Below are 57,671 nucleotides of genomic sequence, written 5' to 3'. Positions count from 1 at the left end.
GCGGATATAGACGTCCACCACCTTCGAGCCGGGATCGAAGCCATAGCCCCAGTTGTTGTTGAGGATCTGGGTCCGGCTGAGAACCGCGCCGCTATGTTCCATCATGTAGCGCGGCAGCCCGAATTCCTTCGACGTCAGCTCGATGGGCCTGCCCGCCCGCGTCACCTGCCGCGTGCCGGGGTCAAGGACCAGGTCGGCGACCTGCAGGACAGGGTCATAGCGCAGGTCGGGCGAGCGTCGCAGCAGCGCCTCGACGCGGGCGACGAGGTGGTCGAAGGCGAAGGGCTTGGTCAGGTCGTCGTCGGCCCCGGCGTTCAGCCCCTCGATCTTGTCGCCCTAGGCATCCCGTGCCGTCAGCATCAGCACCCGTGCCGTGATGTTCTCGCTGCGCATCTGCCGGCAGACCGTCACGCCGTCGAAATCCGGCAGCATCCGGTCCAGGATGACCAGCGGATAATCCGCCTTGCGCATCATCGCCATCGCCGTCTGCCCGTTCCCGGCGATGTCGAGCATGTGGCCCTCGGCCTTCAGGCCGCGGGTGACGAAGCTGGCGATGCGGGGGTCGTCTTCGACAAGCAGGATCTTTGCCATCGTCGCCTCAGGACAGAAGAGGAAGGGAAACGCGCACCGCCGTCCGGTGATCCGCGCTGGAGATGCCGATATGGCCCCGATGCCCCTCGACGATCCATTTCGCGATGGACAGGCCAAGCCCGGTCCCGCTGTGCCGGAAATTCGCCGGCTGGCGGGCGCGATAGAAGCGGCTGAAGACGAAGGGCAGGTCGGCCGCCGGGATCTCGGGGCCCTCGTTCAGGATGGCCAGTTCGGCGCGGCCCTCGCCGCAGGACAGCCCGACCCGCACCACCGAGCCGGGATCGGCGTATTTGATCGCATTGTCCAGCACGATCCTCATCGTCTGCGCCAGCCTGCCCGCATCGCCTTCGGCGCGGCAGCCGCCGGGCGGCAGACATGTCGCGATCTGGATGTCGTTCGCCTCGCCCAGGATGCCGGCGTCAGCCAGGGCGATCTCGGCCTCGCCGCGCAGCACCGTCAGGGGCGTGCGCAGATCGTGTCCGATATCGGCCAGGAACAGCATCCGCATGTGGTCCAGCTTCTTCAGCCGCGCATTGGCCTCCTCAAACTCGCGGGTCCGCCGGGTCACCTTCTTCTCGAGGCCGGTCTGCACGTTCAGCAGCGCCGAGCGCTGCGCCTTCAGACACGATGCGGCATTGTCGATCTGGGTGACGAGGCTGGCGAATTCGTCGCGCCCGCGATAGTCCAGCCGATAGGCCAGGTTGCCCTCGGAGATCTTTCGGGTTGCGGAGTCCAGCGCCGCTATGGGCCGTGTCAGCGACCGGCTCAGCAGCAGCGCCGCGATGGCCGACACGACGAAGGCGGCGGCGGTCACGATGCTGATGATCCATTCCAGCTCGCGTTCCAGCCGGTTGGGCTGCGACTGATAGCGCCGCAATTCGGCCTCCTCGTCGGCGATCCCGGCACCGATATGGGCCTCCAGGGCGCTGTCCAGACGCTTCTCGATCTCTTCGCGGAAGATGCGGATCGCCTCTTCCCGCCGGCCCTGGTCGCGCAGCAGTAGCAGCCGCTGGGTCTGCTCGTCAATATTCTCGAAAAGCGAGCGCCTCTCGGCGACGCGGGCCAGTTCCTTCTCCTCGGCGGCGCGGTCCTTCGGGCTGGGCGGCGACGTCGATCTCGTCGCGGATCAGGCCTTCCAGCCGCGACAGGCTGCCTTCCAGGCTGTCGCGCGCCTCGTTGAAATCGGCAAGTTCGGTGCGCCCCAGCAGCAGCAGTTCGGCCACGTTCTCGGAATAGCGGTTCATCGCGGCGGACACCCATTCCCACAGCCGGCGGGTCTCGATCTGGACGTCGGATTGCAGGGTCATGCCCGGCCGCAGCGGTGCGGGCCGGCCATAGGCCCGGGCGCTCTGGGCCTCCAGATCGACGGTGATGCGATAGACCGGCTCTCCCGGCGCGCCGAGCGAGGCCAGCGGCCCCGCCGCCGCCTCGACCAGCTCGCCCTACCCCACGGTCGCGCGCGAGACGCTGCGCATGACGCCCTGATACTGCCCGAATTTCTGGTGGGGAAAGGCGTCATGGCGGACCAGCACGCGCCGACCGGGCGCCACGAAGCCGATGTCGCGGCTGGTCCCGTAGAGCCGGGCCTGAAGCACGGTCCCCGACCACCGCCCGCAAGGCGGTGACGGTGCCCGATTCCGGCGCGGTCACGACGGTTTCGCGCGCGGCCTCGCCCTCGGCCAGTTCCTGGCCGATCTGGGCGATGGCGCGATCGGTTTCGGCCAGCTGCTCGCGCAGCGGGCGCTCGGCGATCTCGGGGGCCAGTTCGACGCGGCTGAGGTTCACGGTGGCGCGGGTGCGTTCCAGCGCCTGAAGGACAAGGGCCAGGTCGAAGGTCGATTCCGCAGCGCGCTGCATGTCGTCCTCGGTCGCCAGGCCCCCGGACGCGCGGCCTTGATCGCGGCCCAGGCCAGCGCCACCCGTTCGCGTTGCAGGGCGAATTCGGTATCCAGGCTGCCGGCCTCTATCCCCGTCAGGCGCCTCTTGCGCTTCCGCCTGCCGGGCGAACGGCGCCCGGTAGCTGTCGCGTTCCGCCGCAAGGCTGTCGCGCCGGGCACGCAGCGCGCGAAGCACCTCTTGCTGGGTCTCGCCCACCGCCCCGCTGCGCCTTTCGCCGGACAGCACGGCCAGGACATCGCCCTGCCGGACCTGCTGGCCCTCCTGCGCGACCAGCCGCGTCAGCACCCCGATTGCGGCGCCACGACCTGAAGCAGGCCCTGCCGCGGCGCCAGCCAGCCTGGCAGCCGCACCTTACGCGTGTATTCGCCGAACGCGACCAGCACCACCAGCCCGCCCAGCAGCAGCACTGCACAGGCGGACAGCACCGTATGCGACAGCCGCGGCGCCAGCAGGACCCAGCCCAGCCAGCGGGGCTGCTGCTCGGCCAACGCCTCGGACCAGCACAGCGGGGGCGGGGGACGGGGGATGTGTCGTCGCGGGGCATCCTACAGGTCTTCCACATACAGCTCGGTGACGGTGAAGCTGACCTTGATCATCTTCCGCCTGCGCCTGGCCGGCAGCACGATGCTGGTGCGCGGATCGAAGAAATCCTTCAGCATCGGCGGCCGGTTGGCGCGGAAATAGAAGGCGGGATCGTCCACGACGGCGGCAGCGGCGACCACCTCCAGCTCGTCGCGCCGGCTGACGGTCTGGACGATGACCGGGGCATGGGTCACCCCCGCCATGCGCAGCGCGCAGGCCCGGTGATAGCCGTTGTGCAGGACGATCCGCTGGCCCATCGGATCCCGCTGAGAAAGTTCGAGCCCTGCCCGACGACGATCCCCACGATCCCGGCGGCCGGTCCGAAACGGCGAAGGCCACCGCCCGCATCGTGGCCGGCAGCTTGCGGCACCGGATGCGGTCGGCCAGGCCGGCTTCGCGTTCCTCCAGTTCGGCAAGATGGTCGTTCGCCCGCCGCCATTCGGCGATGACATCCTCGCGCCGGCGGGCCTCGCCGCCTTCGACATCGCGCGACCAGAGGTCCAGATAGTCGGTCAGGGGCGGCTGACCAAGCAGCCACAGCTCCTCGCGCACGGGCACGGCGCGAAGGGCGGCGGCCTCATCCGCCAAGGTGGCGGGATCTGCAAATTCGAATGGCATCGGCACCTCGCAGGACAGGCCCCGGAGCCCTGGCGGCTCCGGGAATATCGTGGATGAAGCGCGGTCGCGTCAGCTGCTGTTGCTTTTGCTACGGCTACGGCTACGGCTACGGCTACGGCTGCGCGACGCACTTGACCTTGCCGGGGTCGAATGTCTGACCGCCGCTGAGAAGGATACCTATGGCTACAGCCGGCGCGTCAACCGGGATCCAGCGGCACCGGATAATCGCCCGCGCCATGGAGCGCGGCGTTTCCTCGGCCGCGATCGCCGATGCGCTCAATCCTCAGGTCGAGGCAGTCTGCGGCGCTTCCGGCCCCCCGCCCGCAAAGGCAGATCGCGAGACCGCCGCCCTGAGGACCACTTCCCGATGGCGCCGCGAGGCCGCTGGATCGGCCCCATCCACGCCGCACCTTCAGTGAATGCTGCCCAGTCGCCATCATCGGCGGAGAGGCGCAAGCCTGGTCTCCTGGCTTGGCGAATGGCCGAACTGGCGCTTGTAGGCGGTCGAGAAGGCGGCAGGGCTGTCGAAACCCACGCGATAGCCGATGCGGGCCACGCTGTCGTCCTCGCGCCGCAGCAGTTCCCGCGCCGCCTCCAGCCGGCGGCGTCGCAGATAGCCGAAGATCGAGACGCCGAAACATTGCTTGAACTGCGCCGACATGGTCGTGGGATTGATGCCGATCTCGCGGCTGAGCTACGACAGCGTCAGCGGGCTGTGCAGATGCGCCTCCAGCAGGTCGCGGACCCTGTGCGTGCGCAGCAATTCGCAGCGCCGCAGCCCCTTGCTGCCGCAATGGCCGAACCTGTCCTCGTGCAGGCATCGGGCGATCTCGGCCACCAGGTTCAGCGTGCCGGCCTCCATCCGCAGGTCGGTGATGGCGCGGCCGAAGGGCGGAGAGGTCATTTCGCGCACGATCTCGTCGATGACGGGACAGCGCGGCAGGCGGCGGAACTGGATGCCATCGCGGCTTTTCTGGATCAGGTCGTGGAAGACATGCGTGTGATAGGTGTTCGACAATTCCTCGATGAAGGCGGTCTCGGTCGACAGGCCAAGGTTCAGATAGCGGACGCCATTGCGCGGCCGGCCGCTGAACTCGGCCGGCTCGCCCACCATCAGGATGATCGGCTCGTTCGGCAGGATCGATGTCGAGATGCTGCGATTGACCGACAGCCGCGAGGACGCGCCTTCCACGATCACCCCGTAATACAGCATCGGCTGCATCTCGAAGGACACCTCGTCATCAGTGTCGCAGACGGTATCACTGACCGTCAGCGTCAGGCCAGAACGGAATGTCCGGGACGCGGATCGTCTCCCGCACCTATGCGGCCTTCGGCGATGTGACCGTCCCGGTCGGTGAAAGGCTGCGCCTGTCGGCCGGCCTGCGCCTGGCGCGCGACGAACAGGACTTCACCGCGATCTATGAAGGCCAGCGCTTCCCCGGCTCGGTCCCGCGCCATCGCCAGGACAGCCGGATCGAGGACGACTATGTCACCGGACCCGAACCGGATCGCCCGGCCCGTCGCGATGCCAGTCGATGCTTGCCGCCGAAAATTCCCGGAACTGCCGAGTATGGGGGAAAAGCGCCTCGCAAAGCGCTTCCTTGGCCGAGAAGACGCGGGTGATCTCTTCCGCGAGGGGCAGGCCGGACCCTCCCGGCGATCGTTCCGGCATGACCCCCGAGGCGATCTGCCGGGCCGTTCCGGGCGGGACGATCCTTTCGAGATCCAGCCCCAGGACCGTCGAGGCGCGGCCAGCGACCGGCATGGCCACAGCCCCCGCAACCTCATCGCTATGGCTGATGCTGCCCGACCAGCCCGGAGGCCAGTCCGGCAGCTTGTCCTTCCCGATCGCCAACCCGGCAGGACCCGGATGGCCCGCCATTCGCAGGGCCGCCCGCGCAGCCCGTCGCCCCGCGGCAAAGGTGTTTCGCCGCCGCTCGGCTCAATGCCGGGCAGCTTCGGGCAATTCCACGGCCAGCGCGGGACCCACCGGCACGATCATCAACCTTGCTTCGGGCGGCAGGGTCAGAGCGCATACCGCACAAGACAGAGCGTCGGCCGCCGCCCCGAGCCGGATCATCGTTTCCCTGTCGGATGCGAACGCCGAAACATCCGCGGGCTTGTCGACCATCACCAAGAGCAGCCCCGGTTGTCATCGATCGGATTGACCAGTGCGACGATCATGGTCGGCAAGTCGTATCCGGGTCCAGTCGGGGACTTGCCCTGGAAAAGTGAAGAACACCACCCGAGGAACCGGGCGGTGTTCTATGGGACGAGCGAACAGCCCGACGCCAGAGTTTCGGCGTGAAGCTTTGCGGCTGGCGCCGACCACTGGCCGGACGCGGCGCGAGATTGCCGGGCCACGTTCTTTCTGGCGGTTTCGCCGCTCAGCGCCTCACCCCAGTGCGAACAGGAGAGGCAGGCACGCCACGGGCCTTCATCTTTGATATGTCGTCACGGCGGGTCGCAATGGCAGCTTCAGCGCCGCAGCACTGGAACTCAGCGTCAGGCAGCCGACCGTAAGCCGACGGATCCCCGAGTTCGAAGAAGACCTCGGCATCGCACGGTTCGACCGGTCTGCTGCCGGATTCGAACCGCTGCCCGGCGGTGAACCCCATGGCTATGTGATCCCGCCGATTTTGCGCTGCGGTTCGCTCGTGCTTGTTTCCGATATGGGTCCGGGGCGGTTGGAGCGCAGATGCCGAAATTCTCCCGATCAATGATTAATATACTGTCATATAATGATACTATTGGCTGCGGCGGCGGGCGTGGGCGCATTGGACACCGTTTCGCGATGTCGGGGGCATTCAATCTCGTCTGCGCTCCGCGAACGGCATGGCAGCCAGCATCTGACTCGGCTCACTTCACCCGATCCATCATCAATCGCCCGCCGGCCACAGGTTCCGGCTCAGTATTCCTAACATATCCGACAGGTAAGCTAACCTAGGCGATGCTGGACCTGAGCCCCACGGCTGGCATTATATCTAGTCATATTCGCCCCAGCCCAGCCACAAGAAAGCAAGGAACCCATGATCCTCAAGCTGGCCCTGCGCCGACTTGCCATCGGCGTGCTGACATTGCTTATCGTCTCGGCCCTGATCTTTTGGGCCGTGGAACTGCTTCCCGGTGACATCGCAAGCGAGGTGCTGGGACAATCGGCGACACCGGAAACCCTGGCCGCCTTTCGCGAGGCGCACAAACTGAACGATCCGGCCATGACGCGCTACCTGCGCTGGCTGGCTGGCGCGCTCTCCGGCGATCTGGGCCTGTCGCTGGCGAACCAGCGCCCCATCGCCGAGTTGATCGGACAGCGCGCGGCGAACACCTTCTTCCTTGCCGCCTATGCCGCGGCCATCGCGGTGCCTCTGGCGGTCGGGTTGGGGCTGCTGGCGGCACTTCATCGCGGATCATTCCTGGACCGCTTCATCTCGTCCTCGACGCTGGCGGTGATCTCGTTTCCCGAATTCTTCGTGGCCTATATCCTGATCCTGGTTTTCTCGACCTGGCTGGGGTGGTTCCCCAGCCTCGCCACGGTCTCGCCCGCCATGGGGCTGGGAACGCGGCTCTACATGACCTTCCTGCCGGCGCTGACCATGGTGCTGATCGTCATGGCGCATATGATGCGCATGACGCGGGCCGCCATCGTCAACCTGCTGGCACTGCCCTATATCGAGATGGCGCAGCTGAAGGGCCTGCGCCGCTGGCGGGTTATCGCGGTCCATGCATTGCCCAATGCGGTGGCCCCGATCGTCACCGTGATCGCGCTGAACCTGGCCTATCTGATCGTCGGGGTGGTCCTGGTCGAGGTGGTCTTCGTCTATCCCGGCCTCGGCCAGCTGCTGGTGGACAGCGTCGCCAAGCGCGACGTGACCGTGGTGCAGGCCGCCTGCCTGATCTTCGCCGGCACCTATATCCTGCTCAACCTGATCGCGGACGTGCTGGGCATCGTCTCGAATCCGCGCCTTCTGCATCCGAGGTGACCGGCGTGCTCAGGACCCTGAAAGCCGCGCCGCTGTCGGCGAAGATCGGAATGCTGCTCATCGCCCTTTACGCCTTCGTCGCGATCTTCGCGCCGCTGATCGCCCCCTATCCCGAAGCCGGGATCGCCGGCGCGAGATACCTGCCCTGGGCCGCGCCGCACTGGCTGGGGACCGATGCGCTGGGGCGGGACGTGCTGTCGCGACTGATCTACGGCGCGCGCAATACCGTCGGCATCGCGCTGCTGACCACGATCCTGGCCTTCGTGCTGGGCGCGACCCTGGGCCTGCTGGCGGCCACGCTGGGGGGATGGTTCGACACGTTCAGCGCGCGGCTGGTCGATGTGCTGATGGCGATCCCCTCGTTGATCTTCGCGCTGCTGATCCTCACCATTTCCGGCACCTCTGCCATGGCGCTGGTGCTGGTGATCGCCGTGCTGGACAGCACGCGGGTCTATCGACTGTCGCGGGCGGTGGCCCAGGACATCCTGACCATGGACTATATCGAGGTCGCGCGGATGCGCGGCGAGGGGCTGGGCTGGATCGTCCGCCGCGAGGTGCTGCCCAATGCCGGCGCGCCGCTGACCGCGGAATTCGGCCTGCGCTTCTGCTTTGTCTTCCTGTTCATCTCGGCACTGTCCTTTCTGGGCCTCGGCCTGCAGCCGCCGACCGCGGACTGGGGCTCGATGGTGCGGGAAAGCGCCAAGCTGATCGCCTTCGCGAACTTTGCCAGCTGGCAGGCGGCGACCTTCGGACTGGCGCCGCTGCTGCCTGCCGGCGCCATCGCATTGCTGACCGTGGCAGTGAACCTGGTGGTGGACTGGATCCTGCATCTTTCCAGCGGCCTGAAGGAGTGATCGGATGAATACCCTGCTGGAGATCCGCGAGTTGCGCATCGAGGCCCGCAATGCCCAGGGCTGGACCGAGATCGTCAGGGGCGTCGATCTGACACTGAACCGGGGCGAGATCCTCGGCCTGATCGGCGAATCCGGCGCCGGGAAATCGACGCTCGGCCTTGCCGCCATGGGCCATGTGAAGCCGGGTTGCCGGGTCTCGGGCGGCTCGATCCGCTTCGACGGGCATGAACTGGCCGGCGCGAAACCGGCGCTGCTGCGCCGATTGCACGGTCGCCGCATCGCCTATGTCGCGCAATCTTCGGCCGCCGCCTTCAACCCGGCCTGGCGGCTGATCGCGCAATATTGCGAGGGGCCGGTCCGGCACCGGCTGATGCCGCGCCGGCAGGCCGAGGCCGAAGCGGTGGAGCTGTATCGCGAGATGCGCCTGCCCGATCCCGACAGATTCGGCGCACGCTATCCGCACCAGGTCTCGGGCGGGCAGTTGCAGCGGGCGATGACGGCCATGGCGCTGTCCTGCCATCCCGACCTGATCGTTTTCGACGAGCCGACAACGGCGCTGGACGTCACCACGCAGATAGAGGTGCTGGCCGCCATCCGCGAGGTGGTGCGCCGGCACGATGCCGCCGCGATCTACATCACCCATGACCTGGCGGTGGTGGCGCAGATGGCCGACCGGGTGAAGGTGCTGCTGAAAGGCGAAGAGGTCGAAGAGGCCGCGACCCGCAGGATGCTGGCCCATCCGCGCGAGGATTACACCCGCTCGCTCTGGGCGGTGCGGAACTTCCAGCCCGCCCCGCGCGCGGAACAGGCCCGGCCCGAGCCGATCCTGAGGATCGAGAACGTGACCGCCAGCTATGGCACGCATCCGGTGCTGAAGCAGGTCTCGATCGACGTGCCGCGCGCCCGCACCGTGGCGGTGGTGGGCGAAAGCGGATCCGGGAAATCGACCACGGCGCGGGTGGTGATGGGGCTGCTGCCGCCGACCGGCGGTGGGGTGGTCTTCGACGGCCAGCCGCTGGATCCGGTCTGCCGCAACCGGCCGCGCGCCCTGCAGCGCCGCGTGCAGATGATCCATCAGATGGCCGACACCGCGCTGAACCCGCGCCACCGCATCCGCGAGATCCTGGGCCGGCCGCTGGAATTCTTTCTCGGCCTGCGCGGTCGCCGGAAAGAGGCGCGCATCCGCGATCTGCTGGCCGAGATCGAGCTGGAACCCGGCAGCTTCATCGACCGCCTGCCGGGCGAGCTTTCCGGCGGCCAGAAGCAGCGCCTGTGCATCGCGCGGGCATTGGCCGCCGAACCCGAGCTGATCATCTGCGACGAGGTGACCAGCGCGCTGGACCAGCTGGTGGCCGAGGGCATCCTGCGGCTGCTCGACCGGCTGCAACGCGATATGGGGCTGAGCTATCTGTTCATCACCCACGATCTCGCCACCGTGCGCTCGATCGCGGACGAGGTGGTGGTGATGCAGAACGGCGCGGTCGTCGAACAGGGGCCGAAGGAATCGATGTTCCGGCCGCCGCATCACCCCTATACGGAAAAGCTGCTCTCCTCGGTGCCCGAGATGGACCCCGACTGGCTGAGCCGCGTGCTGGCGCAGCGGGAAGCCGCGAAAGAGACGGCGTGATGCCTCGCGACATCGTCGGTTGCAGGCTCGGTCTCGCGGGGACGGGCAAGAGTCGGGCTGCACCGAACTCAGCGGTTCCGACATAGTTCAATCCGCTGCCCCTCGGGATCCGCTCGGCCGAGAGGCAGCCGATGGCCAAGGCTCCATGAGCTGTTCGACATCGCGCAGGTGCCGCCAGCACCGGTTGCGGGCCGGGTGCTGATCCGGCGCCGCAACGGGCAGCCTGGCCGTCATCGACCCCGAGATCGCGCCAGAGCCCCGCCGGCCGCATCGGCCCAAGGGGGGCTCCGGCCCCTTGTCAGAGGTCCAGCACCACCCGCCCCGCCGGGCGCGAGCAGCAGATCAGCGCCTGCCCTGGCCCCGGCGGGTGCAGCGGATCGGCGACATAGTCCACGGCGCCCTCGCGGATGGTGCAGCGGCAGGTGTTGCAGATCCCCTCGCGGCAGCTGAATTCCGGTTCCAGCCCCGCCGCTTCGGCCAGTTCCAGAATGGTGCGGCTGGCGCCGTTCCAGGGCAGGGTCAGGCCCGAGCGGGCGAAGACCACCTCGCCGCCGGCCCCGACGGGCGCGGCCTCGGCCACCGTACCGGGCAGCGCATCGGGCAGGCCAAGCGCATCGGGATCGGTCAGGAATTCCAGCTTGGTCAGGGATTTCGGCGCCTGGGCCGGGATGCGGTTGCCATGGACAGGCGGCACCGGCTCGGCCGCCAGCGCGGCCAGCGAGCCGCCTTTGCCGAAGAACTCGTATGCGATGCGGGTGGGGGCAACGCCCAGCCCGGTCAGCAGCCTCCACATCGCCACCATGAAGGGCGTCGGGCCGCAGAGATAGACCTCGTAATCGTCGAGCGGCAGCAGCGCCTGCAGGAAGGCGCGGTCCACCACGCCCTCGGCGTCGAAGCGGCGCGCGGCGCGGTCGGCCCCGGTGGGGGCGCGATAGACCGTGCGCGCCACGATCCGCCCGCCCGAACCCGCGGCCAGCGCCGCCACCTCGTCGCGTAGCGCATGGACATCACCGTTCTCGGCCGCCTGCACGAAGAACGCCCGCCGTTCGCCCGCCGCCAGCCGGTGCAGCATGGCCAGCAGCGGTGTCAGCCCGACGCCGCCCGCCAGCAGCAGCACCGGCCGGGCGCTGGCCTCGGCCAGGACGAAGCCGCCGCGCGGCGCGGCGATCTCGATCACCTCGCCCTCGGCCAGGTGGTCATGCAGCCAGCGCGAGCCCAGGCCCTGCGGCTCGCGCTTGACGCTGATGCGGTGATGGTCCCGCCCCTCGGGCAGCGCCGACAGCGAATAGGTCCGCAGCACCGGCCCCGAAGGCGCCGGAATCCGCAGCGTCAGGTATTGGCCCGGCCGCATGTCCCACAGCGGGCCGCCATCCTCGGGCACCAGGTGGAACGAGGTGATGCAGGCGCTTTCCGGCACCTTGCGGGCCAACCGGAACCGGCGGAACGGATCGGCCATGGATCAGGCCCTCATCTTCTCGTCGACCATGCGCTCCTCGGCGATCATCGCCTCGAGCTGGCGGCGAAAGCGCAACTGGCCGGCGTCGATCGACAGGTCGATATGCGGCGAGGCCTTGCCGGCCATGCCGATCTGCACCTCGTTCAGCACGGCGCGGTCCTCCTCGAAGGCGTGGCGCACGTCCTCGGACATCATCTTCGACAGGTCCTCGTCATGCGGGCGGATGTTGCGCAGCTGGAACCAGTAATAGCGCGTCTCGGTCTCGGTCGTGGGCGTCATGAAGTTGTAGCTGTCCATGACGAAGGTCTTTTCGTGCAGCGTGCCGTCCGGCCCGCCCGTTCCCGCCGGGGTGAACACCGCGCGGATCAGCGCATGGGCGGGATAGCGCACCTCGTAATGCTGAAGCCGGTCGCAGTTTCCGTCGAACTCGACGATCTTCTTGTAGAAGGGCGCCGGTTCCACATTCATCATCCAGCGGTGGACGATGACGCCGCTTTCGGTGCGCGTGACCTTCAGCGGCGTGTCGCGCGTCGCGTCCTGGGCGAAGCTGCCTTCATGGACCCAGGCGACATGGGTCGGGTCCAGCAGATTGTCGCACATCAGCAGGTAGTTGCAATGCAGCTCCATCGCGGCGCCGCGGTTGATGCCCCAATCCGGGCTGTCGAAATTCGGGATGTCGATGATCTCGTCAGGATCGGCGATGGCAGCGTTACCCATCCAGATCCACACCAGGCCATATTTCTCGTGCACCGGATAGGGGCGGACCTTGGCGGCCGAGGGGATGCGCCCGCCACCCGGCGCCCAGACGCATTGCCCGGCGCAGTCGAAGGTCAGGCCGTGATAGCCGCATTCGACATTGTCACCCTTGATGCGGCCCCTGGACAGCGGCAGCTTGCGATGCGGGCAGGCATCCTCGAGCGCGATCACCTCGCCCTGGCTGTTGCGGAAGATGCAGATCTTCTCGCCCAGGACGAGGATCTGCTGCAGGCTGTCGGTGATCTCATGGCTCCAGGCCCCGACATACCAGGCGTTGTTGAGGAACATGGCTGCACCTTCTGTGGCTGATTTTCGGCAAACATACAGGTGAATACCAAGGGGATCAGCGCAGAAGCACAGCCGGATCGTTTAGCTAGGCTGAACCGTCCGGCTGCGCAGCGGCCTGGTGACGCGCATCAGCCAGTTCAGGAAATCCCGCGCGACGGGGCGGTCCAGCGTCGTCGGCCCCCAGCAGATGAAATAGGGGTCGGGCATCTGCAGACTGGCTTCGGACAGTCGCAGCAGATGGCCGGCGCGGAGATCGTTCTCGACAAAGGAGCCCTGCGCCAACACCGCGCCCTGGCCGGCCACGGCCGCCTCCAGAGCCAGGCCCGACATCGAATGGACGACGACGGGACGGATGGCGGGGATGTCCTCGACCCCCTGCGCCTCGAACCAGTCGCGCCAATGCGGTTCGGTCGTGTAGCGCTCGCCCCAGTCGATGCCGATCAGCGGCAGATGCGCCAGTCTCGCCGGCTTGCACGCCTCGGGATGGCGGCGCAGGAAATCCGGCGAGCAGACCGGAAAGCAGCGATCGGTGAACAGCGCACGGCTGTGCAGATAGCGCCGCGCCGCCTCGCCATAGGTCAGGCGGAAGGTCTGCTCCAGCATGTGCGGATCGGGTTCCTGATGGGTGGCGATCACACGGATCGCCAGGTCCCTGGCAGAGGCCTGGAAATCGGGCAGCCGCAGGTTCAGCCATTTCTGCACCAGCGTCGGCAGGCCCGAGATGGTCAGCTCTTCGCTCTGCTTGTGCGCGAGAATGTAGTCCTGCGCCAGCATGAGCCGACCGAAGCCTTGCGAGATCAGTTCGTGATAGGCCCGCGCCGCCGAGGTCAGCGTCGCCCGCCGCCCGTCCTTGACCAGCAGCACCACGCCCACATGCTCTTCGAGCAGTCGCAATTGCTGGCTGACCGCCCCGGGGGTCACCCCCAGTGCCCGCGCGGCCGCGCTGACCGACCCCAGCCTGCCGAAACATTCGAAGGCTTGCAGGGCGCGCAGGGGAGGCAATGTTGGGTTCATGGCGAAGCGTCCCGGCTATGACCGATAGTTTAGCTGAACTGTCGCGCGCGCCATGCGAACTGATTTGTCCATCACGGGGCTCGGGTCTAGCGTTCAGGTCAGTCACAAAAACGCGCCCCCGTCAATGACGACGCCCGAGAAGCGGCCGGGGACTGCAACAGGGAGAAAGATCCATGACGACCTCGTGTACCCGACGTTCCTTGCTGCTTGCGGCGGGCGCTTTCTCGATGGGTGCCGCCATGGGGCTGCGGCCCCTGCCCTCTTCCGCGCAGCAAACCCCGCGAAGGGGCGGCACGTTTCGTCTGGCCATCCCGGATTTCGATTCGGCCGATACCCTCGACCCGCAGCTGAACGAGACGCGCTTCATGATGGCGCTGCAGTATCAGCTGCGGAACTGCCTGATCGAGGTCGGTCCGCGTGGCGAGCTGGTGCCCGAACTGGCCACCGAATGGGATACGAATGCGGACCTGACGGAATGGACCTTCAAGCTGCGTCAGGGCGTCGAGTTCCATAATGCCAAAACCATGACGGCCGAGGATGTCGTCTTCTCGCTGAACCTGCATCGCGGGCCGAATACCATTTCCGAGATCAAATCGCTGATGGCGATCGTCACCGACATCACGGCGACGACTGCGGATGAGGTCAGGGTGACGCTGGCGGCGCCGAATGCGGGTTTCGCCTCGCTGATGTCGCTGTCCAACCTGCTGATCGTGCCGGCGGACGACAGGGAGTTCGGCAAGGGCATCGGCACCGGCGGCTATACGCTGGAAAGCTATGAGCCCGGCATCGGCAGCCGGACGGTCCGCTTCCCGAACTACTGGAAGGAGGGCCGCGCCCATTTCGACGAGGCCGAGACCCGCTGCATCGCGGATGTGAACGCGCGGACGACCGCGCTTCAGACCGGGCAGATCGATGCGATGGGCGGCGTGGATACCGCCACGGCGATGCTGCTGAGTGCGATGCCCGGCATCAACCTGCTGCAGACCAAGGGCAAGCAGCACTATGCCTTCAGCGTGGACTGCAAGGATCCGCGCTTTGCCGATACGAATGTGCGCATGGCGCTGAAACTTGCCATCGACCGGCAGGAAATGCTGGACAAGATCCTGTCGGGCTATGGTTCGATCGCGAACGACCAGCCGCTTTCCGACGCCTATCCCTTCCACCATCCCGAATTGCCGCAACACGCCTATGACCCGGACCAGGCCCGCGCCTTGCTCAGGAAGGCCGGCGCCGAAGGGCTGGTCATCCCGCTGCATGTGGCCGAAACGCCGTTCTCCGGCGCGACGGACATGGCCCAGCTTTATGCCGAGCAGGCAAGCCAGGCCGGCATCACCGTCGAGATCAGGCGCGAACCCGACGACGGCTACTGGTCGAATGTCTGGGGCAAGCGGCCGATGTTCGCGACGAACTGGACCGGCCGGATCAGCGAGGACGTGATGCTGACGCTTGCCTATTCCCGTGAAAGCATCGGCAGCTGGAACGAAACCAACTGGGACAACGACGCCTTCAACACCGCGCTGACCGCCGCGCGCGGCGAGAAGGACGAGCAGAAGCGCAAGGAGCTTTACTGGGAATGCCAGTCGCTCATCGCCGAGGATGGCGGCATGATCGCACCCCTCTGGGCAGATTTCCTGGATGCCGTCTCTGACAAGATCGGGCATGGCGAACTGGCCCGCGATTGGGAACTGGACGGCGTGCGTGCCGCGGAACGGTGGTGGTTCACGGCCTGAGGCAGGCACCCCTTCCGCGCCATTCGTCCCCTGCGGAATTCGGCGGTGCCCGGACGCCACCGGGTGCCCGCTTCGATCCGGCCCCCCAGCGGGCGGAAACCCGCAGCCCCATGGAGCAAGACATGAAACATGCAATCATCATCGGCGCCGGCGTGATCGGCTGCGCAACCGCCTACGAGATGGCGAAGGCCGGCTGGGCGGTCACGGTCGTCGACAAGGCGCCGGAGGCCGGCTACGGCTCGACCTCGCATTCCTCGGCGGTGATCCGGCTCAACTATTCCGTCTATGAATCCTGTGCCCTCGCCTATGAGGGATGGACCTATTGGACGAACTGGAAGGATTACGTCAACCTGCCGGAATCCTGCCCCCTGGCGGTCTACAAGGAAACCGGATCGCTGGTCATCACCAACCGCGACAGTCCCGATCTGGCGAACATCACCACGATCATGGACCGGCTTGGCTGCCGCTATGACCGTCTTGCGGCGGATCAGATCGGACGCTACCTGCCCGGTGCCGACCTGCATGGCTATGCCCCGGCTCGGCGGCTGGAAGACGAGGATTTCGGCGAGCCGACCGGCGAACGGATCGCCGGTGCGGTCTTCTTTCACCAGGCAGGCTATGTCAACGATCCCAAGCTGGCCGCACAGAACCTGCAATGGGCGGCCGAGGCGCATGGCGCAAGCTTTCGTTTCCGCGCCTGCGTCGCCGGGATCGAGATCGCCGGCGGCCGGGCCTGCGGCGTGCGCCTGGCGGATGGCCAGGTGATCCGCGCCGATGTCGTGGTCAATGTCGGCGGGCCGTGGTCGTCGGGGCTGAACCGCATGGCCGGGGTGACCGGGGACATGACCATCCGCACCCGCGCCAACCGCCAGGAGGTCGCCTATATCCCCGGCCCGGTGAACATGGATTTCCGCAAGGAGGGGATCGTGGTCGCCGATCTGGATGCCGAGGTCTACATGCGCCCCGACCCGGTCGGGATCTGCATCGGCTCGACCGATCCGCAATGCGATCCGCATGAATGGGTGGACGACCCGGATGAGCTCGACACCCGTTTCACCGACCAGTGGACGACCATCGTCATGCGCGCGGCGCAGCGACTGCCCGAGCTGCGCATTCCCGGCCAGGCCAGCGGCGTGGTCGCCATGTATGACACCTCGGACGACTGGCTGCCGATCTATGACAAGACCGGCCTGCCCGGTTTCTACATGGCTTGCGGCACCTCGGGGAACCAGTTCAAGAATGCGCCGGTCGTGGGCAAGATCATGACCCATCTGATCGCCGCATGCGAAGCCGGCCACGATCACGACATGTCGCCCCTGCGCTTCCAGCTGGAGCATATCGGGCACGAGATCGATCTGTCGGCCTATGGCCGGCGCCGGGTCATCAACGACCGTTCGAGCTTTTCGGTCATGGGCTGAGCATCGCTTGCATCCCGGATCCGGGATGCGCGGCCTTGAATGCAGATGGCGCCCGCAGCCGTCCCGGACGACCCGGATGCCGTTCCGGCCCATCGTGCAGGCCGACGTGCCGAGGCGCTGCCCAGCCAAAGCGGGCTTGAGGCGCCGGCGGCATCACGGGCCGCTGCCTCGTCCAATGTTCGGATCTGGATCGTGATCGCGGCGCAGGATCCCGCGCGCATGGATGGGATGCGACCCGGCTGGACGGCAGTTTCGGGAAATGCCCCGGCGTGGCATGAGACGGGGCCCATGAAGGTCATGGGCCCACTTCGTCGTCCTGCGTAAGGCTGCAGCGCGGCAGCGTTGATATCAGTATCCGGACCCAGTCTCACCTTCGGAAGCCAAGCCCATCTCATCAGGCGAACTGCCTTTGGGATGAGCCTCGGAGAGACCGAGGATCACCCGACTGGACAGCTCCCCTTTCAAACCGACAGGCAGATGTATTTGATGTCGAGGTAATCCTCGATGCCGTAGCGGCTGCCCTCGCGGCCGAGACCGGATTGCTTGACGCCGCCGAAGGGCGCCACCTCGGTCGAGATCAGGCCGGTGTTCACGCCCACCATGCCGACCTCCAGCGCCTCGGCCACGCGCCAGACGCGCGACAGGTCGCGGGCGTAGAAATAGCCCGCCAGCCCGAATTCGCTGGCATTGGCCAGCGCCACCGCCTCGGCCTCGGTCTCGAAGCGCCAGACCGGGGCGACGGGGCCGAAGGTCTCCTCGCGCGCGATCTTCATCGAGGGCGTCATGCCCGACAGCACGGTCGGCTGGAAGAAGCTGCCGCCAAGCGCATGGCGCGCGCCGCCGGTGGCGACGGTCGCGCCCTGGGCGCGGGCATCGGCGATGTGATCCTCGACCTTGGCCAGGGCCGCGTCGTTGATGAGCGGGCCGATCGCGACACCGTCGACTTGCCCGTCGCCGACCGCCAGCGCCGCGACCCGCGCCGCAAGCCTTTCGACGAAGGCATCATGGACGCCGGCCTGCACGTAGATGCGGTTGGCGCAGACGCAGGTCTGGCCGGCATTGCGGAACTTGGCGGCCATGGCGCCCTCGACCGCGGCATCCAGATCGGCATCGTCGAAGACGATGAACGGCGCGTTGCCACCCAGCTCCAGCGACAGTTTCTTGATCGTCTCCGCCCCCTGCCGCATCAGGATCTTGCCCACCCGGGTCGAGCCGGTGAAGCTGATCTTCGCGACCCTGGGATTGGCGCAAAGCTCGGCCCCCATGCCGGCGGCATCCAGGCCGGGCACGATGTTCAGGACCCCCGCCGGGATGCCCGCGCGCTCGGCCAGCACCCCAAGCGCCAGCGCCGAGAGCGGCGTCAGTTCCGAGGGCCGGGCGACCATGGCGCAGCCCGCGGCCAGCGCCGGGGCGATCTTGCGCGCCAGCATGGCGTTGGGGAAGTTCCAGGGCGTGATCGCGCCGACGACGCCCACCGGCTGCTTCAGCACGATGATGCGCTTGTCGGGCATGTGGCCGGGAATGGTGTCGCCATAGACGCGCTTGGCCTCCTCGGCGAACCATTCGACATAGGACGCGCCATAGGCGATCTCGCCCCGCGCCTCGGCCAGCGGCTTGCCCATCTCGGCGGTCAGGATGCGGGCCAGATCCTCCTGGTTGGCCAGGATCAGGTCATGCCAGCGGCGCAGGATCGCGGCCCGGTCCTTGCCGGTGCGCGCGGCCCAGGGCTTCTGCGCGGCATGGGCGGCGTCGATGGCGGCGCGGATCTCGGCGGCGCCCATGTCGGCGACCTCGGCCAGCTGCGCCCCGGTGGCCGGGTTCGTCACGCCGAAAACCGTCTCGCCCTTGAAGCGCGAACCGTTGATGAAGGCGCTGCCGGTCAGCAAAGAGGGATCGGTCAGTTCGAGCATCTGCCTGTTCTCCAGCATCACGCAGCCCTCGCGGCAGCGATCGATGCCTCGATGATGTCCAGCGCCTCGGTGAAATGCGCCTCGTCGATGGTCAGCGGCGCCAGGAAGCGGATGACGTTGCCATAGGTGCCGCAGGTCAGCAGGATCAGCCTGCGCTCCAGCGCCTCGGTGCGGATGCGGTTCACCAGGTCGGGGTTCGGCACCCTGCCGTCGGCGGCGGTGAACTCGGCCGCGACCATGAAGCCCGGCCCGCGCACCTCGGCCAGTTCCGGGGTGGTGGCGCGGATCGCCTCGAGCCGCTGGCGCAGGCGCGAGCCGAGCCGGTTGGCGCGGGCGCAGAGGTCCTCCTCCTCGATCACGTCCAGCACCGCATGGGCGGCGGCGATGCCCAACGGGTTGCCGCCATAGGTGCCGCCCAGACCGCCGGGATTGGCCGCATCCATGATCTCGGCCCGGCCGGTGACGGCGGCCAGCGGCAGTCCGCCGGCCAGGCCCTTGGCCATGGTCGTGATATCCGCCGCAATACCGTGCTGTTCCATGGCGAACAGCGTGCCGGTGCGGGCAAAGCCGGTCTGCACCTCATCGGCGATCATGACGATGCCGTGCCGGTCGCAAAGCGTGCGGATGGCGCGAACGAAATCGGTCGGCGCGGGGTTGAAGCCGCCCTCGCCCTGCACCGGCTCGAAGATGATCGCGGCGACGCGGGCGGGGTCCAGATCGGCCTTGAACAGCTTCTCGATGCCGGCCATGGCGTCCTCGGTCGTGGCGCCGTGCAGGGCGACCGGGAAGGGCACATGGAAGACATCGGGCATCATGGCGCCGAACCCGGCCTTGTAGGGCTGGACCTTGCCGGTCAGCGACATGCCCATGAAGGTGCGGCCGTGAAAGCCGCCGCCGAAGGCGATGACCGCGTTCCGCCCGGTATGGGCGCGGGCGATCTTGACCGCGTTCTCCACGGCCTCGGCGCCGGTGGTGACGAAGACGGTGCGCTTGTCGAAATCGCCCGGAACCGCCGCGTTCAGCCGCTCGGCCAGGCGCAGGTAGTTCTCATAGGGCAGGACCTGGTGGCAGGTATGGGTAAAGGCCTCGGCCTGGGTCCTGACGGCCTCGATGACGCGGGGATGGCAATGGCCGGTATTGACCACCGCGATACCGGCGGCGAAATCGATGTAGCGGGTGCCCTCGACATCCCAGACCTCGGCATTGCGGGCACGGGCGGCATAGACCTGGGTCTGCATCCCCACGCCCCGGGCGATGGTCAACTGGCGCAGTTCGGCAAGTTCGGTGTTCAGCATGGGGAAATCTCCTGTGGTCCGGGATGGGTCCGGCTGTCCCCGCATCTGCACTGTTCAAGATCGCTTGGATAGTCTAATTCTTGCCATTTTTAACCCTTTGAAAATCATGATTGGCATGGAGAATCGTTTACGATCATGAACAAGGAAAACAGCGAGCCGGGCGATCTGAGGCTGGGCGCGCGGCTGCGAATCCTGCGCGAGCGCGCCGGCCTGTCGCAGCGCGCGCTGGCCAGGCGCGCCAATGTCACCAACGCCACGATCTCGCTGGTCGAGGCGGAGAAGATGAATCCCTCGGTCGGCGCGCTGCGGCGCATCCTCGACGGCATCCCGGTCAGCCTGTCCGAGTTCTTCGCCTTCGAGCCCGAGCCCGAGCAGGTCATCTTCTACCAGGCCGACGAGCTGCCCGAGCTGGGCAAGGGCAAGCTGTCGCTGCGCCGGGTCGGCCACAGCCAGTTCGGCCGCGCCATGACCATCCTGCACGAACGATACGAGCCCGGCGCCGATACCGGCCGGGTGATGTATCAGCACGAGGGCGAAGAGGGCGGCGTGGTGATCTCGGGCCGGATCGAGATCACCGTGGGCGAGGAACGCCGCATCCTCGGGCCGGGCGACGCCTATTACTTCGACAGCCGCAGGCGCCACCGCTTCCGGCAGGTCGGGACCGAGCCCTGCGTCATCGTCTCGGCCTGCACGCCGCCGACCTTCTAGCGCCGCATCAGATCGCGGCTGGTCTGCTGCAACGCCTCGATGAAGCAGCGGATGGCCGCGCGATCCTGCCAGTCCTGCCGCGCGGCGATCTGGAAATGCGCCGCATAGGACAGCAGGTCCGGGCGCAATGGCCGCAGGCGCCCGGCGAATTGCGCCGCGAAATGCGCCGGCAGGTGCCCCAGATAGGCGCCCGACAGGATCAGATGCGCCTCGGCCTCGATATTGGCGACGGTGGCATGGGGCGCGGCGATGGCAAAGATGCGGATGTCGCGCGCCGCCCAGTAGCTGCGGGCGATGATGCGGTGTTCGCGCACCGTGTCGATGCCTATATCGTGGTCCGGCACATTGAAAAGCGGATGGCCCTGCGCGCAATACAGGTGGTGGGGTTCGTCATGCAGGTCCAGGTAGTCCAGTCCCAGCACCGCGCGCGGGAAGCTGCCGACGGCCAGGTCGATCTTCTGACCGATGACCTCGCGCAGCAGTTCCCCCGGCGGCAGCGTGATCACCTCGAGATGGACCGAGGGCGCGCGCTCGGCAAACAGCGCCACGGCGCCAGCCACCGGGCAAAGCGGGTCGGTGATGATGGTGTCCACGATCCCCAGCGTCAGGTTGCGCGGCAGTTGCGAACTGAGCCCCGCGATGCGGGTGGAAAACTGTTCCATGGTCGCGACCAGCCGCTGAGCTTCCTTGTAGAAGTCCTCGCCCGCCGGCGTCAGGGAAAAGCCGCCGCGCCCGCGCTTGCACAGCTTGAGCCCGAAGCGCGCCTCCAGCGCGGCGATCTTTTCGGAGATGCTCGACAGCGCCAGGTTCAGGTCGGACTGCGCGGCGGACAGCCCGCCCGCCTCGACCACGCGCAGGAAGATGCGGATCAGCCGCAGATCGGCCGTCTCGACCGGGACCGCAGCCCGAGGCTTGCCGCGGGCCTCCGGCATTCGGGCCTTGGCTGGGGATGGCGGCGCATGGCTCACGCGGTCGGATCCTTCGGTCGATGCCTTGGCAGCATCGCCCCAGGGGCGCGCGGTTTCAAGCGGCTTCGCGGGCGATGCACCCGGCGCGGTCAGTTCGCGGCCGCGGTCGTCACATGCTTGACGCCGCAGCAGGCGGCCAGCCCCCAGGGACCCAGCTCGCGGCCGATCCCGCTTTGTCGGAAACCGCCCCAGGCGGTGCCGGGCGGAATGATCTGCGCATTGTTGATCCAGACATGGCCGGCGTCGATGCGGTTGGCGACGTTCTGCGCATCCTGGCCGCCGACCACGGTCGCCGCCAGGCCGAAGTCGCTGTCATTGGCCAGCGCCAGCGCCTCGTCCAGGCCGGCGGCGCGGCGGATCGCCAGCACCGGCCCGAAGATTTCCTCGCGCCAGACCGGGTGATCGGTCTGCACGTCCAGATAGATCGTCGGCTCGACGAAAAACCCAGGCCCGGCGGCAGCGGCGCCCCCGGCCAGGCAATCCAGCCCGTCACGGCGGGCCGTCAGCAGGTAGCCAAGCACCTTGTCGCGCTGCGCGGCCGTCGTCAGCGGCCCCATCACGGCGTCGGGATCATCGGGCCCCGCCACCACCATGTCGGCCACGTGCCGGCGCAGCCCGTCGATCACCGCGTCGGCGATCCCGGCATCGACGATCAGGCGCGAAGTGGCCGAGCACATCTGCCCGGCGTTGAAGAAGATCCCTGCCGCCGCGATCTCGACCGCCTGGGCCACATCGGCATCCTTAAGGATCACGATCGGCGACTTGCCCCCCAGTTCCAGCGCGACCGGCGTGCAGCGTTCCGCCGCCGCCGCCATCACCCGCCGGCCAGTGGCATTGGCGCCGGTGAAGCTGATCTTGCGAAAGGTCGGATCGGCACAAAGCGCCGCGCCCACGGGCCCGGCGCCCGGCAGGATGTTCAGGACACCCGCCGGCAGGCCGATTTCGGCGGCGATGTCGGCATAGACCAATTCCGCCGGCGTCGTGACCTCGGACGGCTTCAGCACCGCCGTGCAACCGGCGGCCAATGCCGGTGCCAGCTTCCACGCCGTCGTCACCAGCGGGAAGTTCCAGGGCACGATCAGCGCCATCGGTCCCAGGGCCTCGAACCGGGTGCGCCCGGAAAGCCCGTCCGGCATCTCGACCGCACCGTCCTGGCGGGCGTCGAAGGCTTCGGCCAGCCCGGCGTAATAGTCGAAGGTCGCGGCGGCATCGTCCAGGTCGATCTGCGCCTCGAACCGGGGCTTGCCGTTGTTCAGCATCTGCAGCGCCACCAGCGCGTCGGCGCGCCGGCGCAGGCCGGCCGCGAAGCCGCGCAGGAACCCCGCCCGCAGCGTCGAGGCCTGCCTGCGCCAGCCGTCGAAGGCCCGCGCGGCGGCGGCGGCGGCCGGGGCGACGTCCTGCGGCCGGGCGCCGGCCAGCCGCACCAGTTCCTGCCCGGTGCCGGGATCGATCGAGCCGATGGCCTCGCCCTGGCCCGTTTGCCAATCCCCGTCGATGAACAGCCAGGCGGGGCGGTTCAGCAGGTCGGCGCAGCTTTCATTCGGCATCACAATAGCCCTCCAGGGATTTCGGCGGGCAGTCTGCCGGTGGCGGTGCTGCGGAAACATCACGAAAAAACGCCATTCGCTTCGGTATATTCCGAAGTGTCCGCGCGATAGTTACGTCGGCTTATACCGAAGCCAGCTTCGCTCAACCCTGATTTTCTCGAACTTTCCGGGATGGCAGCCTGCACGCATCTGAAAACGGAGTTCCCGAATGACCCAGTTCAACCAGCCGCTCGGCGGCAATGCCATGCCGCGCTTCGGCGGCCCCGCCACCATGATGCGCCTGCCGGCGCAGGACAGCGCGGCGGGGCTTGACGCCTGCTTCCTCGGCATCCCGATGGATATCGGCGCCTCGAACCGGCCGGGCACGCGGCTGGGGCCGCGCCAGATCAGGGACGAAAGCCGCATGATCCGGCCCTACAACATGGCGACGGGCGCCGCGCCCTTCGACAGCCTGCAGGTGGCCGATGTCGGCGACGTGCCGATCAACACCTTCGACCTGAAGAAATCGGTCGCCATCATCGAGACGCATTACAACGAACTTCTCGCCCATGGCGTCGTGCCCCTTACACTGGGCGGCGACCACACGCTGACCTGGCCGATCCTGCGCGCCATGCGCGAACGCCACGGGCCGGTCGCGCTGATCCATGTCGATGCCCATTCCGACACGAACGAGCACATGTTCGGCGAACGCGAGGCGCATGGCTGCCCGTTCCGGCGCGCGTGGGAGGACGGCTGCCTGATCGACGACAAGGTCTTCCAGATCGGGCTGCGCGGTTCGGGCTACACGGCCGAGGATTTCGACTGGGGCCGCGACAGGGGCTGGACCGTGGTGCCGGCCGAGGACTGCTGGCACCAAAGCCTCGCGCCGCTGATGGCCCGGATCCGGGACCGGATCGGCGATGCGCCGGTCTACCTGTCCTACGACATCGACAGCCTGGACCCGGCCTTCGCCCCCGGCACCGGTACGGTCGAGGTCGGCGGGCTGACCACGATCCAGGGGCTGGAGATCATCCGCGGCTGCGCCGGCCTGAACCTGGTCGGCTGCGACCTGGTCGAGGTCTCGCCCCCCTATGATCCGGCGGGCAATACCGCGGTGATCGCCGCGAATTTCCTGTTCGAGATGCTTTGCGCCCTGCCCGGCGTCAAGCGCCGCTGACCGCGCGCCGATTGCAGGCGACCCGGACGGCCGGGTCGCCGCTTTCCCGCGCCCTCAATGCCCGAGCCGCCGGCGCCGGATGATCAGGATGGCGATCATGGGCACCAGCGCCAGCACCGTCATCCACATCGAGATGTTCATGGCGCTGACGTAATCCCCGTCCCCGCCCAGCACATAAGCTGCGATCGAGGGACCAGCGGCGGTGCCGATCAGGTTGGTGAACTGGCCAAAGGCCACCACCGTGCCGGAATGGTCCAGGTCGGACTGGATGCTGAGGAAATAGGGGAAGACGACCGCCCAGGCGATGGTGAAGATCATCGTGCCCAGCAGGAAGCCCGCCCCGCTCTGGAAGGTGACGAGGATCCAGATCGACAGCAGCTGCGCCAGGATGCCGACGATCAGCGGGATGAAATGGCCCAGCCGGTTGCCCAGCCAGATCACCCCCAGCGCCGCGACACCCGCAATGACATTGGCCAGGGCGATGATGTTGCTGATCTGCGTCACGTCCAGGCCGGAAAGCCGCCCGATCCCCTCGGAATAGGCCCAGATCGCGCCGTTCGAGGCACCGTAGATCATGAAGCCGATGGTGGACAGCGCGGCGGGCAGGTGCAGCAGCAGCGCCCATTCCATCTGGTCGGGATGCGGCTCCTGGTCGGCGGCCAGCAGCTCGGCGCGCAGCCGGAAGGCGCCGACCACCGGGGCAAGCCCCAGCGCCGCGACGATCAGGGCCATCTGGCAAAGCAGCAGGACGTCGAACCCCCAGCCCCCCTCCAGCAGGCTGGGCAGGAACCAGGCGCCGAGGCCGGGATAGACGAACTGGAAGCAGGTGAAGATGGCGAATGCACGTTCCGAACGCTGCGTGCGCGCCAGGGCCGCCGACACCGCCGCCTGCGCCAGCCCGCCGCCGAAACCGGCCAGGAAGGTCAGCAGGAAAAAGCTGGTCAGATCCTGCAAGACCAGGCTCATCGCGCTGAAGAACAGCATCAGCGCCATGCCGACGACCGACACCCGCCCCATCGACCAGTGCTTGGTCCGCAGCGACACCAGCACCGTGGCCATCGCCAGCCCCAGCAGTGCCGCCGAGGAAATGCGCCCGGCCGTATCCGGGCCGAAGCCCAGCTTCACGTCATAGGCATAGACCAGCACCGGCAAGAGCATCAGCGGCGACAGCGCGACCGAGCCCACGAAGCCGGCCAGCGTCTGCGCCGCCCAGCCATCCGGGTCCAGCCCCACCAAGCCCACCGTCCGTTGCGGCGCCGCCACGCGGTGGCCAAAGATTCCATCCAGCCGCCGGATCATTGCCGCACCTGCCGCCGCTGGCCCTGGCACAGTCCCGCACCCCACGGCATGGAGATGCCGCCTCCCCGTCGCGTGATTGTCATTGCTGCTTCCCGTTGATGTGCTTTGCCGGGAAGGGTATCCAACGGGATACCGGCCTTATATATCCGGCGCAGAACGCTCGGATTGATGGCGGCAAATGTCCTGGTGCTGGCGCAGCAGCTCGTCGCGAACATGGGCGATGGTGCGCGACAGGCTGCCGGTGCGGGTGGCAAGCTCGATTTCCGCGACATAGTCGTCATCAGTCACGGGCAGTTGGCGCAGCCGTCCCGCCGCGACCATGGCCTCGGCCGCATGGACGGGCAGCAGCCCGACATAGGCCCCGGACAGGATCATCAGCATCTGCGCCTCGATGTCATAGACGATGCGGTCGGAATCGATGCGCTGAAAGCTGCGCTGCCGCCGCCCGCCCCAGTAGCCGCGATGCACCCAGGGCTGCGCATAGGCCAGATCCCGCGTGATCGCGGCCTCCGGCATGCCGGCCAGCACATTGCCCGCCCCGCAATAGAGCCGGTGTTCTTCGTGATACAGCAGGTGATAGGACAGCACGCCCAGCCGGCTGTCAAAGCCGCCGATGCCGATGTCCAGCTCGTTTTCCGCCAGCGCGGCGCTGATGTCGCCGGGACGCATGATCTTCAGGTCGACCTCGACCATCGGCGTGTTCCCGGCGATCGCGGCCAGGGCCTCGGGCAGGCGGCAATGGATGTCGCTGGCGACGCAATCGACGATGCCGATGCGCACCTTGCCCACCATGACGCCGCGCAACTGGCTGAGGCGGCGCGACTGCTGGTCCAGCCCCGCCAGCACCTCCAGCGCGATCTGATGCACCACGCGGCCCTTTTCTGTCAGGGCAAATCCGCGCCTGCCGCGTTCGCACAGCTTGACGCCCAGGCGCTGTTCCAGCGCGGTCAGGTGGTTCGAGATGGTGGGCTGGCTCAGCGACAGCTCGACCTGCGCCGCGGACAGGCCGTTATTGCGCACGACGCTGTCGAAGACGCGAAACAGGTGCAGGTCGGAGCCCGATATGTTCATGCCCTCATTTATTCTCCTAAATGTTTCGATTGGCAAATCGGCATTTCAGCCCTGCGGCCCTGCCTCTAGATCGCTTCGACACGCTCAAGAAACGCGAGGCATCATGTCCAAGATCATCCGAATCGACCGCAACGGCCTGTCCGGCGCAGCCTTGACGCCATGCTCGGCCGTCCCGCCCGAGGCCGTCCTGACCGGTGCCGCCCAGGAGACGGGCGCAGTGCACCTGTCGCAGGGCAAGGTCACCGTCGGCACCTGGGAATGCACCCCCTATGCCGAAATCCTGTCCTATCCGACCATGACCGAATACACGACCGTCCTGTCGGGCCGCGTGGCCATCACCGATGCCGACGGCAGCGTGCAAGAGTTCGGCCCCGGCGACAATTACGTCCTTGCCAGCGGGTTCGAAGGCCGGTTCGAGGTGCTGGAAACCCTGCGCAAGATCTATGTGCTGATCGAGGACTGAGGCCGAAGCCATGACCACCTCCCGTGCCGCCACCGCGCTTGCCGACGCCACCTTCTTTCCCTTCTGGCTGGACCGCGCGGACGCACCCGCAGCCTCGGACCCGTTGCAGGGCCGGACGCGGGCCGACCTTCTGGTGGTGGGTGGCGGGTTCACCGGGCTCTGGGCCGCGATCCTGGCCAAGGAATCCGATCCGTCCCGCGACGTGGTGCTGATCGAGGCCGACCGCATCGCGCATGGCGCCTCGGGACGTCCGGGCGGCATCGTGTCGACCTCGGTGATGCACGGCCTTGGCAATGCCGCGCGCATCTTCCCGCGCGACATCCGGGCGCTGGAGGCACTGGGCCACGACAATATGGCGGGCTTCACCGACACGGTCTGGCGCCACGACATCCAGGCCGACCTGGAATGGACCGGAGAGATGACGGTCGCCGTCTCGGACGCGGGCCTGCCCGCCGTGCAAGAGGAATACGAATTGCACCGCGCCCATGGTCATGACGTGGCGCTGCTGGACGGCCCGCAGACACGCGCGCAGTTGGACTCGCCCCTGTTCCGGGGTGCGCTGTGGTCGCGCAAGAACAGCGGCATCGTGCATCCGGCCCGGCTGGCCTGGGGCCTGCGGCGCGCGGCGCTGGCGCTTGGCGTGCGCGTCCATGAGCAAACGCCGATGACAGGGGTCGACGACCGCGGCGACCGCCTGCTGGTGCGGACCCGCGACGGAGCGGTCGAGACGCCGCGCGTCCTTTTTGCGACCAATGCCTTTGCCGCAGGTCACCGCCGCATCCGCAGCCGCGTCGCCATGGTGCGCGACCGCATCCTGACCACCGAACCATTGACGGCTGAACAGAAGGCGGCCGTGGGATGGGCCAACCGCCAGGGCGTCTACGACACCCGCACCCAGCTGAACTACATGCGGCTGACCCCCGATGACCGCATCCTGTTCGGCGGGCGGCTGGGCTATTTCATGAACAGCCCCCGCGACCCGGCGCTGGACCGCACGCCCGAGCCCTATCTGCGGCTCGCGGATGCGTTCTTCGCGACCTTCCCGCAGCTCGAGGGGATCCGCTTTTCCCATGCCTGGAGCGGGCCGATCGCGCTGACCACCCGCATGGCGGTGCATTTTCAGACCTATCACGGGGGCAAGGCGGTCTATGCCGGCGGCTATTCCGGCTTTGGCGTGTCGGCCAGCCGATTCGGCGCGCGGGTGGGCCTGGCCAAGCTGATGGGCCAGCACCTGCCCGAGACAGGCATGGAGTTCGCCGCGACCGAGCCGAACTGGATCCCGCCCGAGCCCTTCCGCAGCATCGGCGCCAAGATCACCATGGCGGCGCTGGACGGCGCCGACAGCAAGGGCGGATGGCGCCTGCCATGGCTGCGGCTGTGCAGCAAGATCGGCTTTCCGCTGTCGTGATCCGCGGAAAACCCGCCTCTTGGCGAGGCCATGCAGGCGTCTCGCTCCATATGCCCATGCAGTGATCGTCCAGTTCCTGGATATCGGCAATGGCGGCGGTATCGACAAGGCATCCCGCCGGAAGGTTCGCTACCTTCCGGCCAGCGTTTTCGCCCGTTCGACGATGGCTTCCTTTGTGATGCCAAACTCCTGGTAGAGCCTGTCGATGGGGGCGGAGTCGCCGAAGCTGTCATCTTATTCGGCATGACCCACCTGAAATTTTTCCTCACTCTGAATGGACCCGCTTCGGCGACCCTCGCTTGCCGGAAATGCTGCGGCAAGTATGAACGACGGGTCTGAGGATGCTGCGCCGCAGCGCCTTGCCGATGCCGACAGGCAACTATGGGCCGGGGATGCCCGCGGGGGATGCCGCGTTTCGTTGCTGCGCCCGCGATGAATGGCCGGCTATTCCCGGTCCAGCGGATCGGATGACCCTGCAAGGGTGCCGACATGGCGCAGCGAGAGGGCGGCGAGGGCCACGAGGGCGGCAACGATGATGGCACTGACCATGGCGGCACCGTGGAAGCCTGCGAGGAACGCGGCCTGCGCTTCCTCGATCAGCCCGCCGGGCAGGTCCGGCGCCACCGCCGATGCGGCCCACAGGCTGTCCGCGACCGCCTCGCGCAGGGTTTCGGGGGTGTCATCCGGCAGGCGCTCCAGCATGGTGCGGCGGTAGATGGCCGTGGCGAAACTGCCCAGCACCGCGATGCCGAGGGACGCGCCGAGATCCTGCACCGTCTCGGACAGGGCCGAGGCCGATCCCGCCTTCTCTGCCGGCGCGGAACCGACGACGAGGTCCGTGCCGAGCGCCGCGATGGTCCCGAGACCGAGATAGGCGAGCGAGAAGCCGGTCACGACCGTGGCAAGACCCGCATGGTCGTTGCCAAGTCGGGCCAGCAACAGATAGCCCACCACCGACAGGCCGAGCGCGCCGGCCACCACGATGCCCGGCCGGACATGCCGGGCGATCAGCGGCGCGCCGATGCCGGCGGCCACCATGGCCAGCGCCGGCGGCCCCATCCACAGGCCGGCGACCAGCGGGGAAAAGCCGGCCACCAGTTGCAGATATTGCGTGACCAGCAGCATGGTGCCGCCCACCGCGACCAGCCCGAAGAGCAGCACGACCAGGGCCGCGGTGAAGGCCCGATTGCGAAACAGCTCCAGGTCGAGCAGCGGATCGGCGAGTTGCCGTTGCCGCCGAACGAAAACGACGGCGAAGACGGCACCCATGACGGCGGCGCCGACGGCCTCCGCACCCAGCCCGTCCTTCGCGATCTGCTTGATGCCGTAGATCACCGGCAGCATCGCGGCGAGCGAGAGCGCGACGCTTGCCAGGTCGATGCGGCCGGCGTTCGGGGCGCGGTATTCGGGCAGCAGCACCGGCGCGAGCAGGAGCAGCAGGCCGACGACGGGCACCGCCAGCAGGAAGGCCGCGCCCCACCAGAAATGCGCCAGCACCACGCCCCCCACCACCGGCCCCATCGCCATTCCAAGCGCGAACATCGTGGCCCAGACCCCGATCGCCAGGGCCCGCTGGCGCGGATCGGCAAAAAGCGTGCTGATCAGCGCCAGGGTCGAAGGCATCAGCGTCGCGCCGGCCACGCCGAGCGCGGCACGGGCCGCGATCAGCATGGCGGCGCTGGTCGAGAAGGCTGCGATCCCCGAGGCCGCGGCGAAGGCGGCCGCACCGAACATCAGCAACTTGCGCCGGCCGATGCGATCACCCAGCGTGCCCATCGTGATGAGGAAGCCCGCGATCATGAAGCCATAGGCATCCATGATCCACAATGCCTGCGTGCTGGTGGGCTGAAGATCGGCCGCCAGGGCCGGAAGCGCCAGATGCAGCAGCGTCAGGTCGAGGCCAAGCAGGACGGTCGGCAGGGCCAGCAGCGCCAGCCCCAGCCATGCGCGGCCCCCGGCCTGCGTGGAGGAGCGGGACGCCGGGCCGGAAACGGGTTCGGCAGGGCAGGATGCGGTTTCGCAATGCGTTGTCATGGTGCCTCCTTGTGGAGAGCAGACATTGGGCGCAGGATAAACCTGTTACAATGTTGGAAATCATCCCGTTACTGGAGGCAACAGCATGTCAGGCAGGACCCTTGAACGCACCCGAGGCGAGCTTTCCGATTTCCTGATGCGGCACAGGGCGAAGCTGCGGCCGGCCGATGTCGGCCTGCCGACCACCGGCGGCCGCCGGACGCCGGGGCTGCGGCGCGAGGAGGTCGCCCAGCTGGCGGGTGTCGGCCTCACCTGGTACACATGGTTCGAACAGGGCCGCGACATCCAGGTCTCGGAAAGCTTCCTGCTGCGGGTGTCGAAAGCCCTGCGGCTGGACGATGCCGAATGCTGCCACCTCTTCCTTCTGGCGCACCGTCGTCCGCCGCCGGCCGAGGCCGGCCAATCGCCCTCGGTTGGCCCGCTGATCCAGCAATTGCTGGACGATCTGGTGGCGCGTCCCGCCTATGTGCTCAACCTGCGCTGGGACGCGGTTGCGTGGAACCGGGGCGCCGACGATCTGTTCGGCCTCTCCGGCCGACAGCAGGGCGATCGCAACATCCTGCGGATGGTCTTCGCGGATCCCGGCATGCGCCACCGCCTGCCGGCATGGCATGAGGATGCGCCGAAACTGGTGGCGCAGTTCCGCTGCGATCTGGCGGCGGCGCCGGACGATCCGGGCATGCTGGGGCTGGTCGATGACCTGAAGGCGGTCTCGCCCGATTTTCGGCGCTGGTTCGAGCAGCCCGGCATGGACAGCTACGCCCGCGGCGTCGGCGCCGTCCTCGACCTGGCCGGTGCCCGGCAGGATTTCACCCATGAAATGCTGGTCGTGGACGAATATCGCCATCTCAGGATGATCGTCTACTTCCAGTCACCACCCACGGAACGCCGCTAGCTGCACAGCATTGGCGGCGACCCCGATTGTGAGACGGGTTTCGCCCAGGCTGCCTCCCACCATTCCGGTTGAAACGGAGTGCCGGTCTCGGCCGTTCACGGTCTGCGATTGGCGGGATCATGTTCAATTGCCATGGACCGATCGAAGCATTTTGCGCGAGTGGAATTATCCTTGCTTGTCGGGGCTTTCGAAATCGGAGTTGGCGTGAAAAAGCCTCGGCAGCGCCTGATTGCCGATCAGGTGCGGAACAGGTCCCCGAAACCGGCCGCGCTCATGAATACCGCCGGGGAGGACGTGCCGACCTGGATGGCCTTCATGGCGGGGCCTGATGGAGCGGACCGAGGAAGACCACGCGCGTCACATCATTTCTCGAAACATCACCCGAGAAAGGCCGCTGGTTCTCCCGACTGACCTGATCTGCAACGGATTCTGCCGCAGGCCGCTTGCCGTCATCCGCGATGTCATCCGTGCCAGCAACGGGCGCCTTCCACCCACGATCTGGCCGGAAGGCCGGCAACCAAGCCGCATCATTCCGAGGTCGGCCGCGGATCGCATTTCGTGCCAATACCCGAGAATCATTCACTGACAGGATTAAAATCCGCAGATCAACCGCTGCGCTTTTACTATTTCTTGACGAATCAATAGAAAATGATAAAATTCTCATGATTTAAACGATCACACCCGAATTGGATATATTTCCAAACATCATTCCTTTCGGGGTGTATTTAAATCCACAGCGAAGCCAGAAACCATCCCGACACGAGGCGCAGGTAACATCTCCTGTCGCCTGCGGCACGATTATGACCATCTGTCTGCACCCGCTCATACCTTCGGAACTGAACGGCAATTTCACGGCGAGGGAAAAATGCCCGTAAATCCGACTTATCCCGGCGTATATCTGCAGGAATTGCCCAGCGGCGCCCGCACGATCGCCGGCTTGCCTACCTCGATCACCGCATTCGTGGGTTGTTTTGTCCGCGGACCGGTCAATGTGCCGGTCCGGGTTTTCAATCCCGGCGATTTCGAGCGGAATTTCGGCGGCCTCGACCGGCAGCGCGAAACCACCTATGGCGTCACCCAGTTCTTCCAGAATGGCGGCGGGCAGGCGTTGATCGTTCGGGTCGCGCCCGGCGGCGTGGCCGCCAGCGTCGAGATGCTGGACGATGCCGCAGGCGTTGCGCTGGTCGCCACGGCCGGCCAGCAGATCGGCGAAGCCTCGGCCGACAATCCCGGACTTTGGGGCAACAACCTGCGGCTGGACGTGGATTATGCCGCCGCCGATCCGGCGACGCAGTTCAACCTGACGGTGACCGAGATCCGCGAGGATGCCGGCCGCGCTCTGGTCGTCCGCAGCGAGACGTTCCGCAACCTGTCGATGGACGAAACCCTGACCAGCCATGCGCCGCCGGTGGTGAATGACGGCTCGGTGCTGATCCAGCTGACGCAGGGCGGCTCGACCGACCGCCCGGCCGTCACCGGGACGCTGGCGGATGCCGGGGCCGACCCCTCGGCCGCGACGGCGGGCGACAGCGCCATCGACATGACCGTGACCATCGGCGGCGCGGCAGTGACCGAGACGCTGGAGATCGCGGGGGCGGACATGCCCGCCAGCCTGCCCGACGCCCGGGCGCTGCTGGAGGGCCTGATCCGCGCCGCCCGCCCGACCGAGCCGATGTGGGCCCAGGCGGCGGTGCAATTGATGGATGGCCGGCTGCGCGTGCTTCTGGGCCGCAACGGCACCGACTACGATCCCGAGGCCGTGGTCAGCTTTGCCGACGACACCGGAGACCTGGCCGCCAACCTGGGGCTGGCGGGCGGCGCTGTCACCGAAAACGTGCAGCAATACCGCCTGGGCAGCCCGAATGCCGCCCTGGCCTTTCGCGGCGCCGCGGTGGCGGGCGTCGACGATACGGGCGCGACGGCCGCGGCGCTGGCCGGCAGCCGCGCCGCCCGCAGCGGCGTCTTCGCGCTGGAGACGGCGGATCTGTTCAATATCCTCTGCATCCCGGAGGCCTCGCTGCTGGACGGGCCGGGGCAGGTGACCAACCTGAACCAGGTCATGTCGGCGGCGATCCCCTATTGCGAGGAACGCTTCGCCTTCCTGCTGATCGACCCGGCCCCCGATGTGGACACGCCCGACGATGCGGCGGGCTGGCTGGACGACATCGCCACGGCCGGGATGCGGCATCGCAACGCCGCCGCCTATTTCCCGCGCCTGCGCATCGCCGATCCGCTGAACGACAACCGCCCGCGCAGCATCGGCCCAAGCGGCGCCATGGCGGGGCTCTACGCCCGCACCGACGGCGATTTCGGGGTCTTCCGCGCACCCGCCGGCATCATCGCCAATCTGCGCGGCGTCCAGGGCGTCGATTACCGCATGACCGACCCGGAAAACGGCCTGCTGAACCCCCTGGGGCTGAACGCGATCCGCATCTTCGACAATATCGGCACGGTCAGCTGGGGCGCGCGGACGCTGGTGGGGGCCGACATGCTGTCGCCCGACTGGCGCTATGTCCCGGTCCGGCGCACCGCGCTGAACATCGAGGCATCGCTGATGCGCGGGCTGCAATTCGCGGTCTTCGCCCCGAATGACGAACCGCTCTGGGCCGAGATCAGGCTTGCGGCCAATGCCTTCATGTCGCGCCTGTTCCGGCAGGGCGCGTTCCAGGGGGCAAGTCCGCGCGATGCGTTCTTCGTCAAATGCGACGCCGAGACCAATCCGCAATCCGACATAGATCTGGGCATCGTCAACGTGCTGGTCGGCTTCGCTCCGCTGAAACCCGCCGAATTCGTGGTGCTGAGCCTGCAACTGATGAACCTGCAAGCCGCGAACTGAGGGAAAAGCCATGCCTCGTTTCACCGTCAACGCCACCCGCTTCGACCCCTACAAGGATTTCCGTTTCCAGGTCTCCATCGACGGGCAGGCCGTCGCGGGACTGTCCAAGGTCTCGGCGCTGAGCCGCACCACCAGCGTGATCGAGTTCCGAGAGGGCGGCGATCCCGCCAGCCCGCGCAAGATGCCCGGACAGACCACCTTTGCCCCCATCACGCTTGAACGCGGCGTCACCCATGACACCACCTTCCTGCGATGGGCGAACAAGGTCTGGAATTTCGGCGCCGGGCCGGGGGCGGAAAGCTCGCTGAAGGATTTCCGCAAGGACATCATCCTGAACCTGTTCAACGAGGCCGGGCAACTGGCCCTGTCCTACAAGATCTATCGCGCCTGGGTAAGCGAGTTCCGCGCCCTGCCCGACCTGGATGCCTCGGGCTCGGGCACGGCGATCCAGTCCATCAAGCTGGAAAACGAGGGCTGGGAGATCGACCTCGATACGCCCGAACCCGCCGAGCCCTCGTTCGACGTCCCGGCCGGGTGACGGCCATGTCGGCGGGCGCGATGACAGGGGGCGGGGACCGGCGGCTGCTGGATCTGTGGGACCGGACGGGGGCGGCGCCGATGGCGGCACGGCCGGCGGTGCTGCTGGACGGGTTGCGGCAACTGGCCGGGCTGCCTGCCGATCCGCCCGCCGACAGAATGTCGATCGGCCAGCGCGACCGCGCGCTGATGCTGTTGCGTGCGCAACTGTTCGGTCCGCAAGTCGCGTTGCAGGCGGATTGCCCCGATTGCGGCCAGGTCTTCGATCTGTCGCTGGACCTGCCCCGGCTTGTCGAGGAGGATGACGGCGCGCCCCCCCCGGCCCTGCTGCGGATCGGCCCGGATCGCATATCGCTGCGCCCGCCCGCCACCCGCGACCTGCTGGCGGTGCTGGCGCTGCCCGCCCCGTCGCGGGCCCAGGCGCTGCTGGCCCGCTGCGCATCGACGCCCCTGCCCCGCCCCCTGGACGCCGCCGAGATCGAGGCAGGGGCGCAGGCCCTGGCGCTGGCCGATCCCCATGCCGATATCCAGCTGGCCACCCGTTGCCCGGCCTGCGCCGCCGCGCAGGTGCTTGGCTTCGACATCGCCGCCAGCCTGTGGGACGACCTGAGCCGGCTGGCCCGCCGCCTGCTGCGCGAGGTGCATCGCCTGGCCTCTGCCTATGGCTGGACCGAGGCGCAGGTCCTGTCGATCCCGGCGGCAAGGCGGCGCGAATATATCCTGATGGCGGGGGGGCAATGACATTCCTCGACCGCCTGATCGCCCGCGCCACGGGCCACCTGCCGGTGCCAAGGAACGCCTCGGCGCTGGCGCGGGAACTGGATCATCCGGCCTATGGCCCGCCCCCCGAGGACGACCCCGCCCCCGAGGAAGCGACGACACCCGTTCCCCCGCCCGCCGCGCGGCGGCAGCCCGCGCGGCCCCCGAGGCCCGAACCCGTTCCCCAGGCGGTTCCCGCCACGGCTCGGACGGCGCCCGCCAGTCCCGCCGCGCGATTGCCCGCCGAAGCTGCGCCTTTCATTCCCCCGGAATCCGCGATGGCCAAGACACCCGTCCCGGCGGAAGCCCGGCCCCCGGACAGGCGGCCGCCCCGTCCGCCCGCAATGGAGTCCTTCGATCCGCCGCCCCGCATCGCACCGGCAGCCGCCCGGCCGGACCCGAAGAGACAACAGTCCGCGCCCGACAGCCGCCCAAGGCTTACATCCCTACCCGAACCGGCGGCCCCCCGGCCCGCGCCGCCCCAGGGCCGGCCGGCACCCCGCCTCGACCGGCCCCCGCCGGCCCCGCAAGACCCGCCGGCGGCACCGCAGCCCGACTCCATCGAGATCCATCTTGAAATCGGCCGCATCGACCTGGTTTCCCCCCAGCCCCCACAGCCTCGGCCCGCGACGGCCAGCCGCCATGCCCGCCCCGGCCCGCATCTGACGCTGGCCGACTACCTCGACCGCCGCAGGGGGATGGGATGAGCAGCGCATTGGCCATTGCCGGGGTGACACAGGTGCTGCGCGACCTGCTGAACGACGGCGTGGTCGATCACGACGTGGCCGCCGCCGTCGGCGCCGCCGTGTCGATCCGCGCCCTGCCGCCGGATCGGTTGCAGGCGGTGGTGACGGAATCGACGCCCTCGCTGAACCTGTTCCTGCACCGGGTCACGCCGAATATCGGATGGGCCAACCACGACCTGCCGCAACGCGACGGACGCGGAGAGCGCGTGCGGGCGCCGCTGCTGGCGCTGGACCTGCACTACCTGTTGACCGCATTCGGCTATGACGACCTTCATGCGGAGATCCTGCTGGGCTTCGCGATGCGGGCCCTGCATGAAAACCCGATCCTCAGCCGCGCCCAGATCACCCGCGCGCTGTCGCCCGCCCCGCCCGTGACCGGCGGCTTTCCCCCCGCGCTGGAGGCGCTGGACCGTTCCGGCCTGGCCGACCAGATCGAGCAGGTGAAGATCACCACCGACCACCTTTCGACCGAGGAGATGACCCGCATCTGGTCGGCCATGCTGACCCAGTATCGCCCGACCACGGCCTATCGCGTGACCGTGGTGCTGATCGAAAGCCCCTTGCTCAGCCGCATCGCCCGCCCGGTCCTGCGGATCGGCGCGGACAATCGCGGCGCGGCGGTCACGCCCGCGATGCAGCCGCCCCTGCCCGCGATCACCCGGCTGATCCCGCCCGCGCGCCAGCCCAGCATCCGCCTGGGCGAAAGCTTCGTCGTCGAGGGGCGGCACCTCGACGGGGTGACGGTGCTGGGCCAGCTTCGCCATGCCCGCCTGCCCGACGCGGTGCCCCTGCCCCCCGATGCGGGCGGGACCGCGGCGCTGGCCGCCTTCTCGATCGCCGACACGCCCGCCAACGCCGCCGCGCTTGCCTCTGGCCCGGCGCTGCTGAGCCTGCGGGTGCAGCGCGCGGGCGAGCCCGCCCCGCGCGACACCAATGTCTGGCCGGTGATGATCGCCCCGATCGCCGATTTCGCCGGCGCCACGGTCCAGCGCGCCGGCAACCGCGTGACCGTCGACCTGCAGGTGCGCCCCGACCTGCACGAGGGGCAGGAAATCGCCCTGACCCTCGGCTCGGCCAGCGCGCCCGCGCAGCCTCTGGCCGCGACGCCCTCGGCCGCGGTGCGCTTCGTCTTCGACGACCTGCCCGCCGGCAGCTATCCGGCGTCGCTGCGGGTGGACGGGGTCGACAGCTGGTCGATCCTGCGCGACCTGCCGCCCATCGCCCCCGATTTCGCACCGCGCCCGCCGGAGTTCGACCCGGCCCAAGCCCTGACGGTGCCCGCATGAACGCCCCGCTGGCAGATGTCCATGCCGCCCATGCGGCGGGGCTGCGCCGCCTCTGCGCCGCCCTGCGCTGCCGGCTGGAAACCCCGGCGACCCGGATGCCTCCGAGCGCCGATCCGCCCCCCGCCGTCTCGTCCCTGGACCTGCCGCCGCTGCTGGAAACGCTGGCCGCGCGCTTTGCCCTCTCGCCCTTCGAGACCGAATTGCTGGTCCTTGCGCTGGCCGTCGAGATCGACCCCGCCACGGCCGAGGCCGTGCGCAACCGCCAGCCGGGCGGCGATCCGCGTCCCAGCTTCGGGCTGGCCTTCACCACGCTGACCGCCCCGCATTGGAGCGCCCTGACCCCCGACCGCCCCCTGCTGCGCTGGCAATTGCTGCGCGCGGGCCATGCGCCCCTGATGGCCGACGCCCCCCTGATGCTGGAACCGCGCCTGCTGCATGCGCTGATGGGCGCGGGCAGCGCCGACAGCGTGCTGGAGCCCTGGGGCCGCAGGCTGGGCGCCCCGCAGCCGCTATCCGCCGCGCAGCGGGCGGTGGCCGCCGAACTGGCCCAGCTTCTGGGCCGGCAACCCGTGCAGCTGATCGGCCCCCGGACCGGCGATCGTGATGCGGTGTTGCGCTGCGCCGGGGCTGGCCGCAGCCTCTGGCGCCTTGACGCGATCCCGGCGGACCCCGCCGCCCTGCTGCAACTGGCCCGGCTGATCGAGCGGGAATCCGTGCTGACCGGCATGATCCCCGTCCTCGACGCCGGATCCGAGCCCGCCCGGCGGCTGGCGCTGGCGCTTGACGCCGCCTTCGTCCTGACGGGAACAGAGGCCTGGCACGGGCTGGATCGCCCTGCCCGGACCCTCGCCCTGCCACCGACCGATTTCGCCGCCCGCCGGGAACTCTGGCGCGCGGCGGCGCCCGATGCCGCCCCCGAGGGGCTGGACCGGCTGGCCAATGATTTCGCGCTGGATGCCCTGGCCATCGCCGAGATCGGCGCGGCCTGCGACGGAACCGGCCAGATGCGCGACATGGCCCGCCTGCGCTGCCGGGTGCCGCTGGACGGGCTGGCCGCGCGGCGCCGGCCGCTGACCGAATGGGACGACCTGGCGCTGCGCCCGGCGCAGCGGGCGGCGTTGCAGGCGCTGGCCGAACGGGTGCGCCGGCAGCCGCGCGTGCTGCATGACTGGGGCTATGCCCGCGCCTCGGGGCGGGGCAACGGCACGGTGGCGCTGTTCACCGGCCCCAGCGGCACCGGCAAGACGCTGGCCAGCGAGGCGGTGGCGGCGGCGCTGGATCTGGACCTCTTGCATGTGGACCTGGGCCAGGTCGTCAGCAAATGGCTGGGCGAGACGGAAAAGAACCTCGACCGTATCTTCGACGCGGCGGCCCAGGGCGGGGCGGTGCTGCTGTTCGACGAGGCCGACGCGCTGTTCGGCAAGCGCGGCGAGGTGCGCGACAGCCGCGACCGGCACGCCAATATGGAGATCAGTTTCCTGCTGCAACGGATCGAGGCCCATGACGGGCTGGTGATCCTGACGACGAACCAGCAGCAGGCGCTGGACGACGCGTTCCTGCGCCGCATCGCGGTGATCGTGCAGTTCCCCTTTCCCGATGCCGAGCTGCGGCGCGACATCTGGACCCGCAGCCATCCCGCCGCCGCGCCGGTCCTTGGCCTGGATGCCGGGCGGCTGGCGCAGATCGCCGTCTCGGGCGGCGAGATCCGCAACATCGCGCTTGGCGCCGCCTTCGGCGCGGCGGGGCGCGAGGCGGATGCCATCGGCATGGACGACCTGCTGGCGGCGGCGGATCGGGAACTGGCCAAGCTGGGCCGCCCCCGGTCGGGGCGCAAGGACGGGGGCCAGAGATGAAACGCATCGTCAGGCTGCGCATAGACCACCTGCGGCTGGACCGGCACGCCGCCGGGCCGACCGCCTTGCTGCCCGCCGAACTAGCCGATGCCCTGACACGGTCGCTGGCGGCGCACCATCACGGCAGCGGCCCCGACTGGCCCGCCGCCGCGCGGCCCGCGCTTCGGCAGGCGGCGCAACTGCCCCTGCCCGGCGGGGAGGGCGACGCATGAGCCGCGCCACCACCATGATGCCGCCGGTCTCGGTCGGAGAGGCGAAGGCGCCGCAGGAGGCCCGCGCCGATCAGGAGGCCGCGCGGGCCTCGGACCGGATGGGGCTGGGATATGCGTCGGGCGTGTCGCCGGCCACGGATCGCTTCGGCGGCGGGGCCGCGCCGCAAGCGGCGCTGCGCGCGGCGCAAGGGACGGGACACCCCCTGCCGCAGCCGCTGCGGGGGCGGATGGAACAGGGCTTCGGCCGCGACTTTTCGCGGGTGCGCATCCATGACGGTCCGCAGGCGGCGCAGGGCGCGCAGTCGGTCGGCGCGGATGCCTTTGCGCTGGGGTCACATATCGTCTTCGGGGCGGACCGCTGGCAACCCGGCAGCCGCCAGGGCGCGGCGCTGCTGACGCATGAACTGGCGCATGTGGCAAGCGGCGGCGACGACCGGACCCTGCGCCGGGGGGTCGGTTTCTTCCAGAAGATCGCCCGGTTCTTCGGGGGCGGCACCTTCGAAGAACCGGAATTGCAGGATTACCTGTATCGGCTCAGCGGCAAGAACCCCTCGGGCCTGCCCGGCGCCGATACCGGCAGCATCGAGGGCAACATGGACAGCGACAACAAGGCCCGCGCCGTGGTGCGCAACGGCCTGCACAAGGACCAGCCCATCCGCGTCCGCCACCTGCTGATCGAGGAAATGCTGGACGGCGTGGTCACCGAGGCCGATGAGGAGGCCATCATCCAGATCCTGCAGGACGCCTTGCCCCCCGACCTGATCGAGATCGTGGAACTGGTCGGCTCCAAGCGGTTGCAGGACAAGCTCGACGGCAAGGAATACCGCGATTTCATGGCGCTTCTGGGCACGATCCGGGCCACCGATCCGCTGCCCGCCGTGCCACTGGACTGGAAGATCAACTCGACCATTTCCGGCGCGCCCAACGCCATGCCGGGCAAGCAGGGCATCTGGATCGAGGCGCTGGAGTTCCAGACCATGGACGGCAGCTCGACCTCGGTCGCCAGCGACGTCAGCGTGACCCAGCCCCTGCAACAGGTCGCCAGCAATATAGGCCATCCCCGCAACGCGCCGGGCGAGGTCTTCATCAACGCCCTGCCCGGCCGGATCGAGGGCGAAAAGGTCATCCCCCAGGCCGCCGGCATGCAGCAGGCCAGGACCGACTATCCCATCATCAGCCACGAGTTCGACACCGTCGAGGTGCTGCTGGACCTGGTCTATTCCGAACGCCAGTCGCGGGTGGACAAGACCGGCAACACCCGTGAAACCGGCACCACCAAGGGCACCGACCAGGCGCATACCGAGGGTAAGTCGGTCTCGAACACCACCGGCACGAACAGGACCACCGGCCAGCACGATTCGACCAGCGGCACCGTCGGCGTGACCAAGGGCGCCACGCAGGGCGGCTCGGTCACGGTGAAGAAAGGCGCGGCGGTGCGGCAGGGCGCGGCGGATACCGATGTCGACCTGAAGACGACGACGGACGAGACGACCACGGTCGATGAAAAGACCCAGGTCGATACCAAGGACAGCTACGACCTGACCGGCAAGACCACCGGCACCAACACGACCACCGGCGACATGACCATCGACCTGAGCGACATCACCTTCGATGCCGATGTGAACACGGCGATCAAGGGCGGCGCCGAGGTGGCGAAGGGCAGCGACAGCTGGAGCCGCAAGCTTCACGAACTGACCAAGCCGATCCAGCGCAAGATCATCGAGAAGGTGGTGAAGCGCTATCTGGGTCCGGGCAGCGGCCCGGCCGCGGACGGTATCCAGTGGATCATCGACAAGCTGGTCGGCGACCCGCCCGACTGGACCGTCTCGGTCGACCTGAAGAACAAGGGCAAGGTCAAGGGCAGCCTCTCGGGCGAGGTCACGGCGAAATGGACCGAGGTGCAGAAGATCGACACCAAGACCAAGACCACCGGCGACGTCACCACCAGCGGCACCCAGACCACCACCGGCACCAACACGACCAAGGGCAGCGGCACGGTCAAGGGCACGCAAAAGACCGACAGCGTCGAGGTCGAGCAGAGCGCGGGCGTGGAGCAGTCGGCCTCGGGCTCGCGCAGCGTCGATGTGTCGAAATCGGCCAGCAAGGGCCAGACCAGGATCGACGAGACGACCAGGGTCGACGAAACGACGGCGGGCACGAGCAGTTCGGACACGACGACGCAGATCGACCGTCGGCACGAGTCGAACGCCGAATTCACCGGCACCGACAGGAATGTCTTCGAGGCTTTCTTCGAACGCGCCGACCTGCGCGTGCGCCTGACCGGCGAGAAGGGCCGCTATCACCAGAAATCCCAGCCCGGCCAGCGCGGCGGCGGCGGCAGCCAGCGCCCGGTGCAGCAGGAGGGGGCCGAGAAATGACGCTTTCGAACGCCCCCCGCCTGTTGAAAGCCGCCTTCGCCGTGGTCGATCCCGAAAGCGGCAGCGTCCGGCAGGTCATCCCCTTCCAGTTCAACCCCGAGCGCCTGTCGCACAAGATCACCGCCCGCGACATCGACCCCGAGGGCGACCCGATGCAGCTGGTCCGCCTGTCCGGCCCGCCGCGCGAAAGCCTGTCCTTCGAGGCGATCATGGACGCCACCGACGCGCTGGACCAGGGCGGCGCGGTCGAGGTCGAGCATGGGCTCGGCCCCCGGCTGGCGGCGCTGGAACTGCTGATCGCGCCGCGCCTGGACGCGCTGCTGGCCGCCGACCGGCTGGCCGACCAGGGGGCGCTTGAACTGCTGCCCGCGCCGCCCGCGCTGACGCTGCTGGTCTGGAACGCCGATCGCGTTTCCGCCGTGCGCCTGCGCGACCTCTCCATCGAGGAGGAGTTGTTCGACCAGAACCTGAACCCGCTGCGCGCCCGGCTGACCCTGTCGGTCGAGGTGCTCAGCAGCGACGACCTGGGCGTCGGCAGCAAGGGCGGCGGCGTCTATCTGGCTGCCCTTGCGGGCCAGGAACGGCTGGCCGCCCGGTTCCGCCCCGCCACCACCGCAACCCCAGCGCCAAAGGCCATCTGATGAGCCCGCATTCCGACATGCTTGCCGCCCTGCTTGCCGCCCCGCCCGAGGCGCAGACGCGCTATCCGCCGAATTCACGCTATCACGGGCTGGCGGCGCGCAGCCGCGCCCTGCCCGATGGCCGCGTCGTCACCCATCTGGTGCCGCGCCTGCTGCCCGACCCGGCGGCGATGACGCTGCTGGCCATGCATCCCGTCCAGCCGCTGGACCGCTGCGACAAGCTGGCGGCGGCCTGGTTCGGCGATCCGTTGCTGGGCTGGCGCATCGCCGACGCCAATACGCGCGGCATTCCCGACGAGTTGACGCAGATCCCCGGCCGCCGCCTGCGCATCGCCATCAGCGAGGGGGACGGCGCATGATCCGCGACGTGCAGCTTGAACTGTGGATCGGGCCGGCGGCGCCCCTCAAGGCCTCGCGCCAGGTGATCGAGGCCGTGCAATCGGTCACGGTCATCAACTCGGCCAGCGGCCCCGACGCCTTCCAGATCACCTTCGAGCTGTCGAACCAGTCGCCGCTGAACACGATCTTCCTGCTGGCGGGCGGCGCGGCGCTGCCGCTGGTCAGGACGGTCATCGCCGTCCGGGTCAACGGCAGGCGCGACATCCTGATCGACGGCGTCGTGACCCACCAGGAGGTGCGCGAGGCCCGCACGCCCGGCAAATCCATGCTGACCGTGACGGGCGAGGACCTGACGCGGGTGATGGATTACATCGACTTTTCCTTCATCCCCTATCCGGCCATGCCCGATTTCGCGCGCGTGACGCTGATCCTTGCGAAATACGCGGTTCTGGGGATCGTTCCGAACGTGATCCCCAGCCCGCTGATCGACGTGCCGCTGCCGATCCGGCGCATCCCGTCCCATGACGGCAAGGACCTGGGCTATGTCCGCAAGCTGGCCGACCGCTCGGGCTATGTCTTCTACATCGACACCACGGATGCGGTGGGGGTGACGCGGGCCTATTGGGGGCCGAAGATCCGCCTCGGCCCCGACCAGCCCGCCCTGTCGCTGGATTTCCGCGCACGGCGCAATGTCGAGAGCCTCAGCTTTTCCTATGACAGCGAAAAGGCGACGCTGCCGCTGGTCATGATCCAGAACCAGGAAACCAAGGCGATCCTGCCGATCCCGGTGCCGGACATCATGTCGATCCTCGATCCGCTGGCGCGCATCCCGGCGATCCCCAAGAACCTGACGCCGATCAACGAGACCGCGAAATACAGCCCCGTCGAGGCGGCGCTGGTCGGCATCGGCATGGCCACCAGGCTGGCCGATCCGGCACGGGCGAAGGGCAGGCTGGACGTGCGAACCTATGGGCGGGTGCTGAAGGCCCGGCGAACGGTCGGGCTGCGCGGCGCGGGCGCGGCCTTCAACGGGCGCTGGTATGTCGAACAGACCACATCGGTCATGCAGCCGGGCAGCTTCACGCAGGATTTCGTGCTCAGCCGCGACGGGCTGATGGCGGCAAGCGAAAGGGTGGTGGCGTGATGCCGGAACAGGGCAGATATTACGGCAAGTACCGGGGCACGGTGGAAAGCAATGCCGACCCGGAATTCCTGGGCAAGATCAGGGTTTTCGTCCCCGATGTCTTCGGCCCCGCCATCGCCCATTGGGCCATGCCCTGCCTGCCCTATACCGGCGTCAATGCGGGCTTCCTGGCGCTGCCTCTGCCCGGCGCGGGGGTCTGGGTGGAATTCGAGCAGGGCGACAAGGACTATCCGGTCTGGGTCGGCGGCTTCTGGGGCACGGCGGCGGAACTGCCGCTGCTGTCCAACACCGCCAGGCAGCCCCTGCCGGCCGTGACCATGCAGACGCCGGGCAAGAACGGCGTCGTCATCTCGGACGCGCTTGGTCCGATGGGCATGGGCGGCGTGGTGCTGCAAAGCGCGACGGGCGCCACCATCGCGGTGAACGATACCGGGATCTATATCGACAACGGCAAGGGCGCGCAGATCACGCTGGTCGGACCAAGCGTGACCGTCAATGCCGGCGCGCTGGTGGTGACGTGATGCCGGGGCCGCTGCTGCATCTGAACGCCACCGTCATGTGCGCCCATGCGGGCCGCGCGACGCCCACGCTGACCAGCCCCCGCGTCACCCTGTCGGGCCAGCCCGTCGCGCTGGCGCCGGGGCCGTGGGTCATCGCGGGCTGCGCCCTGCCTCCGCCGCCCTCGGGCAACGGGCCATGCGTCACCGGCAGCTTCACGACCGCGGCGACGCGGGTTGCGTCGATGGGAATGCCGGTCCTGTTGCTGGACAGCCAGGGCAGCTGCGCCCCCACCGGCACGCCGATCCTGCCGATCGCCGCCCAGACCCGCGTGACGGGGATGTGACCGCCATGCCCGACATCGCCTTCCCCTATCGCATCGACGCCCGCGGCCGCACCGCCGAGACAAGCCGCGCCGCCCATATCCGCGACATGATCGAGCTGATCCTGTTCACCGCCCCGGGCGAGCGGGTGATGCGCCCCGATTTCGGCGCGAACCTGCTGGCCAGCCTCTTTGCCCCGGCCGGCCCCGAGGCCGCCGCCGCCCTGCGCGTCCTGGCGCAATCGGCGCTGCAAGAACATCTGCGCGACGTGATCGAGGTCCAGGACCTGGCCGTCACCAGCCAGGACGGCACCGTGACCGTGCGGCTGGCCTATGCCATCATCGAGACGGGCGAGCCGGTCGTGGACGAATTCAGGCGGGCCGCGCCATGATCTATTTCTGCTGCGATCAGTTCCGGCGGGCGGCGGTGCGGGGCAGCGCCCTGAACGGCATCGACTTCGTCGAGGTCGTGGATCGCGACGCCCCCTCGCCCGCGATGCGCCAGCGGATCCTGCATGTGCATCTGCTGAACGATCCCGGCGCATTGGTCCTGAGCCGCGACCAGATCCGCATCGAGGGCGGCGAGCGCATCCGCGACATCCGCGTCGATACCGTCACCATGGGGCTTGGTCCACAGACGAATATCGTGATGGTGGAACTGGATCGCGCGGGCGATTTCTCGCCCTATCGGCTGCGCCTGCGCCGCAGCGCGCTGGACGAAGACCCGCCCGCCGGGTTCGATCCCATGCTGGCGGCGGCAGAGTTCGGCTTCAAGGCCGAATGCCCCTCGCCCTTCGACTGCAAGCCCGCCTGCGATTGCGCGGAAAAGCCCGAAGCGCCGCCCGAGATCGACTATCTGGCCAAGGATTTCCCCAGCCTTCTGGCGGTGATGCGCGACCGGATGGGGCTGCTGGCGCCGGGCTGGAGCGAACGCAACCCCGCCGACCCGATGATGACGGTGCTGGAGCTTCTGGCCCATGCCGCCGACCAGCTGTCATGGGCGCAGGACGCCGCCTTCAACGAGGGCGCCATCGACCGCTGCCAGTCGCGCATCTCGCTGCGGCGGCTGGTGCGGCTGGTCGATTATGCCATCGGCGAGGGCTGCAATGCCCGCACCCATGTCCATGTCGCGGTCAGCGCCGATGTGGTGCCGCTGGCGGGCGATCCGCCGGCGATCCCGCGCGGCACGCCGCTTGCGACCCTGCTGCCCCAGGCGGGCGTGACCGTCGCCAACACCGCCGAGCGGCTGGCCCCTGCCGCCGCCGTCTACGAGACGATGCACGACCTGCGCGACCTCTATGCCGCGCATGACGAAATGGCCTTCCACAGCTACGGCGACCGGCGCTGCTGCCTGCCCAGGGGCGCCACGCAGGCCACGCTGGCCGGGCATTTCCCCGATCTGCGCGCGGGCGAGGTGCTGGTCCTCGAGGAAATCATCGGCCCCCGCACCGGCCGCCCCGCCGATGCCGATCCGGCGAACCGCGCGCCCGTGCGCCTGACCCGCGTGACCGCCTTCGACGGCGCCGCGCCATTGGCCGATCCGGTGACGGGCACGCAGATCACGGAAATCGAGTGGGACGCGGCGGATGCGCTGCCCTTTCCGCTCTGCCTCTCGGCCGAGACGGACCCGGAATTCGGCGCGGCCTTCCTGCCGGTGGTCTCGATCGCACGCGGCAATATCGTGCTGGCCGATCACGGCCGGACCATCGCGGCCGAGGATCTGGGCACGGTCCCCGCGCCCTCGTTCCGGCTGGCCGCCGCCGATCACGGCTGCAGCGGCGGGTGCGAGCGTCGGGCGCCCGCCTTTGCCCCGCCGCGCTATCAGCCGGTGCTGGCGCAGGCGGGGCTGACCCATGCCCAGCCGCTGGATCCCGGCCTTCCGGCAAGCCTGTCGCTGATCCAGGATCCGGCCCGCGCCCTGCCGCAGATCGGCCTGACCAGCCAGCCGGGCGGCGCGGACTGGACGGCGGTGCGCGACCTTCTGGGCAGCGGCCCCTTTGCCGACGAATTCGTGGTCGAGACCGAAAGCGACGGCACCGCGCGGCTGCGCTTCGGCGACGACATCAACGGCCACCGCCCCGAGCCGGGCACGGGCTTCAGCGCCACCTATCGCCTCGGATCGGGACGCGCGGGGGCCATCGGCGCCGACCGGCTGCGCCACATCGCCTTGCCGCTGGCGCAGATCACCGGGCTGCGCAACCCCCTGCCCTCGACCGGCGGCATCGACCCCGAGACCATGGCGCAGGTCCGCGCCCGCGCGCCCCATGCCTTTCGCAGGCAGGAACGCGCGGTGACGCGGCAGGACCATGCCGATATCAGCCGCCGCCTGCCCGAAATCCAGCGCGCCGCCGCGACCTGGGTCCATACCGGCAGCTGGCACACGATCTTCGTCGCCGCCGACCGCCTTGGCGGCGGGCCGGTCGATACGGACCTGTCCCGGCGGCTGGCCGCGCATCTGGACCTGTTCCGCATGGCGGGATACGACCTGAACATCCACCCGCCGATCGTCGTGCCGCTGGACATCGCGTTGCAGGTCTGCGTCGCGCCGGGCCATTTCCGCGCCGATATCCGCCGCGCCGTCCTGGCCGCGCTGGCCGGTCCCATCGGCCCGGACCGCGCGCCCGGCTTCTTCGATCCCGACCGCTACAGCTTCGGCGAGACGGTCTGGCTCAGCCCGATCATCGCCGCCGTGCAGGCCGTGCCCGGCGTGGCCAGCGTCCGCGCCACCACCTTCCGCCGCCTGGGCGATCCCGGCATCGGCGGGCTCGAAGCCGAGCGGCTGGATTTCGAACGGCTGGAAATCGCCCAGTTGGACAACGACCCGAATTTCCCCGAACACGGCCAACTGGCCCTGACGCTTTTCGGAGGGCTGTGACATGACCTGCGGCACCCGATGCACCTGCGGCTGCTGCGAGGGGACCGCCGCCCGCGCCCCCGTCCTGCCCGAGAACGCGCCGCTTCTGCCCGAAATCGGCTATCGCTCGGGCGATTGGCAGAGCTTTCGCGACACGATGCTGGCGCGGCTGGGTTCGGCCGAGGCGGGCGTGCTGGCCGGGCTCAGCACGCGCGATCCGCAAGACCCGACCATCGCGCTGATCGACGCCTGGGCGGTCGCGGGCGACATCCTGACCTTCTACAACGAGCGCCTGCTTGGCGAAAACCTGCTGCGCACGGCGCAGGAACCGGACTCGGCCCATCAGCTGGCGCGGCTGATCGGCTATCGCCCGGCGCCGGGCGTGGCGGCGGTGGCCGATATCGCCTTCACCATGGACGCCGCCGCGGGCGCGCCATCCCGCGCGACGCTGGCGGCGGGGCTGAAGGTCCAGTCGACGCCGACCCAGGACAAGCCCGCCGTCATCTACGAGACCACCCGCACCATCGAGGCCCGCCCGGCCTGGAACGCCCTGCGCCCGCGCCTGGACCAGCCGCATCTGCTGGACGGCACCACCAGCCAGCTGTGGATCGAGGGCCATGCGCTGTCGGCGCTGCCGGGCGACGCGGTCCATTGGCGCGGGGCGGGCGGGTCGTTCTTCGGCCTGGTCACGCAGATCGAGCGGCTGGCGGGCGACCGGCTGGCCGACCCCGAGGCGCGCGATTTCACCCGGCTCGGGATCCGCCTGCTGCCGGCGGGCCCGATCCATGAAGGGACGATGCCGCTGTTCATGGGCTTTGCCACTCCGCCCGCCCCGGCCGGCGCCTATCTGGACCGAATCATGGACGCGGACGATTTCGCCGCCGAAACCATGGCGGCCGGCCATGACGGCGACCAGATCCTTGCCACCTTCGCCAGCGCCCCGCCGCCCCGGCCCTTCGTCACGCTGTTCCGCGCCCATGCCCCGATCTTCGGCCATGCCGCGCCGCCCTTCGACACGCTGCCCATCGCCCTGACCGGATCGGTCCCGAATTACGAGGTCCATGACGGCGTCGTCGTGGTCAACGGCGTCATCACCGGCCCCTTCGCGGGCCAGTCGGCGAATTGGGCCGACGGCATGCTGACCGTGCTGGACGGCGACAGCAACGCCACCACCTATCTGGAGGGCGCGCAGCCCCTGCTGGCACAGGGCGGCCATGTCGTGCTGCGCGACGGCGACAACTGGGTCTCGGGCGTGGCGGAGAGCGTGGCCGAGACCTCGATCTCGCGGTTTTCGGTCTCGGGCAAGGCCACGATGCTGCGGCTGGATTCGGCCTCGGGGTTCGGCTCGCTATCGATCCGGGGGACCACGGCCTATTTCGCGGCGGAAACCCTGTTCCTGGCGCGGCCCCCGCTGGAATTGTCGCTGAGCGGCGGATCGGCCGCGCCGATGCCCCTGCAGGGCTATGCGCCGGGGTTGCAGGCGGGCCAGCGCATCGCCATCGGCGGGCGGCGCCTGGGGGACGGGCAGGCGACGACCACGCTGATCGCCACGCTGGACGAGGTGGTCCACGACTTCCACCTGGGGGGCGGCACGTCGATCCGCTTCACCCCCGCCCTGCCCGGCGGGTTCGACCGTGCCTCGGTCCGCATCAACGCCAATGTCGCCCCCGCCAGCCATGGCGAGACCGTGGCCGAGATGCTGGGCGGCGGCGATGCGGCCGCGCCCTTCCTGACCCTGGATCTGACGCAGGCGCCGCAAACCCATGTGACCGATGCCAGCGCCTCGGGCGCCGCGCCCACGCTGGAGCTGCGGGTGAACGACATCCTCTGGTCCGAGGTGCCGCATCTGCTGGAATCCGGGCCCAAGGACCACGTCTATACCACCAGCATCGACCCGGCGGGCAGGACGGCGATCCGCTTCGGCGACGGGCTGACCGGCGCGCGCCCGCCAAGCGGCAGCCAGAACATCCGCGCCCGGTTCCGCAAGGGGCTGGGACTGCAAGGCCGGGTCGGCGCGGGTGCGCTGAACATCCTGATGAGCCGCCCGCTTGGCCTGTCCTCGGCGGTGAACCCGTTGGCCTCGTCCGGCGGCGCCGATCCCGAGGGGGTCGAGGAGATCCGCGGCAATGCGCCCCTGACCGTGCGGACGCTGGACCGGGCCGTCTCGGCCATCGACTACCAGGACCTGGCACAGGGTTTCGCCGGCATCGCCAAGGCCGAGGCGCGCCTGCTGGCCGACGGCGTGCGGCAATTCGTGCATCTGACCGTGGCGGGCGAGGACGGCGAGCAGGTGCCGCCCGGCAGCGCGCTGCACGAGGGGCTGGCCGCGGCCATCGCCGCCCATTCCGATCCCTATCGGCGGGTGCTGATCTCCAGCTTCCGGCCCGCGGCCTTCCGCCTGGGCGCGGCGCTGAAGCTGGATCCGGCGCATCTGCCCGAGCAGGTGCTGGCGGCGGTGACGGCGCGGCTGCGCGAGAGCTTCGGCTTTGCCGCAAGGCGGTTCTCGCAGACCGTGTGGATGTCGGAAGTGGTGGCGGAAATCCATCGGGTGCCGGGCGTGATCGCCGTGGACATGACCCGGCTGCACCGCAGCACCGCCCCCGACGGCACGCCCTTGCCCGAGGCCAACCTGCCCGGCCTCCATGCCGAGCCGATGCGGATGCTGGGCGCGGGCGAGGCCGTCGGGGCCGAGCTTCTGACCCTGCATCCGGGCCCCCTCGACCAGATCACGGTGATGCCATGACGCTGTTTTCCGCCCCCCAGCTCTACGACCGGCTGCCCGCCATCATGCGGTTGCGCGACGGCGAATCCGATGGCGCGCTGCGCCAGCTGATCCAGATCCTGGGCCTGCAATCCGCCATCCTGGAAGAGGACATTCGCCGCCTCTATGACGACCAGTTCATCGAGACCTGCGCCCCCTGGCTGACCGCCTATATCGGCGACCTGATCGGCTTTCGCCCGATCCACGGGGTGACGGCCCGGATCGCCAATCCCCGCGCGCTGGTCGCGGGCGAGATCGCCCGGCGCAAGCGCAAGGGCACCGTCACCGCGCTGGAGGCGCTGGCCCGCGACGTGACCGGCTGGCCCGCCCATGCGGTCGAATATTTCCAGCGGCTGATCTGGACGCAGAACATGAACCATGTCCGCGCCCGGTCGACCGGCACCCCTTCGCCCGGCCGCCCCGACCCGCTGCGCCCGCTGGACGGCGCCTTCGACGCCAGCGCCCGGACGCTGGCCCTGGGCCGCATCCAGCCGGGCGAAGGGCGGCACAATGTCCGCAACATCGGCATCCACCTGTGGCGGCTGGCCGCCCTGCCGGTGCGCGATGCGCCCGCCTTCCGGCTGGACGGGCATCGCTGGTTCTTCAGCCCGCTCGGCGCCGACCAGCCGCTGTTCTCGGCCGGACGGACCGAGCCGGACATCACCCATCTTGCCGGCCCGCTGGACATGCCCGACCGCATCGGCATCCTGGCGCTGCGCGACCACCGCGCCGCCTATTATCCGCGCGACCTGCGGGTGGTGGTCGATGGCGTGCCGGTGCCGGAAGACCAGGTCCGCGCCAGCTATCTGGCCGACGAGGGCGGGACCTGGGCGCATGACCCGCCCTCGGGCGTGGATATCGACCCCGAGCGCGGGCGCATCGCCTTTCCCTCGACCGCCCCCGCGCCGACATCGGTGACGGTCAGCTATCACTACGGCACGCCCTTCCCCATCGGCGGCGGCAGCTATGACCGCGCCGCCGACATGGACGCGGGACTGCAACCCCTCGTCCCGGCACGGCACGGCGATGACCTGCAACCGCTGATCGACGGCGTCGCGGGCGGCGGCGTGGTCGAGATCGCCGACAGCGGCATCTTCCCCCTGACGCCCGCGCTGGACCCCGCCGCCGATGCCCGGCTGGGCCTGCGCGCGGCCAATGAACAGCGCCCGACGATCCTCATGGCCGGGGACCTGGCCATCGCCGGCGGCGACGGGGCCGAGGTCGTGCTGGACGGGCTGCTGATCGCCGGCGGCGCCCTCCGCGTAAGCGCCGCGTCGGGGATAAGGCGGCTGATCCTGTCGCATGTGACGCTGGTGCCGGGGCTGTCGCTGAACCATGACGGCAGCCCGGCCTCGCCCGGCGCGCCCTCGCTGATCGTCGAGGCCCCGAATGTCGCGGTCGAGATCCGCGCCTCGATCCTGGGCCCGATCCGCTGCGTGCCCGACAGCGAGGTCTCATTGCAGGACAGCATCGTCGATGCGGGCACGCCGACCGGCGTGGCCTTCGCCGCGCCCGACGACGAGGCGGCGGGCGGTCCCCTGCAGGCCGTCGATTGCACGCTGATCGGCAAGATCCATGCGCAGTCCATGCCGCTGGTCTCGAACTGCATCCTGGATGCGCGGCTTGCCCCCGCCGATGGCTGGAGCGCCTCCGTCCGCGCCGTCCGGCGGCAGATCGGCTGCATCCGCTTCAGCGTCACCCCGCCCGATGCCCGCACGCCGCGCCGCCATCGCTGCCTGCCCGAGCTTGCGCCCGCCGCCCAAAGGGCCTGGGCGCAGCCGCTGTTCACCGACCGCCGCTATGGCCGGCCCGCCTATCTGCAACTGTCGCGCGGCGGCTTTCCGGGCATCGCCACCGGCGCCGACGACGAGGGCGAGATGGGCGCGTATCACAAGCTTTTCGCACCCCAGCGCCTGGCCAACCTGCGCCTGCGCATGGACGAATACCTGCCCGTCGGCCTCGAGGCCGGCATCATGTTCCAGACCTGACCGGATTGGAGGGCCCAGGCAATGACCATGGATATTTCAGGCAAGACCTTCGATCCCCGCGACAATCACGGCGATCTTCTGATCGCGCAGGGCAAGCTGACGCTGGATTCCGAACAGAACGCGGCCGCCGAGGCCCGCGACCGGCGCTGGCGGGTCCAGACGATGGACATGATCGGGCGCGCGGGCTATCCGGCGGGCCTGCCCGAAAGCTTCCGCATCACGCTTGGCGGTGGCGGAGAGGTGCTGATCGGCGTGGGCCGGATGTATGTGGACGGGCTTCTGGCCGAAAACCACGGGCTGACGGCAGCGCAGGGCGGCACGGTCGGCTTCGACGCGGCCCATGCCGAGCTGCGGTCCTCGACCGCCGTGCCCTTCGACCAGCAGCCCTATCTGCCGGGCACGGCCCCGCCCGATCCCGCGGCGGGCGATCACCTGGTCTATCTGGACGTCTGGCGGCGCGAGGTGAACCACCTGAAGGATCCCTCGCTGGTCGAGCCCGCGCTTGGCGTCGATACGGCCGGGCGCAGCCAGACGGTCTGGCAGGTCCGCAGCCTGCCCGTGGCCGACGGCGTGACCTGCGCCACGCCGGATGACGAGATCGCCGACTGGGCCGGCTTGATCGCGCCCTCCTCGATACGGCTCAGCAGTTTTCTGGTGCCGGTCAGCGACCCCGACAACCCCTGCGAGATCCCGCCGGGCCAGCAGCTGCGCACGACCGAGAACCGCACCTATCGCGTGGAAACGCACGGCCTGGCCGCCGATGGCCGGGCGCTGCTGAAATGGTCGCGGGTCAACGCTTCGGTCGCCACGCGGGTCGTCAGCATCGACAGCGCCACCCGGATCACCGTGGCGCAAGTCGCGCGCGACGACGTGCATCGCTTCGTTCCCGGCGACTGGATCGAGCTGATCGACGACCGGCTGGAATTCGCGGGCCAGCCCGGCCTGATGCGCATGGTCGCCACCGCCGATCCGGCGACGAACGTGCTGACCTTCGACGGCGCCATTCCGGCGGGGACGTTCCCGGTCGATGCCGATGGCGTGCCGACGCCCGACCTGAACCTGCGCATCATCCGCTGGGACCAGGGCGGCGTGGTCCGCGCCTCGGGCGGGGCGGTGCTGGCGGATCTGACCGATGCCGCGGGGCCGGGCGTCTTTCCCGCCCCGCCCCCCGGCGAATTCGTCGAACTGGAGGCCGGGATCGCGGTCGGGATCGGCTTTGCCCCCGGTCCGCAGCGGGTGCGCGTGGGCGATCACTGGATCTTCCGCGCCCGCGCCGCCACGGGCACCATCGACATGCTGGCCGATGCGCCGCCGCATGGCACGCATCACCATTATGCCCGGCTCGCGGTGCTGGAGGGCGGCGCGGGCGGCTTTGCCGAGCCCGTCGAGGATTGCCGCGATCCGATCGACCCGGACGAGGTCTGCTGCTGCACCTTCGTCATCCAGCCCGGCGAGGATATCCAGCAGGCCATCGATGGCCTGCCTCTGGCCGGCGGCTGCATCTGCCTGAAGCCGGGCGAGCATGTCCTGCCGCGCACGCTGGTCCTGGCGCGCTCCGACGTCACCCTGCATGGTGAAGCCAGGGGCGTGACCCTGCGCGCCCCGCCGAACGAGCCCGCGCTGCAACTGGCGGGCACGCTGGCCGATCCCGTCTCGCGCATCCGCATCCACACCCTCGCTTTTGTCGGCGAGGGGGCCGAGGGCGCGAACAACCGCCTGCTGGGCATGGACGGGGTCGAGGATGTCACGGTCAGCGATTGCGACTTCAGCGCGCTGCAGGTGGGGATCGGCACCGCCATCCGCATCAGCAATGCCAATGACGTGACGGTCGCGAATTGCCGCATCTCGCGGGCGCTGGCGGGGGTGGTGGCGGACGAGAACAGCGGCGATATCGTGGTCGGCGATTGCGTGATGGCGCTGGCCAATGCGCGCGGCCAGCCCGCGCTGATCGGCATCGGCATGGCGGATGCCACCGGCCCGATCACCGTGCGGGACTGCACCATCAGGGGCGCGCTGGCCGGGGTGGTCGTGAACGACGACCCGAGCGCCCCGCCGGCATCGCTGGCCACGAATTCGCGGGTCACCGGCTGCGTGATCGAACTGGCCGACCTGCCGCCGGGCAATGCCCCGCCGTCGCTGGTCTTCGGCATCGACATGGCGCCCGAGTACGCCACCGTCAGCGGCAATGCCGTCACCTATGGCAGCGCACCGCGCGTCGGCATCCGGATCGCGGGCGCGCATTCGGTGGCCAGCGGCAATCACTGCCGCTACCAGTCCCGGCCCCCCGGCCTTTCGGCGGTCGGGATCGTCCTGGGCGCGACCAATCCCGACGGCGCCGCCGCCGCCCGCACCGACGACGTGACGGTGGGCGGCAATACCGTCGAAGGCCCGCAATCGGGCATCTTCGGCATCGCCGCCGCGCATTGCCGGATCGCGGGCAACCGCATCGATGGCGGCGAGCTGGGCAATACGACGCTCGGGATCTTCCTGAACGGCTGCGACGACATGGATGTCGCGGGCAACACCATCCTCGGCGCGGCCGCGGCCATCGGCGCCGTCGAGGGCGATCGCTGCCGCCTGCGGGACAACCGCATCGAGGGCGGCGGCTTCGGCATCGTCGCCCTGCGCATGGAGGCCCCGGCCATCACCGGCAACAGCCTGCGCGATTGCGGGCAAGGCGGGGTGCTGATCGCGGCCACGACCGAGCGCAGCCTGATCGACCGCAACCGGGTGATCCGCTGCGGTTCGGCCGCGGACCAGGGGCTGGGCATCGCCGCCTTCCTGGTGCTGGGCGAGGCCACGATCACCGGCAACGAGGTGATGGATACCGGCGAAGGCCGGAACGGCTCCTCCTCCTCCGCCACCGCCATCGGCATCCTGGGCGACCTGATCCTGGAGGCCCTGGTCCAGGGCAACCTCGTGACCTATGGCGGCGGCCAGACCCGCGACGCGGCCAACGAGGACCGGGCGATGCGCCTGCGCGGCTTGCTGGAGGCCTCGGTCAATTTCGGCGATCGGCGGCTTGTCCTGGGCTTCCCGGTCAAGATCCTGGGCAACAGCTTCATCGGCACCGGCCAGACCGCGCTGGTCGAACTGCTGGAGCAGCGGCTGACCGACAACCTGGTCATCCGGTTCGAGCGCGTGACCTTCAGCGACAACTACTGCCTGCACTTCTCGCCGCCGCCCGATGACCGCCGCGCCACCGTAAGCTTGCGCGGCCATCGGGGGGTGATCGTCGGCAACCACATCAAGTCGCTGGCCGGGCAGTATTTCCCGGTCAATCTGAACGGCGTCACCTCGACCTATCTCGGCAATGTCGCCGAGGCGCCGCCCATCCAGGGCGCGACTGTGCCGATGCCCGTCGCCAATTTCAACCTGGACACCTGAAAGGAGAGCCAGATGGACCTGTCAGACCTGATCCGGCAACACGCCAAGGAACTGGCCGCGACCGCCCGCGAGGCCGCCCAGGAGAAGCGGAGCGAAGCCGATCTGGCCCGCCCCGCCAACCTGTATCGCGCCAGGATCGAACGCGTCGACGCCCGCCTGAACCTGCTGGAACGCCAGCGCGCCGAAACCGAAAAACGGCTGGTCGCGGCAATCGAGGCGCAGAAACGCCTGCGCAAGGCCCTGGAGAAGGAGGCCAGGTCATGGGAAGAGCGGGCGCCCCAGCGGCCCGATCCAAGCCCCGCACCCGGTCCCCGGCCCACCCGGCAGTCAAGCGCAACGACCGAAAAACCGGCCAAGGCCAAGCGCGCCACCGCGGCCAGGACGACCAAGGCGGCGAAACCGAAAGCGCCCCGCTCCGGCAAATCCACATGACGGGGCATGCGGACCGGGGTCAGCGGCGACTGGCCGACGATCCCTGCCCCGGCGCCAAGCCAGCCCCATCGCCAACACCCGCCTATCCGCGCCGGCCGGACCAGCAAGCCGCCTCCCCGTCGAACGGTGTGGAACAGGGGCTCTGACGTGGTTGATCCCGAACAGGAATCCCAGCGGCGCAAGGAACCGGCACGGCGCCATCGCGGGAGTCGGTTTCCGCTGCCAGCATGCCAGGACCTGGACCAACACCACCCCGAAGGGGCGAGGATGATGTGGCCGCAGCCGCAAGGCATGGCAAAGGCGGCGTCTCCGGTCCTGCCCTTCTGCGAACGGCGCGCCGCCCTCGGGGAACGTCTGCTCACCGATCTTCCGCTGGACGACCGGATTCTGGCGGAAAGCGGTGTGGCATCAAGCGATCGCGGGTTGCCCGACATGCCGGAGCCGGGTCGCACGGCACAGGGCAAGATGATCCCGCGCAGGTCAGGCAGCGGGTGTCTGTTGGTGCGAGATCAACTTCCACGCCTGATCCTGGGCTACATAGGTGCTTGAACACAACGCGAGGTAGGGCGCACTCCCCTTCCGCCTTCCGGTGCCGCGGTAGGCCAGGACCAGCGTGTCGCCTACTTTCAGCGCCATTCTCTCTTCCATTTCGACATGATGCAGGCGAGGTCGACGAACCCGAGGAAACTGTCTGCGGTTTTATCGTGGCGGGTTGCCAGCCGCCGGGTGTTCTTCAGCTTGTCGAGTGAGCCCGTGAACGCCACCGGTTCGAGAGAACGGGCGAACGCGTTCGACCATGTTGCGTAGCGTGTAGATGGTCATGTCGACGACCTTGCGAACCTTCCGGTTCTTGCGCATCGGGATCATCGGCAGGGCGTTGCGGCTCTCGATGTCTTCCCGAATTTTATCAAAGCCATAGCCCCTGTCAGCGACCAGAACGGCGGGCTGCGGCAGGTTGTCGGCCATCACCAGGTCATAGCCGGTGCAATCGGAATCCTGCCCCGGCGTGATCTCGGTTCTCATCGGGAGGCCAGCGCCGTTGACGCGGAGATGGATCTTGGTCGAGAAGTGGAAGGTGGTCCAGAAAACGATCCGGCGGATCGTTTTCCCACCGGACGCTCTCGAACGGCC

At 68.7% G+C, this 57,671-nt stretch carries 50 protein-coding genes and 3 pseudogenes (1 of these 53 running past the window's edge); 31 read left to right on the top strand and 22 right to left on the bottom strand.

Annotated elements, in window-relative coordinates:
• The 9 genes from C9E82_RS24805 to C9E82_RS15435 all read right to left on the bottom strand — a co-directional run.
• Positions 1–165: the 5' portion of a winged helix-turn-helix domain-containing protein gene (locus C9E82_RS24805; RefSeq protein WP_205962117.1), read on the bottom strand. The gene continues 84 nt to the left of window position 1, outside the view; only the first 165 of its 249 coding nucleotides appear in the window; its start codon is at positions 163–165; its stop codon lies off the left edge, out of view.
• A 171-nt stretch (positions 166–336) separates the two neighbouring features.
• Positions 337–591 (bottom strand): response regulator, encoded by a 255-nt coding sequence (locus tag C9E82_RS24800; RefSeq protein ID WP_205962118.1) that lies wholly within the window; start codon positions 589–591, stop codon positions 337–339.
• Between the two features lie 7 nt (positions 592–598).
• A complete protein-coding gene (locus C9E82_RS15475; protein ID WP_119896627.1) occupies positions 599–1,468 on the bottom strand; it encodes a sensor histidine kinase in 870 nt (289 codons plus the stop codon).
• A 145-nt stretch (positions 1,469–1,613) separates the two neighbouring features.
• Positions 1,614–1,898, bottom strand: coding sequence for a hypothetical protein (locus tag C9E82_RS15470; RefSeq protein WP_119896628.1), 285 nt, complete (start codon positions 1,896–1,898; stop codon positions 1,614–1,616).
• A gap of 208 nt (positions 1,899–2,106) precedes the next feature.
• Positions 2,107–2,448, bottom strand: a complete 342-nt coding sequence (locus C9E82_RS24550; RefSeq protein WP_170161977.1) for an HlyD family secretion protein — start codon at positions 2,446–2,448, stop codon at positions 2,107–2,109.
• Positions 2,449–2,768: 320 nt separating this feature from the next.
• Positions 2,769–2,978, bottom strand: a complete 210-nt coding sequence (locus tag C9E82_RS15460; protein ID WP_119896630.1) for a hypothetical protein — start codon at positions 2,976–2,978, stop codon at positions 2,769–2,771.
• Between the two features lie 57 nt (positions 2,979–3,035).
• Complete coding sequence (locus C9E82_RS15455) at positions 3,036–3,329, bottom strand: hypothetical protein (RefSeq protein WP_119896631.1); 294 nt, start codon at positions 3,327–3,329, stop codon at positions 3,036–3,038.
• A 797-nt stretch (positions 3,330–4,126) separates the two neighbouring features.
• Complete coding sequence (locus C9E82_RS15440; RefSeq protein WP_338068073.1) at positions 4,127–4,372, bottom strand: helix-turn-helix domain-containing protein; 246 nt, start codon at positions 4,370–4,372, stop codon at positions 4,127–4,129.
• A gap of 12 nt (positions 4,373–4,384) precedes the next feature.
• Entirely contained in the window at positions 4,385–4,912 is a 528-nt protein-coding gene (locus tag C9E82_RS15435; protein ID WP_183154092.1) for a hypothetical protein, read from the bottom strand.
• Positions 4,913–4,980: 68 nt separating this feature from the next.
• Between C9E82_RS15435 and C9E82_RS25045 the strand changes: the two genes are divergently transcribed.
• Complete coding sequence (locus C9E82_RS25045; RefSeq protein WP_147393032.1) at positions 4,981–5,313, top strand: hypothetical protein; 333 nt, start codon at positions 4,981–4,983, stop codon at positions 5,311–5,313.
• Positions 5,314–5,467: 154 nt separating this feature from the next.
• Here the strand turns inward: C9E82_RS25045 and C9E82_RS25420 are convergent.
• Positions 5,468–5,617 (bottom strand): annotated as a pseudogene (locus C9E82_RS25420) (4'-phosphopantetheinyl transferase family protein); the annotation flags it as partial.
• Between the two features lie 15 nt (positions 5,618–5,632).
• Positions 5,633–5,821, bottom strand: a complete 189-nt coding sequence (locus tag C9E82_RS15425) for a hypothetical protein (protein ID WP_119896636.1) — start codon at positions 5,819–5,821, stop codon at positions 5,633–5,635.
• A 331-nt stretch (positions 5,822–6,152) separates the two neighbouring features.
• Here C9E82_RS15425 and C9E82_RS15420 point away from each other — a divergent pair.
• From C9E82_RS15420 to C9E82_RS15405, 4 genes and pseudogenes are all read left to right on the top strand, one after another.
• Positions 6,153–6,413: pseudogene (locus C9E82_RS15420) on the top strand (helix-turn-helix domain-containing protein); the annotation flags it as partial.
• 306 nt (positions 6,414–6,719) lie between these two features.
• Positions 6,720–7,670: an ABC transporter permease gene (locus tag C9E82_RS15415; protein ID WP_119896637.1), complete on the top strand. Its 951-nt coding sequence runs from the start codon at positions 6,720–6,722 to the stop codon at positions 7,668–7,670.
• A gap of 50 nt (positions 7,671–7,720) precedes the next feature.
• Positions 7,721–8,524, top strand: coding sequence for an ABC transporter permease (locus tag C9E82_RS15410; protein WP_119896638.1), 804 nt, complete (start codon positions 7,721–7,723; stop codon positions 8,522–8,524).
• Between the two features lie 4 nt (positions 8,525–8,528).
• Complete coding sequence (locus tag C9E82_RS15405; RefSeq protein WP_119896639.1) at positions 8,529–10,151, top strand: ABC transporter ATP-binding protein; 1,623 nt, start codon at positions 8,529–8,531, stop codon at positions 10,149–10,151.
• 298 nt (positions 10,152–10,449) lie between these two features.
• On the opposite strand, the gene C9E82_RS15400 is transcribed toward C9E82_RS15405, so the two are convergent.
• The 3 genes from C9E82_RS15400 to C9E82_RS15390 form a co-directional block, all read right to left on the bottom strand.
• Positions 10,450–11,607, bottom strand: coding sequence for a 2Fe-2S iron-sulfur cluster-binding protein (locus C9E82_RS15400; RefSeq protein ID WP_119896640.1), 1,158 nt, complete (start codon positions 11,605–11,607; stop codon positions 10,450–10,452).
• A gap of 3 nt (positions 11,608–11,610) precedes the next feature.
• Positions 11,611–12,651 (bottom strand): aromatic ring-hydroxylating dioxygenase subunit alpha, encoded by a 1,041-nt coding sequence (locus C9E82_RS15395; RefSeq protein WP_119896641.1) that lies wholly within the window; start codon positions 12,649–12,651, stop codon positions 11,611–11,613.
• 81 nt (positions 12,652–12,732) lie between these two features.
• Positions 12,733–13,665, bottom strand: a complete 933-nt coding sequence (locus C9E82_RS15390; protein ID WP_119896642.1) for a LysR substrate-binding domain-containing protein — start codon at positions 13,663–13,665, stop codon at positions 12,733–12,735.
• A 227-nt stretch (positions 13,666–13,892) separates the two neighbouring features.
• On the opposite strand from C9E82_RS15390, the gene C9E82_RS15385 reads away from it, so the two are divergent.
• Positions 13,893–15,395 (top strand): ABC transporter substrate-binding protein, encoded by a 1,503-nt coding sequence (locus tag C9E82_RS15385; RefSeq protein WP_183154091.1) that lies wholly within the window; start codon positions 13,893–13,895, stop codon positions 15,393–15,395.
• Between the two features lie 122 nt (positions 15,396–15,517).
• Positions 15,518–16,813, top strand: coding sequence for an NAD(P)/FAD-dependent oxidoreductase (locus C9E82_RS15380; RefSeq protein WP_119896644.1), 1,296 nt, complete (start codon positions 15,518–15,520; stop codon positions 16,811–16,813).
• 461 nt (positions 16,814–17,274) lie between these two features.
• Here the strand turns inward: C9E82_RS15380 and C9E82_RS15375 are convergent, their stop codons facing one another.
• Positions 17,275–18,723 carry an NAD-dependent succinate-semialdehyde dehydrogenase gene (locus C9E82_RS15375; protein ID WP_119896662.1) on the bottom strand — a complete coding sequence of 483 codons (1,449 nt, stop codon included), beginning with the start codon at positions 18,721–18,723 and terminating at the stop codon, positions 17,275–17,277.
• Between the two features lie 17 nt (positions 18,724–18,740).
• Positions 18,741–20,018: a 4-aminobutyrate--2-oxoglutarate transaminase gene (locus C9E82_RS15370; protein ID WP_119896645.1), complete on the bottom strand. Its 1,278-nt coding sequence runs from the start codon at positions 20,016–20,018 to the stop codon at positions 18,741–18,743.
• 135 nt (positions 20,019–20,153) lie between these two features.
• Between C9E82_RS15370 and C9E82_RS15365 the strand changes: the two genes are divergently transcribed.
• Entirely contained in the window at positions 20,154–20,726 is a 573-nt protein-coding gene (locus C9E82_RS15365) for a cupin domain-containing protein (protein ID WP_119896646.1), read from the top strand.
• Here C9E82_RS15365 and C9E82_RS15360 read toward each other — a convergent pair.
• Together C9E82_RS15360 and C9E82_RS15355 are read right to left on the bottom strand one after the other, a co-directional pair.
• On the bottom strand, positions 20,723–21,658 hold the full coding sequence (locus tag C9E82_RS15360) for a LysR family transcriptional regulator (protein WP_119896647.1): 936 nt from the start codon (positions 21,656–21,658) through the stop codon (positions 20,723–20,725). The genes C9E82_RS15365 and C9E82_RS15360 overlap by 4 nt on opposite strands.
• Positions 21,659–21,783: 125 nt before the next feature.
• Positions 21,784–23,241, bottom strand: a complete 1,458-nt coding sequence (locus tag C9E82_RS15355; RefSeq protein WP_119896648.1) for an aldehyde dehydrogenase family protein — start codon at positions 23,239–23,241, stop codon at positions 21,784–21,786.
• Positions 23,242–23,449: 208 nt separating this feature from the next.
• On the opposite strand from C9E82_RS15355, the gene speB reads away from it, so the two are divergent.
• Complete coding sequence (gene speB / locus C9E82_RS15350) at positions 23,450–24,397, top strand: agmatinase (RefSeq protein ID WP_119896649.1); 948 nt, start codon at positions 23,450–23,452, stop codon at positions 24,395–24,397.
• A gap of 54 nt (positions 24,398–24,451) precedes the next feature.
• On the opposite strand, the gene C9E82_RS15345 is transcribed toward speB, so the two are convergent.
• Together C9E82_RS15345 and C9E82_RS15340 are read right to left on the bottom strand one after the other, a co-directional pair.
• A complete protein-coding gene (locus C9E82_RS15345; protein ID WP_183154090.1) occupies positions 24,452–25,660 on the bottom strand; it encodes an MFS transporter in 1,209 nt (402 codons plus the stop codon).
• 174 nt (positions 25,661–25,834) lie between these two features.
• Entirely contained in the window at positions 25,835–26,767 is a 933-nt protein-coding gene (locus C9E82_RS15340; RefSeq protein WP_119896651.1) for a LysR family transcriptional regulator, read from the bottom strand.
• A gap of 103 nt (positions 26,768–26,870) precedes the next feature.
• Between C9E82_RS15340 and C9E82_RS24540 the strand changes: the two genes are divergently transcribed.
• Positions 26,871–27,230: a cupin domain-containing protein gene (locus C9E82_RS24540; protein ID WP_170161978.1), complete on the top strand. Its 360-nt coding sequence runs from the start codon at positions 26,871–26,873 to the stop codon at positions 27,228–27,230.
• A 10-nt stretch (positions 27,231–27,240) separates the two neighbouring features.
• On the top strand, positions 27,241–28,638 hold the full coding sequence (locus tag C9E82_RS15330; RefSeq protein WP_119896653.1) for an NAD(P)/FAD-dependent oxidoreductase: 1,398 nt from the start codon (positions 27,241–27,243) through the stop codon (positions 28,636–28,638).
• A gap of 444 nt (positions 28,639–29,082) precedes the next feature.
• Here C9E82_RS15330 and C9E82_RS15325 read toward each other — a convergent pair whose 3' ends face one another.
• Positions 29,083–30,672 (bottom strand): MFS transporter, encoded by a 1,590-nt coding sequence (locus C9E82_RS15325; protein ID WP_119896654.1) that lies wholly within the window; start codon positions 30,670–30,672, stop codon positions 29,083–29,085.
• A gap of 85 nt (positions 30,673–30,757) precedes the next feature.
• Here C9E82_RS15325 and C9E82_RS15320 point away from each other — a divergent pair, with 85 nt between their 5' ends.
• The 20 genes from C9E82_RS15320 to C9E82_RS24110 all read left to right on the top strand — a co-directional run bounded on the left by C9E82_RS15320 (position 30,758) and on the right by C9E82_RS24110 (position 57,089).
• Complete coding sequence (locus tag C9E82_RS15320) at positions 30,758–31,567, top strand: helix-turn-helix transcriptional regulator (protein ID WP_119896655.1); 810 nt, start codon at positions 30,758–30,760, stop codon at positions 31,565–31,567.
• A 991-nt stretch (positions 31,568–32,558) separates the two neighbouring features.
• On the top strand, positions 32,559–34,403 hold the full coding sequence (locus C9E82_RS15315; protein WP_205962119.1) for a phage tail sheath family protein: 1,845 nt from the start codon (positions 32,559–32,561) through the stop codon (positions 34,401–34,403).
• Positions 34,404–34,413: 10 nt separating this feature from the next.
• Positions 34,414–34,941: a phage tail protein gene (locus tag C9E82_RS15310; RefSeq protein ID WP_119896657.1), complete on the top strand. Its 528-nt coding sequence runs from the start codon at positions 34,414–34,416 to the stop codon at positions 34,939–34,941.
• A gap of 20 nt (positions 34,942–34,961) precedes the next feature.
• Entirely contained in the window at positions 34,962–35,681 is a 720-nt protein-coding gene (locus tag C9E82_RS15305; protein WP_147482370.1) for a hypothetical protein, read from the top strand.
• Positions 35,682–36,402: 721 nt separating this feature from the next.
• Entirely contained in the window at positions 36,403–37,731 is a 1,329-nt protein-coding gene (locus C9E82_RS15295; protein WP_119901235.1) for a Pvc16 family protein, read from the top strand.
• The gene (locus C9E82_RS15290) at positions 37,728–39,584 is read left to right on the top strand and encodes an ATP-binding protein (protein ID WP_122449317.1); all 1,857 of its coding nucleotides are present in this window, start codon (positions 37,728–37,730) and stop codon (positions 39,582–39,584) included. The genes C9E82_RS15295 and C9E82_RS15290 overlap by 4 nt, the downstream gene beginning before the upstream one ends.
• Positions 39,581–39,796, top strand: coding sequence for a hypothetical protein (locus tag C9E82_RS24535; protein WP_170162110.1), 216 nt, complete (start codon positions 39,581–39,583; stop codon positions 39,794–39,796). Before C9E82_RS15290 ends, C9E82_RS24535 begins: the two co-directional genes overlap by 4 nt.
• Entirely contained in the window at positions 39,793–42,174 is a 2,382-nt protein-coding gene (locus C9E82_RS15285; RefSeq protein ID WP_170162109.1) for an eCIS core domain-containing protein, read from the top strand. The genes C9E82_RS24535 and C9E82_RS15285 overlap by 4 nt, the downstream gene beginning before the upstream one ends.
• The gene (locus C9E82_RS15280) at positions 42,171–42,815 is read left to right on the top strand and encodes a hypothetical protein (protein WP_119898923.1); all 645 of its coding nucleotides are present in this window, start codon (positions 42,171–42,173) and stop codon (positions 42,813–42,815) included. Before C9E82_RS15285 ends, C9E82_RS15280 begins: the two co-directional genes overlap by 4 nt.
• The gene (locus tag C9E82_RS15275) at positions 42,815–43,174 is read left to right on the top strand and encodes a hypothetical protein (RefSeq protein ID WP_205962193.1); all 360 of its coding nucleotides are present in this window, start codon (positions 42,815–42,817) and stop codon (positions 43,172–43,174) included. The genes C9E82_RS15280 and C9E82_RS15275 overlap by 1 nt, the downstream gene beginning before the upstream one ends.
• Complete coding sequence (locus C9E82_RS15270) at positions 43,171–44,298, top strand: hypothetical protein (protein WP_205962192.1); 1,128 nt, start codon at positions 43,171–43,173, stop codon at positions 44,296–44,298. Before C9E82_RS15275 ends, C9E82_RS15270 begins: the two co-directional genes overlap by 4 nt.
• Entirely contained in the window at positions 44,298–44,819 is a 522-nt protein-coding gene (locus C9E82_RS15265) for a phage baseplate assembly protein V (protein WP_119898921.1), read from the top strand. The genes C9E82_RS15270 and C9E82_RS15265 overlap by 1 nt, the downstream gene beginning before the upstream one ends.
• Positions 44,819–45,142, top strand: coding sequence for a hypothetical protein (locus C9E82_RS15260; RefSeq protein ID WP_119898919.1), 324 nt, complete (start codon positions 44,819–44,821; stop codon positions 45,140–45,142). The genes C9E82_RS15265 and C9E82_RS15260 overlap by 1 nt, the downstream gene beginning before the upstream one ends.
• A 5-nt stretch (positions 45,143–45,147) precedes the next feature.
• Positions 45,148–45,510, top strand: coding sequence for a GPW/gp25 family protein (locus C9E82_RS15255; RefSeq protein WP_119898911.1), 363 nt, complete (start codon positions 45,148–45,150; stop codon positions 45,508–45,510).
• Positions 45,507–47,993: a putative baseplate assembly protein gene (locus C9E82_RS15250; RefSeq protein ID WP_119898910.1), complete on the top strand. Its 2,487-nt coding sequence runs from the start codon at positions 45,507–45,509 to the stop codon at positions 47,991–47,993. Before C9E82_RS15255 ends, C9E82_RS15250 begins: the two co-directional genes overlap by 4 nt.
• 1 nt (position 47,994) lies before the next feature.
• Positions 47,995–50,715: a putative baseplate assembly protein gene (locus tag C9E82_RS15245; protein WP_119898909.1), complete on the top strand. Its 2,721-nt coding sequence runs from the start codon at positions 47,995–47,997 to the stop codon at positions 50,713–50,715.
• Complete coding sequence (locus C9E82_RS15240; protein ID WP_119898908.1) at positions 50,712–52,721, top strand: hypothetical protein; 2,010 nt, start codon at positions 50,712–50,714, stop codon at positions 52,719–52,721. Before C9E82_RS15245 ends, C9E82_RS15240 begins: the two co-directional genes overlap by 4 nt.
• Before the next feature lie 21 nt (positions 52,722–52,742).
• On the top strand, positions 52,743–56,108 hold the full coding sequence (locus C9E82_RS15235; protein WP_119898907.1) for a DUF6519 domain-containing protein: 3,366 nt from the start codon (positions 52,743–52,745) through the stop codon (positions 56,106–56,108).
• 12 nt (positions 56,109–56,120) lie between these two features.
• Positions 56,121–56,540 carry a hypothetical protein gene (locus C9E82_RS15230; protein WP_119898906.1) on the top strand — a complete coding sequence of 140 codons (420 nt, stop codon included), beginning with the start codon at positions 56,121–56,123 and terminating at the stop codon, positions 56,538–56,540.
• A gap of 267 nt (positions 56,541–56,807) precedes the next feature.
• Positions 56,808–57,089, top strand: a complete 282-nt coding sequence (locus tag C9E82_RS24110) for a hypothetical protein (RefSeq protein ID WP_147393106.1) — start codon at positions 56,808–56,810, stop codon at positions 57,087–57,089.
• A 77-nt stretch (positions 57,090–57,166) separates the two neighbouring features.
• Here C9E82_RS24110 and C9E82_RS15225 read toward each other — a convergent pair.
• Positions 57,167–57,608 (bottom strand): annotated as a pseudogene (locus C9E82_RS15225) (transposase); the annotation flags it as partial.
• Positions 57,609–57,671 lie beyond the last annotated feature (63 nt).

The organism is Paracoccus sigandri (assembly GCF_003709565.1).
Taxonomy (GTDB): domain Bacteria; phylum Pseudomonadota; class Alphaproteobacteria; order Rhodobacterales; family Rhodobacteraceae; genus Paracoccus; species Paracoccus siganidrum.
Note: the sequence above shows the minus strand (reverse complement) of the source record. Positions and strands in the feature narration are given on the sequence as shown.

Coding starts and splice junctions, on each gene's coding strand:
- C9E82_RS15375 (WP_119896662.1), bottom strand. CDS start 18,723: ATGCTCGAACTGACCGATCCCTCTTTGCTGACCGGCAGCGCCTTCATC.
- C9E82_RS15320 (WP_119896655.1), top strand. CDS start 30,758: ATGTCAGGCAGGACCCTTGAACGCACCCGAGGCGAGCTTTCCGATTTC.
- C9E82_RS15305 (WP_147482370.1), top strand. CDS start 34,962: ATGACAGGGGGCGGGGACCGGCGGCTGCTGGATCTGTGGGACCGGACG.
- C9E82_RS15425 (WP_119896636.1), bottom strand. CDS start 5,821: ATGGTCGACAAGCCCGCGGATGTTTCGGCGTTCGCATCCGACAGGGAA.
- C9E82_RS15405 (WP_119896639.1), top strand. CDS start 8,529: ATGAATACCCTGCTGGAGATCCGCGAGTTGCGCATCGAGGCCCGCAAT.
- C9E82_RS15285 (WP_170162109.1), top strand. CDS start 39,793: ATGAGCCGCGCCACCACCATGATGCCGCCGGTCTCGGTCGGAGAGGCG.
- C9E82_RS15325 (WP_119896654.1), bottom strand. CDS start 30,672: ATGACAACGCATTGCGAAACCGCATCCTGCCCTGCCGAACCCGTTTCC.
- C9E82_RS15380 (WP_119896644.1), top strand. CDS start 15,518: ATGAAACATGCAATCATCATCGGCGCCGGCGTGATCGGCTGCGCAACC.
- C9E82_RS24535 (WP_170162110.1), top strand. CDS start 39,581: ATGAAACGCATCGTCAGGCTGCGCATAGACCACCTGCGGCTGGACCGG.
- C9E82_RS15270 (WP_205962192.1), top strand. CDS start 43,171: ATGATCCGCGACGTGCAGCTTGAACTGTGGATCGGGCCGGCGGCGCCC.
- C9E82_RS15365 (WP_119896646.1), top strand. CDS start 20,154: ATGAACAAGGAAAACAGCGAGCCGGGCGATCTGAGGCTGGGCGCGCGG.
- C9E82_RS15355 (WP_119896648.1), bottom strand. CDS start 23,241: ATGCCGAATGAAAGCTGCGCCGACCTGCTGAACCGCCCCGCCTGGCTG.
- C9E82_RS15290 (WP_122449317.1), top strand. CDS start 37,728: ATGAACGCCCCGCTGGCAGATGTCCATGCCGCCCATGCGGCGGGGCTG.
- C9E82_RS15455 (WP_119896631.1), bottom strand. CDS start 3,329: ATGGGCCAGCGGATCGTCCTGCACAACGGCTATCACCGGGCCTGCGCG.
- C9E82_RS15400 (WP_119896640.1), bottom strand. CDS start 11,607: ATGGCCGATCCGTTCCGCCGGTTCCGGTTGGCCCGCAAGGTGCCGGAA.
- C9E82_RS15255 (WP_119898911.1), top strand. CDS start 45,148: ATGCCCGACATCGCCTTCCCCTATCGCATCGACGCCCGCGGCCGCACC.
- C9E82_RS15340 (WP_119896651.1), bottom strand. CDS start 26,767: ATGAACATATCGGGCTCCGACCTGCACCTGTTTCGCGTCTTCGACAGC.
- C9E82_RS15330 (WP_119896653.1), top strand. CDS start 27,241: ATGACCACCTCCCGTGCCGCCACCGCGCTTGCCGACGCCACCTTCTTT.
- C9E82_RS15295 (WP_119901235.1), top strand. CDS start 36,403: ATGAGCAGCGCATTGGCCATTGCCGGGGTGACACAGGTGCTGCGCGAC.
- C9E82_RS15390 (WP_119896642.1), bottom strand. CDS start 13,665: ATGAACCCAACATTGCCTCCCCTGCGCGCCCTGCAAGCCTTCGAATGT.
- C9E82_RS15275 (WP_205962193.1), top strand. CDS start 42,815: ATGAGCCCGCATTCCGACATGCTTGCCGCCCTGCTTGCCGCCCCGCCC.
- C9E82_RS24110 (WP_147393106.1), top strand. CDS start 56,808: ATGATGTGGCCGCAGCCGCAAGGCATGGCAAAGGCGGCGTCTCCGGTC.
- C9E82_RS24540 (WP_170161978.1), top strand. CDS start 26,871: ATGTCCAAGATCATCCGAATCGACCGCAACGGCCTGTCCGGCGCAGCC.
- C9E82_RS15235 (WP_119898907.1), top strand. CDS start 52,743: ATGACCATGGATATTTCAGGCAAGACCTTCGATCCCCGCGACAATCAC.
- C9E82_RS15370 (WP_119896645.1), bottom strand. CDS start 20,018: ATGCTGAACACCGAACTTGCCGAACTGCGCCAGTTGACCATCGCCCGG.
- C9E82_RS15245 (WP_119898909.1), top strand. CDS start 47,995: ATGACCTGCGGCACCCGATGCACCTGCGGCTGCTGCGAGGGGACCGCC.
- C9E82_RS15360 (WP_119896647.1), bottom strand. CDS start 21,658: ATGCCGGAGGCCCGCGGCAAGCCTCGGGCTGCGGTCCCGGTCGAGACG.
- C9E82_RS15415 (WP_119896637.1), top strand. CDS start 6,720: ATGATCCTCAAGCTGGCCCTGCGCCGACTTGCCATCGGCGTGCTGACA.
- C9E82_RS15435 (WP_183154092.1), bottom strand. CDS start 4,912: ATGCAGCCGATGCTGTATTACGGGGTGATCGTGGAAGGCGCGTCCTCG.
- C9E82_RS15470 (WP_119896628.1), bottom strand. CDS start 1,898: ATGACCCTGCAATCCGACGTCCAGATCGAGACCCGCCGGCTGTGGGAA.
- C9E82_RS15310 (WP_119896657.1), top strand. CDS start 34,414: ATGCCTCGTTTCACCGTCAACGCCACCCGCTTCGACCCCTACAAGGAT.
- C9E82_RS15240 (WP_119898908.1), top strand. CDS start 50,712: ATGACGCTGTTTTCCGCCCCCCAGCTCTACGACCGGCTGCCCGCCATC.
- speB (WP_119896649.1), top strand. CDS start 23,450: ATGACCCAGTTCAACCAGCCGCTCGGCGGCAATGCCATGCCGCGCTTC.
- C9E82_RS15410 (WP_119896638.1), top strand. CDS start 7,721: ATGCTGCTCATCGCCCTTTACGCCTTCGTCGCGATCTTCGCGCCGCTG.
- C9E82_RS15280 (WP_119898923.1), top strand. CDS start 42,171: ATGACGCTTTCGAACGCCCCCCGCCTGTTGAAAGCCGCCTTCGCCGTG.
- C9E82_RS15385 (WP_183154091.1), top strand. CDS start 13,893: ATGGGTGCCGCCATGGGGCTGCGGCCCCTGCCCTCTTCCGCGCAGCAA.
- C9E82_RS15250 (WP_119898910.1), top strand. CDS start 45,507: ATGATCTATTTCTGCTGCGATCAGTTCCGGCGGGCGGCGGTGCGGGGC.
- C9E82_RS24800 (WP_205962118.1), bottom strand. CDS start 591: ATGGCAAAGATCCTGCTTGTCGAAGACGACCCCCGCATCGCCAGCTTC.
- C9E82_RS25045 (WP_147393032.1), top strand. CDS start 4,981: ATGTCCGGGACGCGGATCGTCTCCCGCACCTATGCGGCCTTCGGCGAT.
- C9E82_RS15265 (WP_119898921.1), top strand. CDS start 44,298: ATGCCGGAACAGGGCAGATATTACGGCAAGTACCGGGGCACGGTGGAA.
- C9E82_RS15260 (WP_119898919.1), top strand. CDS start 44,819: ATGCCGGGGCCGCTGCTGCATCTGAACGCCACCGTCATGTGCGCCCAT.
- C9E82_RS24550 (WP_170161977.1), bottom strand. CDS start 2,448: ATGCAGCGCGCTGCGGAATCGACCTTCGACCTGGCCCTTGTCCTTCAG.
- C9E82_RS15230 (WP_119898906.1), top strand. CDS start 56,121: ATGGACCTGTCAGACCTGATCCGGCAACACGCCAAGGAACTGGCCGCG.
- C9E82_RS15395 (WP_119896641.1), bottom strand. CDS start 12,651: ATGTTCCTCAACAACGCCTGGTATGTCGGGGCCTGGAGCCATGAGATC.